Origin of the sequence: Algibacter lectus, assembly GCF_004368925.1 — a bacterium.
GTDB lineage: Bacteria > Bacteroidota > Bacteroidia > Flavobacteriales > Flavobacteriaceae > Algibacter > Algibacter lectus.
The window spans coordinates 1-57,671 of record NZ_SORL01000013.1; the positions used below are offsets into that span (position 1 = coordinate 1).

Genomic DNA, 57,671 nt, shown 5'->3' on the forward strand with positions numbered 1-57,671 from the left:
GTTTCCCCGTTATCCCATAAATAAGTATATCCACCATTTCCGTTAGCAGCAGTTACTGTAGCCGAACCGTTAGATTCACCAAAACAAGTAACTGGGCTATCTTGTGCCGCGGTGGCTGTTATAGCATCTGGTTGAGTAATTGTAACACTGATATTTTCAAGTTTACATCCTTTACTGTCAGTAATCGTTACTGTATGTGTACCTGCGTTTAAAGCAGTTGCTGTAGCGGTAGTTTCCCCGTTATCCCATAAATAAGTATATCCACCATTTCCGTTAGCAGCAGTTACTGTAGCCGAACCGTTAGATTCACCAAAACAAGCAACTGGGCTATCTTGCGCCGTGCTAGCAGTTAAAGCATCGGGTTGATCTAATAAAATAGCTCTAGCAAATGTAAATGTACATCCAGAAGCATCTGTGATATCAACATTATAATTTCCGGCAGGTACATTTGTTAAATCTTGAGTTGTAGCGCCGTTACTCCATGAATATGTATATGGAGGATAACCACCACTAACATTAAGATCAATACTTCCTGTTGATTCGCCGAAGCAATCTACAGATGTATTTTTAGAAATAACAGCTCCTAAATCTTCAGAAGTGATAGTTGTAGAGATGATATTACTTTCACAATCACTATTAATATTTTTAATTCTAAAATTGTAAGTTCCAGGTCCTAAATCGCTAAAATTTGGAGAGCTTTGATAAGCGCCTCCGTTAACTAAACTAGAGCTATATTCGTATTGTGACCCTAAAGGACTTGTAATATTTATATTATATTTTCCAGAAGTTTCGTTACAAACTATGTCTAATTCAGGATCATCCGGTAATGTATTAAATGTAAGGGTTACCGTATTAGTATCTGTAATACCATCATTTGGAGCAGGAAGTCTTACTCTATATGTAAACGATACGCTTCCTTCATAATTTGGAGAAGACGTGTAAGTGTAAGAACCGTCAGGGTTTAAATTGAACCCAAGACCAGCTGGAGATGGTCCAGAAACTAAATCGTAAGTGGAATTTGCAGGAACGCTTGATGAATTATCAATCTGTCCATTAAATGTGCCTTGATCAATACATCCAAAATCGGTTTGCGGTTGTGCGTAACGTTGTAAAACAAAAAGCTTTCCGTCGCCATCATCATTAGAGGCTGAAATAAATCTAATTCTTGATATTTTTGATCCTGTAGGAGCAATTGTGTTTAAGTTGAAAAGAGCAATTGCGATATCTTGATTATTATCTTGCTCACGTCCCGATGACCAATAATCGGTAGCATTGTTTCTTGGTGCCGAAAACCCATAGTTTCTATATTCAGCAGAACTTCTTACAAAAGTGTCACCAAGTGATTCTTCCACAGTGCTTCCGGGAAGTGTTCCAAATAAGCGAATGTAGAAACAGTTATTTCCACCTCTTTCTGTAACAGCAAGTATACCGCCATCGTTAGAAGGTAAAGCTGGATCGTAAAAAAGCGTTTGCATTTGAGCATCTGTTTCATTAGATCCATTAATGCCGTTGGCTTTATTAAAATTACCACAAATATTATCACCATTACCATTAGATGAATAATAACGGTTAAGGTTTTTAGATTCAAAAGTTGCTAACGCGGCATCATCCCATAGAGTATTATCGGTAGGGTCGAATGTTGCGGTTGCACTAGATTTAATAACACTAAGGCCATTTCCAAATATCTCATTTATTGCATTTCCGCCTGGTCCTAATCGAGTAAGTTGGTATCCTGATGGTACAGCGAATGTGTTGTAAATAGCACCATTTACTGTAATCGATTCGATTGTTGCAGGGAGGTTGTTTTCAGTAGCAGATATGTCTCCATTGTTATCGATATCTTGTTCATCAGACCATTGAAAGGTGACATTCTCTCGAATGGAAGGAGATTGCACACCAATTTGTGCAAATGATGAAACCGATACTAACAACAATAAAGCGATAAATGTTAACGCTTTATTTGGTGATGTTAATCTTGGTAAGTAATTTACTTTCATAATAATGTTTTTAAAGCAACTATAAATAATTTTCTTCTAAATGGTTTTGGATGTAGTTAACCTGGATACTTCGTTCTGTTATTAAAATAGATAATAAATTACCTAATCTAGAATACCTTGTGAGAGAGGTTTTGTAAGTGACCTTTTTTTTTCGGTAAAACAGTAACATCTAAAATTACATTGTATGTTTTTTTTTTTTGGAGCTATAGCTTAACTGTTTTCTGAAATTAGAGGACGTATTTATTTCCTCTACGTTTTTTGGAACAGTAAGTTTTGCTTTGTAGTTTTTAATTTATTTTGAGTCTTCTTCGTAGAGGGGATGAGAAGCTATTAAAAGTAGTTTTGTTTTCATAATTCTGTTCTTAAGGGGGAATCAAATGTACAATTACAAAGACACAGTAAATTACCAAATGTCACATTTAACAAGTAAAAACGATTAAAGTCAAAAAAAAATTGTTTATAGATAATAAAATGTAAGTATTGTCTTATAGTCTTTTCATGGTGGATTATTTTGGTTTTTAGGGCGTTACAGCGCAAATAAATTGAATTTTATCGATAAAAACAATGTTTTGGATTTAAAATTTGCTTTTTATCGATTAAAAAGTGTTTTTTGTCGATATTTTTTGATTAAATTATTTTTGTAGGAAAAACGCTTATTTTATAATGGGTAAATGTTAAAATTGAGTTTAATTGTTAAATTTTTGATGTTAAAATAATGAGAATAAGGCATGAAATAAGAGTAAGAAATCTTAAATATTGAAGCTTGTTCTATGTGTGGTGACTTTCATTATGATTAATTAGTGAAGAGGGTGTTTTTTTTGATTTATTCGAAATTTGAGTAAGTGGACTAGAAATGTTAAATGTTTTATTTATTCAAAAAAAAAGCCCATTATAACGAGTTCATATTGGGTTTTGAAAAGTACTTAAGTAATCTTCAATAATTACTTTTTTGTTGTTTAATCAATCATCACTAAAATAAGATTTTGCATCAATAAGCTCATTTATTATATAGGTGTCATATTCAAATAATATTGGTTTTTTAGCATAAAAAAAAGCCTGTTTCAATATTTTGAAACAGGCTTTAATAATTATAGATTTTAAAAGAAATTAATCTTCTTTTTTATCTTCTCTTGGTTTTCTGTCGTCACGACGGTTATCACGACCTCTATTGTCACGAGCACCTCTGTTGTCACGTCCACCAGAACGTTTATCATCTCTTGGTGGTCTTGCAACATAACCTTCTGGTTTTGGTAAAATAGCTTTACGAGATACTTTCTCTTTGCGTGTTCTTGGATCTTGTCCAAAATACTTCACATCAAAAACATCGCCCATATTAACTACATCCGATACATTTTCAGTACGTTCCCAAGCCAATTCACTTACGTGTAATAAAACTTCGTTTCCTGGTGCATCCATATATTCTACAACAGCACCAAAATCTAACATTTTGATTACTTTTACTTTGTATACGTTACCAACAGTAGGTTTAAATAATAAAGAATCTATTTTTGCTAAAACAGCATCAATACCTTTAGAGCCTACACCTAATATTTCAACAATACCCTCTTCAGTCACTGGGTCTTCGTTAATAACGATAGTAGTCTCAGTTTCTTTTTGCATTTCTTGAATTACTTTTCCTCCAGGTCCAATTAAAGCACCAATAAATTCGTTAGGTACACGACGCGTTACCATAGTAGGCGCGTGATCTTTAACGCTTTCTGCCGGCGCAGCAATAGTATCTGTAATTTTACCTAAGATATGCAAACGGCCTTCGCGAGCTTGTTTTAGTGCATTCACTAAAATTTCGTAGCTTAATCCTTTAATTTTAATATCCATTTGGCAAGCAGTAATTCCTTCAGAAGTACCAGTTACTTTAAAATCCATATCTCCTAAGTGATCTTCATCACCTAAAATATCAGATAATACAGCGTAACGGTCACCATCAGAAATTAATCCCATGGCAATACCAGAAACTGGTCTTGTCATTTTAACACCAGCATCCATTAAAGCCATTGTTCCAGCACATACTGTAGCCATAGAAGAAGAACCATTAGATTCTAATACTTCAGATACAACACGCACAGTGTAAGGGCAATCTGCAGGAATCATTCCTTTTAAACCACGTTGCGCTAAGTTACCATGACCAACTTCTCTACGAGAAGTCCCTCTTAATGGTCTAGCTTCACCTGTACAAAAAGGAGGGAAGTTGTAATGTAAATAGAAATTCTCTTCACCTTCGTAAGATGGCATATCTATTTTGTTAGAGTCTCTAGATGTTCCTAAAGTTACTGTCGCTAAAGCTTGAGTTTCTCCACGAGAAAAGATAGAAGAACCATGAGTAGAAGGTAGGTAATCTACCTCACACCAAATTGGTCTAATTTCGTCAGTTTTTCTTCCATCTAAACGTAAACCTTCACTTAATGTTAATTCACGAACGGCTTCTTTTTCTGCTTTGCTGTAGTATCCTCCAACAAGGTGTCCAAATTCTTCCATTTCTTCTTCTGTAAAAGAGGCTTTAACTTCTTCTTTTACTTCAGCAAATGCTGCGCTACGTTCTGCTTTAGAAGTTCCCTTCTTTGCAATTGCGTAACATTTATCGTATGCTAATTCGTGTATTCTTTTTTGTAAATCTTCGTTAACTTCTGCAGTTGTGTATTCACGAACTTCTTTTTTACCAAAAGCTTCCGCTAAACGCAATTGTGCATCAATTTGTACTTTAATTGCTTCGTGAGCAAATTTGATAGCGTCTGCCATTTCTTCTTCAGAAATTTCATCCATCTCACCTTCAACCATCATAACCGAATCGGCAGAAGCACCAATCATCATCTCTAAGTCAGATTCTGCTAATTGAGCTCTAGTTGGGTTAATTACAAATTCACCATTAACACGTGCAACTCTAGCTTCAGAGATTGCGCATTCGAATGGTAAATCTGATAATTGAATAGCAGCAGAAGCAGCTAATCCAGCCATAGCTTCTGGCATAACATCATCATCATGAGACATTAACTGAATCATTACTTGTGTTTCTGCGTGATAATCTTTTGGGAATAATGGACGTAATACACGATCCACTAAACGCATAGTTAAAACTTCGCCATCACTAGGTCTTGCTTCTCTCTTGAAGAAACCACCAGGATAACGCCCAGCTGCAGCAAATTTTTCGCGATAATCTACCGTTAAAGGTAAAAAGTCAACATCACTTTGTTTGTAATTGGAAACAACTGTACATAGTAACATACATTTTCCAGATTGAACAACAACAGAACCATGGGCCTGTTTTGCTAATTTTCCGGTTTCAATAGAGATTTCTCTACCGTCCCCAAGGTCAATAACCTCTTTAAACACTTTTGGAATCATAAATTTTTTCTTGTAATTCGAGCATACAATATACTCAAATTATGTTAAACAATGGTCGTTGTGTTGTTGTGTGTAGTTGTTGTGTGTGCGACCAATGAAAAACTTTTTGTCCCAAACTCGTTTTGGGATCTAGCTTCTTATAATTTGAAATTTATACTCGTTCAAATCGAGTTAATATATAACAAAAAACCACGCTGAAAAGCGTGGTTTTTTTATTGAGATTATTTTCTTAATCCTAATTCTTTTACTATAGCACGATATCTTAAGATATCTTTCTTGATTAAATAATCAAGTAAGCTTCTTCTTTTACCTACTAACATTACTAAAGAACGCTCAGTGTTGTAATCTTTACGATTCTTTTTTAAGTGTTGAGTTAAGTGCTCAATTCTTTGTGTAAATAAGGCAATTTGTCCTTCTGCAGAACCAGTATCGCTTTTGTTTTTGCCATGTTTGGCAAACATTTCTTGTTTCTCTTCTTTAGATAAATACATTCTAATATTATTGTAAATGATTGTTATGTAGCTTGAAAGTTTTTCTTTCAAGCGTGCAAATATAAGACTTTTTTACATTTATCTAATTTTTTATCTAATTTTTGATGTCCTTTTAACGTTTTAATATAGTGTAATATGTAAAAGGTTAAAATTGGGTTAAATAATAAGGTATACTTTAGATAGGGTAGAAGTGCTTTTAAAAGCAAATGGCTTTTAAAAGAAATGTTATTAAAATAAACTTAAGCATTTATAACTAGCAAGCGCTAGAGAAATCGCTCGGGCTATAACCAAATTGTTCTTTAAACTTTTTACTAAAATAAGATGGGCTGTTTATACCAATACTATATTGTACTTCTTTTATTTTTATATTTTTATCGGTAGATAATAACTCGTACGCTTTTTTTAGCCGCAATTCTAATATTAGCTTTACAGGTGTTTTATTTGTTTCTGCTTTTACAATTCTAGCTAATTGTCTTTGACTATAACCTGTTTTGTATGATAAGAAATTAACATTGAAATCTTCTTTTGAGAGATTAATTTTTATAAGATCTAATATAGCATGAAAAGTATTGCTTTTCTTTTTGGTGACCTTTATCGACGAATCGGCATTATTGGTGTAAAGCTTTATTTTAGATATTATTTTTTTTTGATCAGATAGATTTATAACATAGTCGTTGATACTTAACCCTTCTAAATTTTCATCTTTAATGTCTTTGGTAGTAATAATTAAAACAGGAACAATATCGTCGTTATTAATCTCGTTCGAAAAATGAGGTATTTCTTTTTTTAATACTTCTCCGTTTACTATAGGTTTTATAGCGTTACTTAATATTAAATTAAATTGATTTTGGTTTGTTCTTTCTAAAGCTTGTAGGCTGTTAAATGAAAAAACAAAATCGAAATTAGGACTTAAAATTTCGTCATAATTTTGATTTATTCTTAAATCATCTTCTATAATTAGAATATTGATTTCAAGACCTTTTATTTCTATATATTCAGGTTGGCTATTTGGGTTCAAATAGGTTGTGAAATCAAAAATGTCGCTATCAATGTTGTGTTTTGTAGTTCTCAAGATAATTCCTTTTTTATGTAAGACACAATTTGGTTTGTATAAGTCACATTAATATGAATTTTACCTCTATATTTTTTTTGTAAAATGTAGCTCTTGCTTTACAGCAACAAGTTAAAAATAATGTTCAAATTACCAAACAAATAATTGTGATTTATTTAACAAGGTAAATAAGGTTAATTGTGTGTTTCATGTCTTAAAAAAGTGATAACATCGATGAAATGTCCGTTTTGAGTTATGCTATTGTTTTTTTTGAGTTATAAAAATCTATTAAGCAAATGTATTTTTGTGGGATGATTGACATGTGTTTTATGCGCGGTAATATTTTTAAGGTTGTTCTTAATCTTGAAATCATGCCAAAAATCTACATTTTAAAATACACGAGAATTAAAAGTTAAGTATAAGGCAAGCAGAATTAAAGCTCTTTCCCTAAATAATAAATTATTCAATAGATAATAAATATGAAATCAAAATTACAATCCTTAAAATTCGATAAGGTTAACCAAAAACAAGCTAGAAACATGATGTTGTTCTTAGCTTTTTTTATGTTTTCACTTGGTTCTGCTTTTGCTCAATTTGGAGCAGGTGGTTCTGATAATAATAACGGCGATGTAAGGTTAGTGTATGTAAGCGGGCAACAAAATTCTGTTGAAGCTTTAAAAACGTTAGGAACATCAAATGAGATTATAGTGCAATCTATAAAAGGTGCGCCTCAGCAATTACACTCTATCAGGGTTAAGATTCAATTGCCTCCAGGTGTGCTTTATACGCCTTCATCTTTTGCTATTACTGATAATAATAATGTTACTGTTCAGCCTTTAGCTAATGTATATGTTTTAGCAGAGGATGATATAAGTGATTTAAATGCACCTATATTTTCTATATTCAATAATGGAATAGAAACAGAATTATGGGATGCAGGTGATTATATTCAATTTACTTTCGAAAGAACCGCTGGTTGCGCTGCTGTTACTTATAAAGAAGACGGAAATACATTTAAGGATACAGCAGAAATTAGCTATGTAAAAACAGGCTTCCCAGGTGTTCAAACAGCAACAGATACTAATGCTTTGTTAGCTAATTATGATTTATTGGCAGCTTCGGTATCTATAAGTAATATAACAGCAGTAAATGGTACCGTAGGTTCTTTTGTTCATACAAGAGAAGTAACCGATTTTAATGGAGGTAATGCAGGAGTTCAAGAAGTAATACATACTGTTAAATTAGGTTCTAGTGTTAATGTAGAGCCTAGTGTTGGCGCTTATTCTTTTTCTTATTTAGGGAATGTTATTTCTCCTAGTACAACCAGTACAGATGGTGCGGGGGTAACAACAAATACTTACATTATTAATTTATCATCTAACCCTAATTATAGTGGAGGAAACCCTGGTTTTGAGGATGGAAATGGTTTTTTTGATGCAGGAGAGTCTTTGGTTTTTGAAGAGAGTTTTACTTTAAAAGATTGTATAGATACGGGTATTCAACATCAGGTCGAGTGGACTTGTCAATCATCAAAAATTACAGAAGGAAATGTTTTGTTTGGTGCCAATAATCCAGAATTAGATATTGATATTTTAGAAAACCATCGAAACATATCAGGTGTAAACCATATCAGGTTAAAAATAACTAATACGGCTTCAGCAACTGCTGCTGCTGGTTTTGCAAAAGATATTTTAATTAATGTAGCCCTGGGTTCAAATAATCAATCTGGAACTACTAGCTATAATAACAACCCGCACTGGGGAACTACTAGGTATAATGTTAGATCTTTTAGTAACTTTTCATTAGGTAGTGAAACTGTTCAGGTTCCGTTCACACCGGAAGATTGGGGGTCAGATAATTCTTCTACATCCACTACTTCAACTCATGCATTGTTGCCAAATACCAATATAAATGTAGATGTTGATGATGTGGGCGGCTTGCAAGATATTGATGGAGATAATTATTATGACGATCTTGCTCCGGGAGATTCTTTTGTAATTGAATTTGATTATGAGGTTTTGCCTCGAGATAATAATTGTGGTACAGGCCGGTTTGATTATATGCAGTGGGAACATGTATTTGTTGATGCGCTTACCAAAGATCAATGTGATTCTGCAAGACCAACTGAAGGTGTAGATTTAGGGTATAATAACTTTATAAGAGATTATAATAATGCTACGGTTTTTGAGCAGGATACAGATATAGAGGAGCTTGTGCCTTTTGAGGTGGCTTTAAGGCCTTATTTGTATTCAAATTTTAATCATAATGATCATGCTATGATTAATGCCAACGGAGATAGTGAGTTTACAGTATCTATAGAAGTACCTAGAGGTGTAGATTTAGTTGCAGGATCACCTCCGGAATTTAGTCAGACAAATGGTGCTTATATTGTTGGTTTACCAGGAGCTGGTACTAATGTTATTTCTTATACTTCAACAGATATTTTAAGTGGTTTTACACTTAGAGAGTTTAGCGATTTTTTTGCACGTTTTCCTCTTGTGATGAATTGTACAGAGTTGGAATTAGGAGGTGTTACTAGCGTTATTAATATTTCTTATGAAACCAGTTTAAAATTATACGATGCTCCTGGAGGAAACCTAGTGTTTGAAAGAGATATTCATTGTGGGAACTTCGAACCAATTATAGAACATTCATGTAATCCTCCTTGTGCTGGTCCAAATATTACAGGTTTAGATGCGTATAGAATTACAGCAGGTTGGTCAGATAATACGATGACTTCTAAAGTAGATTTAACAAGCACGAATCCTGATGGTTCACCTGTTTATGAACTAGATAAATATTTAGCAGGAGATGAAATGATGGTAGAAACGTCTGGGTTTATGTCTAGCTTATCATCAGATAACTTACATTTTATACAAAATTATACTACAGATGGGTTAACGGCAGGAGCAAATGATATAGAGTTTGTTTCTGGTACTATTGTAATTACTAAATTTGGAGGCAGTACAACACTGGAGTTACCGGTAAGCGCGCCTATTGTAACTTCTAGTGGGAATACTCATACATTAGATTATGATTTGTCGAGTGCGCTTTCAGATCCTATAGTTGGTGGGTTAATAGAGGATCAAGACACGTTTGAAGTGAATTTTAAATATAAGTTTACTACAGATACTTATACTAATTTTGGATACCACATTTTATCAGGTTTTAGAGGTCGATATTATGTTGATGAAACATTAACAGGAAGTACAAGTAATGTAGCAAATGATAATGATAATGATGGCATACCAAATGAAAGACTAAGCTGTTTTGATTGGGGTGATCAAGTAGCTTACTTAAGACCTGATAACTTATCTTACGGAGTTGCAAATAGTACATTTGAATATTGTGCTGAAGTTTGGGCAAACCTTATAAATGATTATACGCGATCAAATTCACCACATTTACATACTGGAGAATATAGACCAACTACCATGATTCAATCTACGGAAATTACAATTCCGGATGGAGCGAAAATATTGGATGTTAGGCAATATAATAATGAGGGCTATTTTTATGTGAGCACGGGAGAATTAGATATTTCTCCAGCGCTTGGTACGCCAGGAGTGAATACTTATACGGTAACACCAAATAGAGCGGCTGGATACAGAGATCAGAATCAAACATCATCTGTTAGTTATAGAATGCAGGTACTAGTAAAAGGTAGTTGTGAATTAAAAGATGCTTCGGAAGGATTACCTATTCCTATTATAACATCTACAAGTATTGTTCAGCATATGGCTTATACCGAAACACCTTTGCCGGAACAACTATTAACAAGAACACCGTCAGCAAGATTATATTACACAAAACCAACTTTTATTTTTCAGCCTTTATCAAGTGCTATTATTGTAGGGTTTGGTCCTGAAGCAGATTTTGATCTCAGAGTAGTTAACAATAGTTCTTCTACTGGAGATGTAGGTTTTAACTGGATTAAAATACCTGCAAATTCTAATATAACCATAGTAGGGGCGGAAGATATTACTTCTTCATCAATACCATTAAATATTGTACAAGTTGGAGACGATAGTTATGTAGAAATAGGTAATTTAGATGCAGGAGAAACAAAAGATATTAGAGTTAGTGCAACTTATACTAGTTGTACCGATGTTCCTGTAGATTTTAGTTTAGGTTGGGATTGTGATGCATACCCAACAAACTATGGAGATGTGTCATCGGTTTGTTATGATAATACTGTACAATTAACATTGCAACCTGCTGCTGGCCAAGTACAGCAAACTATAACTGAGCCTCAGCCAGTAGGTCCTTTTGCAATGTGTGATACTATTATTTATGATGTGGAATATAGTAGTGCTCAAGTAGCGACAACCATTAATCCGGAATCATCATTAACTCTGTTTAATGGAGCAAGTGCAGTGAGTATAACAAAGATTGAAGCCGAATATCCTGCAGGTAGTAATAACTGGGAGGACTTAGTGAGCACGATATCTGGAGGTGATACTTATGTTTCTCCTATTATTCATTCAGCAATGACTCCTCTATATGGAGGTATTCCTGGTACGGGAGCTGTAGGGCCTTCTGTAAATGATAGAAAAGTAATTGTTAGGTATACATTGCAAACAACATGTGATTTTGTTTCTAATTCACCTTTAACTTTTACTGTTTCTGGAGATGTACCTTGTGGAGAACCAACCGTTGGTAATGGTAGTAAGTCAGTATCAAACGGAATTGAAATAATAGGCTTAGACGCTACTTACGATGCTTTGTCAACAATATCTTTACCAGATTTTGCAAATCCTGATGGAGGGCATATTGATGGTTGTTCATCTCAAGAAACAATTAATATTTTTACGACAATCTCAGAGTTACCATCTAGTCCAGGGGCTAGTACTGGTGATTTTGATTACGGAAGAGTGGTGTTACCAACGGGAGTAACATATGTAGATGGGTCATTTGTTAATCTTGGAGCTAACGTTTTAACATATGTAAGTTCATCACCTAATGAGTTAATTGTTAAATACCCTTCAGGCTTGTTCGACCAAGATCAAACTGAATTTGAATTCGATATCATACCAGATGCGGGATATTGCGAAGAGGATGCTACAGTAAGTTATCTTGCGTACATACAAAATGATACAGGTGCTAGTTGTGGAGGTACATCTTGTGGTGGTAACTTAATTGCCACAGGTACGTCTAGCGAATCTTTAGATATCAAAAAGGCGGCAGTCGTTATTAATTTAGACTCTGCAATAGGAAGTGTAACTGTTTTAGATGAATTAATAACAGCAGCCTTTACAATTGATAATACTTCTGATGTTGAGGTGACTGCACCTGCAACTATTGGAGCATATTTTGATGTGAATCTAGATGGTGTTTATGATGCTGGCGATTTAGAATTAGGTAGTCATATTATCACATCTGCGATACCGGCTGGAGGATCAATTTCAGAAAGTATTCAGTTTACAGCTACTCCAACTCAGGCTTGTAATATTTTATTAGTAATGAAGGTAGACGAAAATCCTTGTATTTGTGTGCCTGCAAGTGTAAGTATGGGGTCGCCAAGTGTGTTAACTGGTATTGGAGGTTCAAATGTACCAGTTTGCGAAGCTTATGCAGGTAGTAGTGTTGAATTAGGTTCGCCTAATAACCCAGATTATACTTATGTATGGACAGGGTTAACAGCAACTGATGATATTACGTATTTAGATGCTCCAACAACAGCTCAACCAAATTTCGTTTATGGAGGGCCAAAATTAGCGGCAACAACAACCTTTACATATCAAGTGGAAATTACACGTCCTGGCGGATGTACTTCTACAGATACAGTAGATGTTACTGTAGGATATATAGAAGATCCGGTAATATCTTCTAGTGAACTAGAAATTTGTTCAGATGAATATTTATCAGTAACATTTGGGAATACTTTAAGTGATGATGAAATTATTAAAATTTGGAAAAATGCAGCGTTAACAACACCTGCCAATTTACCAAATACAAGTGGTATTTGGACATCAACAGAGTTGTATCCTGCAGGAACAGGTAATATATATGCAACCGTAGAAAATACAGTTACAGGTTGTAGAACAGATGCCATAACTATTGCGTACACCATAACAGACTGTGTTGCAGATTTAGTAACTACAAAATCCGTTTCGCCTACTACGGCGTCAATTGGTCAAGATGTTGTGTTTACTATTAATGTAAGTAATATAGGTAGTAGTGTTGATAAGAATGTGACCTTATCAGATGTATTGCCAAATAATGTAGCTTACGTAAGTGATAATAGTAGTGGAACATACAATCGAGTTACAGGCCTATGGACTGTAGGTGAAATAGCTAGCGGTAGTTCGGCTTCATTAGAGATAACAGCTAACATTAATGCAGAAGCCGCAGGTGGTACAGTGACTAATACAACAACTGCAGCTTCTGGAGATTATACCGATGATACACTTATAGCAGGGGATGTTTTAGATGCTACTGTTTCTGTTAATTCATTAGTAATTGCGGCAGCAAACGATAATTATTCAGGGGTAAATGGTTTCGAAGGGAATACTAACCTAGGAAATATATTAACTGGTACAGGAGACGATTCTTTAAATGGAGATCCTGTTACTACGGCAGATGTAGCGATAACGTACCCAACACCTGCAACTGTAAATGGTAATCCAATTACAGGAACAGCTCCAATTATTAGTGCGTCTGGAGATGTAAGTGTACCAGCAGGAACACCAGCAGGAACATATTCTATTCCATATACTATTTGTGAAATAGGAAATTCAAGTAATTGTAGTAATGCAACAGTAACTGTAGTCGTAGAGGCACCAGCAATAGTTGCTACAAATGATGATTATACTGCAAGCCCGGTGCTTAGTGAAGATGGAAACGCTAATTTGGGTAACATATTAGGGGGTACAGGTGATGATACTCTAAATGGAGTAGCAACAGATATCAATGAAATCGACATTACTTTAACATCAGGAATGTTTTTTGATGGAGGTTCAGGACCAGTTCCTGCAACGGGAATAGTTCCAGAAGTTGATCCATTAACAGGAGATGTTAGTGTGCCAGCAGGAACACCGGCAGGACGATATACCATTAACTATAATATTTGTGAGGAGTTAAATCCTTCAAATTGTAGTGCTGATGCAGTAGTAACTATTGTGGTTATTGAGCCACCAGTAGCTAATGTAGATAGTAATTCAGGTAATACAACTACTCAACCAAGTACACCGATAAATATTTTATCTAATGATTTATTAGGTGATGGAATAACTACAGCTACAGTATTAAATACAACAGTAGATTTAGACCCTAACACAGCAGGAGATCAAGATGTCTTAGTGGTACCAGGCGAAGGAACTTGGAACTATAATACATCAACTGGTGAGCTTGTTTTTACTCCAGAAACTATAGTAGATGGATTTACATCTAATTATACCAATGATCCAACTCCAATTGAGTATACCTTAACAGAAACCCAAACAGGTTTAAGTGATACAGCAACAGTAACAGTAGATTATGATGCTATATCACCAACAGCAGAGGATGATTCGAGCTTAGCCAATGTAGGCGGCGCAGTAACCATCGACCCATTAGTAGCAAATGGTGGTTTAGCAGATTCAGATCCTGATGGAGAATTAGATGCAACAACGGTAAGTTTAGTAGCACCAGTAGGCGCAACAAGTATCGTAACGGATGCTAATGGCGACATTACAAGTTTCGCAGTACCAAACGAAGGAACATGGAGTGTAGATGAAACTACAGGAGCAATCACTTTCACACCATTAACAACATTTACAGAAGACCCAACAGTTATCAGTTATAATGTAGAAGATAATGATGGCAATCAATCTAATGATGCGACGGTTACAATTACTTATATTGTGGTAACAACAGATGCTATCAATGATTTAAATAATACATTTAAAGATGTTGCAGTAAATGGAAATGTGATTACAAATGATATCGATGCTGAAGGTGATATACAAACAGTGTCTGATTATAGTCCATTAAGTACAGAAGGCGGAACTATAGTTATGAGTCCAAATGGTGATTATGTTTACACACCAGCTGAAGGTTTCACCGGAACAGATACTTTCATATACACAATATGTGATGATGGTTTCCCACAAGCTTGTGATACAGCTACGGTAACTATCAAAGTTTTAGCCGATCCAAATACAGGAGTGAATGAAGTTATAGCGAATAGTGATACAGCAACAACAGAAGCAGGAGGTTCAGTAGATGTTGTTGTTTTAGCAAATGATATCGATCCGGAAGGTGATGCGCTAAATATTACTCCAGGATCAGTTACAGATCCGGTAAACGGAACGATAGTAGAAAATGCAGATGGAACTATTACTTATACACCAGATGCTGGTTTTGTAGGTGAAGATACATTCACATATGAGGTTTGCGATACAGGTAGTCCACAAGCTTGTGATACAGCTACGGTAACTGTAACTGTAGATCCATCAAACGGAATAGATAATGATACCTATGCTAATGATGATGCTTATAACGGTAACCCAAATATGGATATCGCAGGTAGCGTATTAGATAATGATACCGATCCAGAAGGAGATACACCAACTGTAAATACAATACCAGTTACTGGTGTTGAGAACGGAACATTAGTATTAAATCCTGATGGTACGTTTGTTTACACACCAAACCCAGACTTTAGCGGAACAGATAGTTTTGTATATGAAGTTTGTGATAATGGAGTGCCACAAGCCTGTGATCAAGCAACGGTTTATATCACAGTAAATCCAAATGTTTATCCAATGATTGAGTTGTTAAAAACGGCAGTTGTAGATAAAGGAACAGACGGACGTGTGAATGAAGGTGATATTATTACATATACATTTACTGTTGAAAACACAGGAGATGTTACAGTAAGTAATATTACAGTTTCAGATGTTATGCTAGGTGTATCTAATTTAGCGATAATATCAGGAACATTAGACCCTACGGAAACAGGAACAATTGAGTTTGATTATGCTATTACTGCTGCAGATATTTTAGCAGGAAGAATTGAAAATACAGCAACTGCAAATGGAACAGATCCTTATGGAGATTCAGTAAGCGATATATCAGATGATCCTAATGATACGAACACAACAGATATAGAAGGCGATGGTGAAGCAGATGGTCCAACAGTAACATTGTTAAGAAGTCCTTATTTAGAATTAACTAAAGATGGAGTTTATGCTGATGCCGATGGAGATAATGTTGTAGAAGTAGGAGAAATTATTACTTATACATTTACTGTTAGAAACACAGGAAATATTGATGTAACAGGATTAACTGTTGATGATGCAAAACTAGGGGTTACAGGTTTATCGGTTTCGCCAGCAGATTTAACACCTGGATCTACAGGAACGGTAACTTATGAATATGCACTTACTCAAGCAGATTTAGATGCAGGAGTTGTGTACAACGTAGCAACAGCAAATGGAACAACAAGTGAAGGTCCAGTTAGCGATGAGTCAGAAGATCCAACGCCAGTTGGTCCGTCGCATCCAGCATACGATCCAACGTGTCCAGATTGTACAGTAACACCATTAACAAGTCCACAAATAGAATTGAGAAAAACCGCAACCATTGATATAGGGCGTGACGGTGTTGTTGAAGAAGGTGATACAATTACTTATACATTTACTGTAGTGAATACAGGAAATGCAGTTATCGAAGGCATTACAGTTACCGATACTATGTTAGGGGTTATAGATGCACCAATAGTGTCGCCATTATTATTCCCTGGTCAAGTAGGTGTATATACATTCGATTACAAAATTACAGATGCAGATATTGCTGCAGGTCGTATTGAAAATACAGCAACAGCAAACGGAATCGATCCTTATGGAAACCCAGTAACTGATATATCAGATGATCCTAATGATACGGATACAACAGATGTTGAAGGTGATGGAGAACCAGATGGTCCAACAGTAACAGTATTACCAATTCCAATGGCAGATATTGTAACTGTAAAAGATGATGGAGAAGCAACTTATATAGCAGGTACAGATGTAGTTTATACAATTACTGTAACCAACAATGGTCCAAGTGATGCGGCTAATGTAATAGTTAGCGATCCATTACCAGTAGGTATTATTGATGCCACATGGGTTGGAGATAACGGAACAAGTGGAACGGGAGCATTGACTGATACAATCGATTTATTCTTAGATGGGGATTCAATAACTTACACAGTTACGTTAAGTGTGCCATTTGAGTTTACAGGAGATTTAATCAATGCAGTAACTGTAACAAGTGATACTATGGATCCAGATCCAACTTGTGTAGATTGTATAGATGTAAATACTCTAGAGCCAGCATCGGATATTGGGGTAACAAAAGAAGCTAGCGTAGAGTCTGCTCTTGTAAATGATGAAGTGACTTTTACAATCACTGCTCAAAACTTTGGACCTCAAAATGGAACTAACATTGTAATAGAAGATGTATTGCCAAGTGGATACGAATATATTTCTCACTTAACAACATCTGGAGTTTATGATGAAGCTTCTGGCTTATGGTCAATAGATGCCTTAGAGTACAACGGTGTAGAATTATTAGAAATTACAGTTAAAGTTTTAAACGCTACAGATTATACAAACGTAGCGACTGTATTAAGTGTAGATCAAGTAGATTTATATGATGCTAACGATTCTGATGAAGTTACTTTAGGAGTTGTACTTTCAACAACATGTATAGAGGTGTATAGTACATTTACTCCTCATAATGTAGATGGAATTAACGATTACTTTACTATTGATTGTATTGAGAATTATCCAAAAAACACCTTGAAAATTTATAACAGATGGGGATATGAAGTTTATACTGCTAGCGGATATAATAATACTTGGGATGGTGTGTCAAACGGACCTAGAACTGTAAATGAAGAAGATAAAGTGCCAGTAGGAACTTACTACTATGTTTTAGATTTAGGACAAGGAGATGAGCCAAGAATAGGATGGTTATACATAAACTAATAAGAGTTGAATACGTAAATTATTAAAAAATTAAAAATGGAAATACAACATAATATATTAAAACTCTTAGTGCTGTTTTGCTTCTTCTCTTTTGTTGTAGAAGAAGCAAAAGCACAACAAGATCCGCAGTATACGCAGTACATGTACAATACTATGAGTGTAAATGCAGCTTATGCTGGCACGGGTGGAGATTTTACAGCCACGGGCTTGTATCGTACCCAATGGGTAGGTGTCGATGGAGCTCCAAAAACCATAACATTTGGTTTGGAAACTCAGGCCGGAGAACGTGTTGGTTTAGGTCTAAATATTATTCAAGATGAATTGGGCCCATCTAACGAAGTTTATTTGGACGGGAATTTTTCATACACCATTCCTGTTGGCTTAGAGACTAATTTATCATTTGGTATTAAAGCCGGTGTTAGATTTTTAGATGTTGATTTTTCTAAAGGAACGGCCGAACAAATGAACGATCCTAATTTAGAGAATATAGATTCTAAGTTTTTACCTTCTATAGGTGGTGGAATTTTTTATCATCATGATACCAAATGGTATTTAGGGCTTTCGGTTCCCAATATTATTAGCTCACAGCATTATGATGAGTTTATTCAAAGTGTCGCAGAAGAGCGCTTGCATGTCTTTTTAATAGGTGGATATGTGTTCGACTTAAGTGAGAATTTAAAGTTTAAACCAGCTTTTTTAGGAAAAGGTGTTTCCGGTGCCCCAATATCGGTAGATCTTTCTGCTAACTTTTTGTTTAATGAAAAGCTAACTTTAGGTTTAGCCTATAGATGGAATGGTTCTGTTAGTGGTTTGGCTGGTTTTCAAATATCTCCCGAATTATTTGTTGGGTATGCTTATGATTATGCAACAACTCCAATAAATGAGTACACAAGCGGATCGCACGAAATTATGTTAAGATTCAATATCTTAAGACAAGGAAAAATTAAATCTCCAAGATTCTTCTAAAAATTATATTATGAACAAAATTAAGATACTATTAATTATAGGTTTTTGCTTTGCTTTTTCTGGTATGTCTGGTCAAAGTAAAATTGTAGCAGAGCGCTATTTTAATGAATTCGCCTATGTTAAATCTGCCCAATTATATGGAGACATAGTTAAAAAAGGTGACTCTTCACAAGTTACCCTGCAACGCTTAGCAGATTCTTATTATAACAACGCAGATGTAACGGAAGCACAATTTTGGTATGCGTTACTTTTCGATAAATATAAAGTACAGTTAGATAGCGAATATTATTATAAATACGGATTAACGCTAAATGCTTTAGGCGAAAAGGAGTTAGCTAAAGAGATGTTTTCTCAGTATGCACTTTTAGAGAAAGATGATGTTAGAGCAAAACAGGTGTTATTAGGTTTGGTAGAAGATGAAAACAATATAACCTATAATAATATAACGAACTTAGATATAAATACAAGCTATTCAGATTTTAATGGCTTTGTAAAAGATAGTTCGCTTTTTGTTTTTTCAACACAACCATTTTCTGGAAAAAGTAAAAAAATATATAAGTGGAACCGTCAGCCTTTTTTAAATGTTTACAAAGGTAATATTGGAGAAGATACACAGCTAAGTGAGTTGGATTATCTAAAAGGAGATGTAAATACAAAGTATCACGAGGCGACTTTAGTAATTAGTAAAGATGGAAAAACTATGTTTTTTACTAGAGATAATTATCACGGTAAAAAATTAAGAAAAGCAAAGGATAAGACTACAAATTTAAAATTATACAGGGCCGATTTAGAAGATGGAGAATGGGTTAACGAAAGAGAATTACCTTTTAATAGTGATGAGTATTCAGTTGGGCATCCTACTTTAAGTTTAGATGAAAAAGAACTTTACTTTGTGTCTGATATGCCAGGAGCAATAGGAGGGACCGATCTTTTTAAAGTAATCTTAGATATCGATAAAAATCAATATGGAATTCCAAAAAACTTAGGCTCAGAAATTAATACAGAGGGTATGGAAATGTTCCCTTTTATAAGTGAAGATAATACCTTGTATTTTTCTTCTAACGGGCGTTTTGGTTTTGGACTTTTAGATATTTATAAAACAGGTTTAAATAATAAAGAAGAAAACAAAGTTTATAATTTAGGGGAGTCTATTAATAGTAATATGGATGATTTTGCCTTTACATTGAAAGATGAGAATTCTGGTTATTTCTCATCGAATAGAACAACCGGTAAGGGAGATGATGATGTTTATAGCTTTGGTTCTACATCGCCATGTTTACAAAGTGTTGTTGGTGTTGTAACCGACAGTTTAAGTAATTCAATTTTGCCGGAAGCAACAGTTAAATTAATTGATGCAAGTGGTAAAGTTTTGAAAGAAGTACTTAGTGATGTTGGCGGAAATTATACGTTTGCCAAAGTTGCTTGCGATAGTGAGTATACTATTATAGGATCTAAATTAGATTATGTTTCAGATCAAGAAACTGTTGTAACCAATTCTGAAAGAGGGAAGGTAAATCAGGCAGATTTAGTATTGAAAGCATTAATTGTTGGAAATGAAATTGTGATTAACCCAATTTTCTTCGACTTTGATAAATACATCGTTAGAGACGATGCAGAGTATGAATTGGAGAAGATTGTTACAGTAATGAATAATCATTCTGATATGATTATTAAAATTGAATCGCACACCGATAGTCGCGGTTCTAAATCTTACAACAGGTCGTTGTCTGATAAAAGAGCTAAGTTTACACAATACTATTTATACACTAGAGGTATTGCAAAAGCACGTATAGAGAGTGCTATTGGTTACGGTGAAGATCAATTATTAAATAACTGTGATGATGCTAATACAAATAACTGTACTGAAGAAGAGCATCAGCGTAACCGTAGATCTAAGTTTATTATTGTAAGTGGAGGAACCAATGTTAAGGCGGTAGACCCAAGTGTGGCACCATTGCATAAAGTAGATAAAAAACCTGGTAAGAATTAATTCTAACACCAAATTTGACTATAAAAAAACGAGCTGTTTTCCTTTTGAAGATAGCTCGTTTTTTATGTTGTTTATATATTAAATTAAAAAATTGGTAAGTGAAATCTTGGGTAAAACACATTATGTAAGTAAATTACGATATTAGTTGGTTTTTTCTTTCGGTAATTAAAAAAAAACATTTAACTTTTATCCTTGTATAAATTAACGTGCATTTTATGGCTATTAGTTTTTCAAGACATAAACTATTTGAGAACATTTTTAATTATGCCATGGGCGGTTTAGCCATAGTTGGTATGCGCGGTGAGTGGATTAAAGTTAATGATAGTATCGTGAAATATTTGGGGTATTCAAAGGAAGAACTCTACACAAAAACCTTTCAAGATATTACCCATAAAGAGGATCTTAATAAAGATTTAGGTGCTATGCGCGCTTTACTTCGTGGCGATATTTCTAATTATACTATTGAGAAGCGCTATTTTCATAAAAACGGATCTATTGTTTGGGTAAGGCTTTCGGTGTCATTAGTAAGAGATGATAAGGATGAACCCGAGTATTTTATTTCTGAAATACATGATATCTCTCAACAAAAATCGGATCAAGAGGAGCTGAAAATTTTACTAGACTTAAGTAAAGAGCAAAATAATAGGTTATCAAATTTTGCAGATATTGTTACACATAATTTAAGAACACACACTTCTAATTTAGATACATTAGTTGGTTTTATATTAGCCGAAGAAGGGACTGTTAATGCTTGTAAAAGCGAGAATTTTGAGTATTTAAAAAAATCTATAAAAAACTTAAATGATACGGTATCTCACTTAAGTGAAGTGGCTAAAATAAAATCAATGAATAAAGAGGAGATTAAATCTTTAAACCTTCATGAATATTGTAATAAGGCCATATACAATGTTAGTGGTTTAGCTAAAAATATAAAATGTAAAATTGAGAATAATGTAGATCCTCAACATTCAGTTTTAGCTATACCAGCTTTTTTAGATAGTATTATTTTAAATTTTTTAACCAATGCTCTAAAATATAGTGCTAAAGATAGAGTTGCAGAGGTGTTTTTATGCAGTGAAATAAATGAGGATTTTATTGTAATCACTTTTAAAGATAATGGTTTAGGGATTGATATGAAGACGCATGGAGATCAACTTTTTAAAATGTATAAAACATTTCATAAACATAAAGATGCGCGGGGTGTTGGATTATTTATTACCAAAAACCATATTGAATCACTTGGAGGTAAAATTGATGTGAAAAGTGAATTAGGAAAAGGTACAGAGTTCTCTGTATCCCTTAAGAAAGCCGTTTAAAGGGTTTCTCTCAGCTTAAAAGATGATATTAAGATTGATGTAGTATAAAAAAAAAGCGAGCCATTTGGCTCGCTTTTTTAGTTTATGATCTTAATGGTTGATTTGTAATTAAATCTACATATAGATTTACTTTATCTTTTAAATCTTTTCTTAGAGTAATAAAATCTAAGAAACCATGTTCTAGTAAAAATTCCGAAGTTTGAAAACCTTCTGGTAATTCTTTTCCAGTAGTATCTCTCACAATTCTAGGTCCTGCAAAACCAATTAACGCACCAGGCTCGGCTATGTTGATATCACCTAGCATAGCAAAAGATGCTGTTGTGCCTCCCGTAGTTGGGTCTGTACATAAAGATATGTATGGTAAACCGGCATCGGCTAATTGTGCAAGCTTAACAGATGTTTTAGCTAATTGCATTAATGATAATGCAGCTTCCATCATTCTAGCTCCTCCAGATTTAGAAATAACCATTAATGGTAATTTGTTTTTTAATGCGTAATCTGCAGCACGTGCAATTTTCTCTCCTACAACACTACCCATAGAACCTCCAATAAAAGCAAAATCCATACAAGCTATTACTAAATCTTTTCCTTTAGATTTACCAACAGCACAACGTACGGCATCTTTAAGTTTTGTTTTTTCTTGAGCGGCTTTTAAGCGGTCTGGATATTTTTTAGTATCCTCGAATTTTAATGGATCTTTAGAGTCTAGGTTTTTATCTAGTTCTTTAAATTTATTATCATCAAAAAGGATTTCAAAATATTCTTTACTTCCTATTCTAACGTGATATCCATCTTCTGGACTTACGTAAAAGTTTTTTTCTAATTCTTCGGCATCTACAATTTTACCTGTTGGAGATTTGTACCACAGTCCTTTTGGAGTGTCTTTTTTCTCTTCCGTAGTTGTAGTAATACCTTTTGTTTTTCTTTTAAACCAAGACATAGTAATGTGTGTTTTAAAGTTTAAAGCTTTAATATTAAGCCGTTAACTGCGTTAAGGATTGATGCGGCATCCTATTTGTTTTTATTTGAAATGCAAAGCAATTTTAAGTAAAAATAAAAAGATACAGCGGAAAGCCTGGCGGCAAAATTAAACCTTTTTTTAATTTTGTGGTAACGCCCAAGTGATTTTATTGACTTTTATCCTTTAATTTTTTGATTTAGAGTATAATATACAAAAAAAGGCTCCGCTATATGCAGAGCCTTAATATATGTTGTAAAACATTCTATAATTATAGAGTGTTTACGTTGTTTAAATCTTCAAAAGCTTTCTTTAAACGAGCTACAAAGGTTTTTTCACCTTCACGTAACCAAACTCTTGGATCGTAAAATTTCTTGTTTGGAGAATCGGCCCCGTCAGGATTACCGATTTGAGCTTTTAAATATTCAGATTTTCCACCCATATAATCACGGATACCTTCCATGAATGCATATTGTAAATCTGTATCAATATTCATTTTAATTACACCGTAGCTAATACCTTCTCTAATTTCTTCTACTGTAGATCCAGATCCACCATGGAATACAAAATCGATATGGTTTTCTTCAACACCATATTTTTTTGTAATAAACTCTTGAGAATTTTTTAAGATTTTCGGAGTTAATTTAACGTTACCTGGCTTGTAAACACCGTGTACATTTCCAAATGCTGCTGCAATTGTAAATTGAGGACTTACTTTACTTAATTCTTCGTAAGCGTAAGCTACTTCTTCTGGTTGTGTGTATAATTTAGAGTCGTCTACATCAGAGTTGTCTACGCCATCTTCTTCACCACCTGTAATACCTAATTCAATTTCTAAAGTCATGCCCATTTTAGACATTCTTTCTAAGTATGTTTTACAGATTTCGATGTTTTCTTCGATTGGCTCTTCAGAAAGGTCAATCATGTGAGAACTGAATAAAGATTTTCCAGTTTCTTTGAAGTGCACTTCACTAGCGTCTAATAAACCGTCGATCCAAGGTAATAATTTCTTAGCACAGTGATCGGTATGTAAAATTACTGGAACACCATAAGCTTCTGCTAAAGTATGTACATGTTTTGCACCTGCAACAGCACCTGCAATAGCTGCTTTTTGACCGTCGTTGCTTAAACCTTTACCTGCGTTAAATTGCGCACCACCATTAGAAAATTGAATAATTACTGGAGCATTTAATTCTGCTGCAGTTTCTAAAACACCATTAATAGTGTCCGATCCAATAACGTTTACTGCTGGTAAAGCATAACCGTTTGCTTTTGCATGGTTAAAAATTGCTTGTACTTCTAGGCCTGTAGCTACACCTGGTTTTATATTGTGTCCCATTTTAATTTATTTATTATTAATTACTAAGTTACCAAAAGTAATCAATTTTTAAATAAAAAACTGAGATTTACACCGCTGAAAGTGCTAAAATAATACTAAAACGTTATAGTGAAAACGTGAAGAAAAAGATGTTTAGAACGGGTAGTTTATACCTATATTATATACGGCATTGGTGAAATTATATTCGTTAAACCAACGGTTTTGTGTTTCGTTGGCAGGGTTGTAAGTTTTGAAACCAACATCGAACCTGAAAACAAAAAAGCTAAAGTCGTAACGTAAACCTAGACCAGAACCGATGGCAATATCTTTTAGGGAACTAAAATTATCAAAAGTGGCTCCTTCTGTTTCTACATCGTCAAATACGTTCCAAATATTACCAGCATCAACAAAAAATGCACCGTTTAGATTTCCGAATAAATTAAAACGATGTTCAAGATTTAAACCAAGTTTAAGGTTGGCTTCGTTAAATTCGTTTGTGGTTTGCGAGCTTCCTGGTCCTAAGCTATATGCTGTCCAAGCTCGGTTATCATTTGGTCCTCCGGCAAAGAAACTTTTAGAAAAAGGTATACTTGTCGAGTTTCCGTAAGGTACAGCAATACCTAAAAAACTATGCATAGCCAATACGTTTTTATTTCCTAAACTCCAGTGTCTAGTATAATCGAATTCTGTTTTTATATATTGAGAAAAGGCCACGTCTAAAAGCTCGTACCTGTCTTGCGAATCTTTTTGAAGCCCTATTAAATCAGCCGTACTTGCTAATATATTTCCTGCTAATTCTACTTTAAATTTAAAGATTGAAAAATTTTCGTCAAAAATATTAGTTCTACCATCTTTTGTAAAACTGAAACTAGATGATAGTATTAAGTTGTTTTCTGTTAAACGCGTTTTACGCTCGTCTATAGCTTGTATGGTAGATACTTGGTCTGTAGATAATTCTGTAGGTGTTGTGTCTGCTAGAGCATAGGCTATAAACTCATCGGCTTGGTTGTTTGGGTTATCAGAATTAGGAATGTTTAATTCTTCATCTGGGCCAACATAACCCACCTCCTGTGCAATATTGTTTAGGGTTGTAAACGATGTGGTATAAACTCTAAAGTAATTTTTTATGTTTAGGTTATTAATATATTGAATATTAAAAATATCTAATCGGTTAGTAACTTTTTTATTTGGTTGCCAATTAAAATTGAAAGCACCGCTAAAAGTTTCTTTGTCTAAACCAATATTGGTTTGGCTTGTAGACGATAAACTAATATTTGTACTAGGCGACATATATTTTGGAATAATACGCTCGGTATAAAATGGAGAAAATAACCTAGGTATGGTTAGTTTTAAATCGAGACCATATTCGTTAATATCAAAAAATGGATCGTCTATATTGTTTTTGTCTTTGGAAGAACCAATAGAGGCAATACCAGATATTTGGAAGGTTTCTGCACCTCTAAATATATTTCTTATCTGTAAACTTGGGTTTAATGAAAATCCGAAATTCTGAATATTACTTTGAGACACATCTGCACTAAAGCCAAAATTAAATTTCTTTAAAGGAGTTAAGCGTATAGTATCTGTTAAGGTATTATCTTCATGCTCGTAATACTCAATGTTAGGGTATTTAAAGGTACGTAGCTCGTTAAGGTGTCTGTAGGTTCTGGTTCTATCTAAATCTTTGAAAATAGTACCTGCATTCGTGAACATGGCATCGGTAAGTGCACGTGGTCTATATTTTATTTTATCGTAAGCATAAATATTATAACCATTGTATTTTATAGAATCTAGAAATGGTTTACCTCTGTTTTCAAAAGAATAATCGGTGATAATATTTACATCTCTAATGGTGTATATTTTAAAAGGAACACGCGTTATAGAATCTTGGTTTCGAATAGCACGATTTAAAATATTAATACCAACATTCATTTTTTTATTAGTACCAATGGTGTCAATATCCATGGTAATGTAGTCTTGAGAGAAATGGTAAACTCCCGAGTTTCTAATTATGGTAGCCAAGCGTTCGCGCTCTTGCTCAAAATTAACGGTTTTATATTGTTCGTTACTCTTTATTAACGCATCCTTTTTTATCTTTTGATAGATGGTGTCGATAATTGGCGATTTTATATTCTCGGTAATGGTATCTATTAAAAAAGGTTTTCCTGTTTCAACTTTATATGCAACCTTAGCGCGTTTATCGTCGGTTTTGGTAATCTCGTAATCGGTTTTTACATCTAGCCAACCGTTATTAATATAATAGCTGTTTAATCGAGTTACAGATTTTTGTGTTTTTAATTCATTAACAAGTACAGGTGCCTCTCCGGTTTTTTTAAGCCATGCATTAAAATCTCTTTTAGATTCAAGAAATTTATCCAATTGTTTTTTAGAAAGAAAATTTTCTAAACGCTCTTTCTTCTTTGGGCGTCTATTTAAATTTGCATTTATAATAGAATCTATATTCGGGCGAGCTAAATTATAAATATGTAAACGCAGCGGTACACCTAAAAACGGAATTTTAGTATTTGGTTTTTGATAAAGTAAATTGTTTAAGGTTTCGTTACTTTCTTTCTCGCCATTAACAAGAATAGTGTTTTCTGAAAGTACGTGCTCATCATCAGAAACACGCTTTAAGCTATTACATGCAGTAATACATATAAAGCCGCCTAGTAAAATTAATATGGTTTTGAATTGAAGTTTCAAATGTACTAGTCCTTAAATTTTGGTTAAATCTGTTTACAGTATGTCTCAACTGAAAAATTAATTAAAATATGCGTTACGCGTTCAAAAATACATTTTTTTCAACTGAAAAATTAATGTCTAGGCTATTGTTACTAATATTTTCTTTTTCTTTATCAAAAAATTAGAAAAAGGCATGCTTAGTAAAAGCCAGATAAAATTAATAACGAGTTTAAAGCAAAAAAAATATAGACAAGACCTTGGTTTTTTTGTTGTTGAAGGTGTTAAAACAATAAAAGAATTATTGGCGTCTAATTTAGAGCTTCATGCATTATATACGACGGAATCGTTCAATATTGATGCCAAAGATGAAGTTTTAATTTCTGAAACCGATTTAAAGCGTATTAGTTTCTTGAAAACGCCTAATACAGCGTTAGCAGTCTTTAAAATTCCTGAACAAACACCTGTTGAAACCAAAGGACTTATAGTGGCTTTAGATGATGTTCGCGACCCGGGAAACTTAGGAACTATTATTAGACTTTGCGACTGGTTTGGTATAAAACAATTGGTGTGTAGTAAAGCTACCGTAGATTGTTTTAACCCAAAAGTGATACAAGCTACTATGGGCTCAATTACGAGGGTGAATATTAGTTATGTAGATTTAGAAACCTTTTTAAAAGATACTGATCTGCCTGTTTTTGGTGCTTTTATGGATGGTGAAAATGTTTATAAAAAACAATTACCACAACATGGTGTTTTAGTGATGGGGAATGAGGCTAATGGTGTATCGAAAGCCGTAGAAGCTTTAATTACTGAAAAAATCAGTATCCCAAGATTTGGCGATTTACAAGCTACAGAGAGTTTGAATGTGGCTACAGCAACTTCAATTTTGATAAGTGAGTTTAGACGTGGTTAGTTTTTAGCAAATCGTTAAAACATTTTGTTTGCTTTTTTTTTAACTCGTAACTTTCTAAATTCAGTCAGAATTTTTTCTTTTTCTATTTTGGTTAAACCAAAATCCGGTAATCTTTCAGGTATTGGAATTTCGTCGTCAATCAATAAAACGTTTTGCGCAATATATTCGCGAATGTTTACATTCATTACACAACGTGATTGATTGTCTATAATGTAGGTTGTGTCATTAATTGCTCTTAATATTAATTCAGTTTTTTGTGCAAACTCTTTTTTTCTTAAAAGACCTTCGTAAGCGATTGCTTTTACTATTCCGTTTGGATATTCCGTCAGTTTAAGAAGTTCGGATTCCGTTGCGTTTTTCCTTACCCACCTACTTGTAGTACCATTTAATTCGGAAACTTTTATAGAATCTTTTATTTTATTTCTTATGCCATCTAAACTATAATTATTATTCGTTTCAGAGGTTGTAAATATAGAGGCAGTAATTCCAATTCCGAATATTGTCAGAATTGGGAATATAATCAAAAACCGATTTTGTTTCCTGTTATCTTTGGGTTTTGTCATATTGTTGCCAGCAATAGAAATACTCAATCCGTATTCCTACTGAAACGTGAAGTTGATAAAAACACCACGACTTTTCATGCTATTAATATTACTAGTCCATGGGCTGTTTGGATCTTCATCTCTAACCAACTCGTCGTTTAAGCCAAATACACCTCGAATGGATGGTGTGAATTTAAAGTTGTACAAATAGAAATCGATACCAAAACCTAATTCGTAGAATAAAGAGTTTTTAATAGTACGGAATTGTCCGTTTTTATTATCGTTTGGGTTGTCTTGGTTACTCGAAAGGTTTAATGCAGTAGAGAATCCGCCAACAACAAAAGGTTTAAAGTTGTTAATACGTTTGGTAGAAACTTTAAGTAATAACGGAATGTGAATATAAGTCGATTTTACTTCGCGAGTTAAATCGCTAGTTCGAGGCTCTGCATCTACAAAATAAGTTGGGCTGTAATTTAATTCTCTAGTAGTAATTAGTAAACCTGGCTCTATACGGATGTCTAAAAACTTGTTAATTCTTAAGTTTCCTATTAAACCAACATTAAAACCGGTAGTGCTTTTTACATAAACATCTTGTAAATCTTGATTGTAATCAAAGTTGAAATCGTAATTGTTAAAACCTAGAAAATAACCCCAACGCAATAGTTTGTATTCCGTAGAACCACGTCCTTGGTTGGCATCGTAGGTTATCTTTTCTTTTTTGAAAAGCTGTGCACTCGATGTTTGGATTACAAATAAAAATGCTAATAATGCAAAAACCTGCTTCATATTATTACTTACTCGATTTATAAATTGTGGCCACACCTAAAGTTTGTGGCAAATCTTCAACATCTATAAACCCGATTTTACGTAAAATATTGTTCAAAGCTTCTCCATAAGGAAAAACAGATGCCGATTCGCATAAATATTTATACGCACTTCTATCTTTAGAAAACATTTTTCCGATAAGTGGTAAAATGTTTTTAGTGTAAAAATTATAACCTTGTTTGTAAGGCGTTTTGTCTGGCATAGAGGTTTCTAAAATAACAAAAGTACCGTTAGGTTTTAGCACTCTATAGATTTCTTTTAAACCATTTTCAAGCGATTCAAAATTACGAACACCAAAGGCTACCGTTATGGCATCAAAGCTATTGTCTTCAAAAGGCATGCTTTCACTATCACCCAAAATCATTTCAATTTTAGAGTCTAAAGCCTTTTTTGTTACTTTTGTTTTTCCAATTTCTAGCATGCCGCTACTAATATCAAAACCAACAATTCTGCTAGCATTTGTTTCTGCTAAGTTAATAGCTAAATCTCCAGTACCTGTAGCAACATCTAAAATACTATCAGGATTAGCATTCTTTACTATTTTAACAACTTTTTTGCGCCATTTAATATCAATTCCAAAAGAAATTACACGGTTTAAGCCGTCGTAATCTCCAGAAATGGTATCAAACATTTGGGTAACTTGTTCTTTTTTACCTAAATCGCTGTCTTTGTATGGTTTAATTTTCGACAAATCTTTATTTTTTTGGCAAACCTACATAATTTATTTCTACTTTATAATGTGTGCTTAAAAGTGAAAAGCAGGTTATACTGTTTTACAGTGTCAAATTTATTAAATTTATAGGTATTAATAAGCTACATTTAGTTTTATAATGCAGATTTTAAATAGGTTCGTATTCTGTTATAAAGTTTCATTTTAAATAACTAATATTAATTTTGCACTATCTTTGCAGCACTTTATCATGAAGAATTACAAATGAAAATAATTATAGCAGGAGCTGGCGAAGTTGGATTTCATCTAGCAAAACTCCTATCATACGAGTCTCAAGAAATCACTTTAATAGATACCCAAAAAGACAGTTTAGCTTACGCAGATACGCATTTGGATATTAGAGTTATTAAGGGAGATGCCACTTCTATTGCTATTTTAAAAGAAGCTAGGGTAGAGGCAAGCGATTTACTAATTGCGGTTACAGCAAGCGAAACCACCAATATTACGGTTTGTGTATTGGCGAAACAATTAGGCTCGAAACGTACCATCGCTAGAATTTCAAATACAGAATTTATACGTCATAAAGATGAGGTTGGGTTTACCAAATTTGGTATTGATGAATTAATTTCTCCCGAAGCTTTAGCAGCTTCCGAAATTGAATTATCACTTAAACAATCGTCATTTAATGATACTTACGAGTTTGAAAATGGGGCATTAACCATGATTGGTTTAACCCTAAGAAGCTCGGCATCTTTTGTTGGTAAAACAGTAAAAGAAGCTGCTAGAATATTTCCTGAGCTTCACTTTGTGCCTATTGCTATACAGCGTTTTGGAACGCAATTTACTATTATTCCGCGTGGAGATACCAAATTTAAACGTGGCGATCATGTAGTTTTTATAACTTCTAAAGGAGGAAACGAAGAGTTATGTAGACTCACCGGAAAACCGAATAGAGTTATTAAAAATGTAATGATTTTAGGCGGAAGTCAAATCGGTTTTAAAACGGCCAGATCGCTTTCTGATAAAGGGTTTAATGTAAAACTTTTAGAAGAAGATAAGGAACGAGCTTTCGATATTGCTGACGAGTTACCAAAGGTTTTAGTGCTGCATAGTGATGGTCGAAAAGTAGATTTGCTCGAAGAAGAAAATATTGGAGACATGGATGCGTTTATTGCGGTTGGGAAAAATTCCGAAACCAATATCATGACTTGTTTAGTGGCTAAATCTAAAGGTGTTAAAAAAACGGTAGCGCTAGTCGAGAATATGGATTATTTTGAATTATCGCACTCCATAGGTATCGAAACTTTAATTAATAAAAAATTACTAGCGGCAAATAATATTTTTAGATACATCAGAAAAGGTGAAGTGGTTGCCATGACGAAGCTTAGTAACATGAATGCAGAGCTTCTAGAGTTTGAGGTAAAACCTACATCGGCCATTTGTAATAAAGTGATTAAAAATGTGGACTTTCCACGCTCTGCCATTATTGGCGGTGTTATTCGTGACGGATTGGGAGTTATTGCTTTGGGAGATTTTAAAATACAAGCAGGAGACCGCGTAGTAGTTTGTAGTTTATTACAATCTATAAAAGGTGTCGAAAAATTATTTCGCTAAAATGTATAAAACCTATTAAGTTGGGTTTTATATAATCAACAATATATTTCCAAATGAAATTAAATTACAAAATCATTTTTCATTTCTTAGGTCTGTTGCTTTTGTTTAACGGTGGCTTTATGTTACTGTCGGCATTAGTGAGTTTACTATATAAAGATGGTGTTACTTTCGAGCTCTTTTTAGCCGGTATTGCTACAGTAATTATTGGTGTGGTTTCTATGGTTTTAACCAGAAATCATAATAAGGAAATGAACAAACGCGAAGGTTATATTGTGGTAACTTTTGGCTGGGTTATGATGTCGCTTTGTGGTGCTTTACCTTATGTGTTTACTGGAGCTATCCCTAGTTTTACTGATGCGTTTTTCGAAACCATGTCTGGCTATACAACAACCGGAGCATCTATTTTAAATGATATTGAAGCTGTACCAAAAGGCGTGTTGTTTTGGCGAAGTTTAACGCACTGGATTGGTGGTATGGGTATTATTGTACTCGCCATTGCTATTTTGCCATTGCTTGGTATTGGTGGTATGCAACTTTTTGCAGCCGAAGCTCCTGGGCCAAGTGCCGATAAATTACATCCAAGAATTACAGATACAGCAAAGCGTTTGTGGCTTATTTACTTTGGGTATACGGCCGCTGAAACTTTACTGCTAAACTTAGCAGGAATGTCGTTTTTTGATGCTATTAACCATGCCATGTGTACGCTTTCTACAGGTGGGTTTTCAACTAAAAATGCTAGTGTAGCTTATTGGAATGATCAGCCTATAATACAATACATCATAATTCTGTTTATGTTTTTAGCAGGTGTGAATTTTGTACTGAGTTACTTTGCTTTTAAAGGAAAAGTTCAAAAAATTATAGCCGATGAAGAGTTTAAACTTTATAGTAAATTCATAATCATATTCACAGCCATAGCAGCTCTAATTATTTATTTTCAAGCCGATGCTTCCATATCTACAATAGACCACCCAATGGTTTGGGGAAAGGCCGAAAGTTCTTTTAGACATGCACTTTTTCAAGTGCTTTCAGTAATAACAACAACAGGGTTTGTGTCAGCAGATTATACGCTGTGGTCACCATTTTTAGTGGTTTTCTTTTTCGGACTTATGTTTCTTGGTGGGTCAGCCGGAAGTACATCTGGTGGAGTTAAAGTTGTGCGCCATTTAATATTAATAAAAAATGGGTTTTTAGAGTTTAAGCGCACCTTGCATCCTAATGCTATCTTACCGGTTCGTTACAATAAACGTGCGGTTTCTGGAGATATCGTATTTAATGTTTTAGGCTTCTTTATTCTCTATATGCTGTCTTTCATTATTGGAGCTCTAGTGTTTTCTATGTTCGGAATTCAGTTTGATGCAGCAATTGGTTTGGCGGCATCTAGTCTCGGGAATGTAGGGCCTGCATTAGGCGATTTTGGACCTGTAAATAACTATTCAGCTTTACCGCCATTAGCAAAATGGTGGTCGGCATTTTTAATGCTTATTGGGCGTTTAGAACTGTTTACAGTGCTAATTTTATTTACACCATTTTTCTGGAGAAATAGATAGGTTTAATTTTCTGAGTTGTGTTTGTAATACTGTAAATCAACATTAATAATGGTTTTTTTATCTTCGGAAGAATGATTTTATAGCTTTCATATGAAGGCTGAAATGAAGTTCTATTCTTAATAAATTGATTGAATTTGTAGCTTATTTTTTTATGAAATGTTTCAATAAAAAAATCAAACAATTTTCCGAAGCAACGTTTCAGCAATTCATCTCAAAAAAGTATCTTTGAAACATTCAAAATCAGCACATGAACGTACATTTTATAGCCATTGGCGGCTCGGCCATGCACAATTTAGCCTTAGCGCTTCATAATAAAGGATATCAAGTAACAGGCAGCGATGATACTATTTTCGAACCTTCAAAATCTAGATTAGACGCTAAAGGTTTATTGCCGAAAACATTTGGTTGGTTTCCTGAGAAAATATCCGAACAGTTAGATGCTATTGTATTAGGGATGCACGCTAAAGCCGATAATCCAGAGTTGCTAAAAGCACAAATGTTAGGCTTAAAAATTTATAGTTATCCAGAGTTTTTGTATGAACAGTCTAAGCATAAAACTCGCGTAGTTATTGGTGGAAGCCATGGCAAAACCACAATTACATCTATGATTTTACACGTAATGCATTATCATGATCGTGATGTAGATTATATGGTTGGCGCACAATTGGAAGGTTTTGATGTGATGGTGAAACTTACGGAAGACAATGATTTTATAGTTTTAGAGGGCGATGAGTATTTAAGTTCGCCAATAGATAGACGACCAAAATTTCATTTATATAAACCTAATATCGCATTGTTAAGCGGTATTGCTTGGGACCATATTAATGTGTTTCCTACCTATGAGAACTATGTGGAGCAATTCAGCATATTTGTAGATTCTATTGTTAATGGAGGAAGTATTAATTATAATGAAGAAGATCTTGAAGTAAAACGTGTGGTAGAAGCAAGCAATAATACCATTAGAAAAATAGCTTACCAAACACCAGAATATACAGTAGAAAATGGGGAGACTTTTTTAGAAACACCAGAAGGTCCATTGCCAATTGAAGTTTTTGGTAAACACAATCTTAATAATTTGGCTGGAGCAAAATGGATATGCCAACACATGGGTATTGATGAAGATGATTTTTACGAGGCCATTGCTACTTTTAAAGGAGCGAGTAAACGTCTAGAAAAAATAGCAGAAAGCAAAAACAGTGTGGCTTTTAAAGATTTTGCACATTCGCCAAGTAAAGTAGAGGCTACTACAAATGCTGTAAAAGAGCAATATGCTAACCGTACAGTGGTTGCTTGTTTAGAGTTGCATACTTACAGTAGTTTAAATGCTGAGTTTTTAAAGGAATATAAAGGCGCTCTTGATGCCGCCGATGTTGCTGTAGTGTTTTACTCACCGCATGCCGTAGAAATTAAAAAACTAGCAGCAGTAACGCACGAACAAATAGCTACCGCTTTTGAACGCGACGATTTAATTATTTATACAAACCCAGACGATTTTAAAAACTTTTTATTCAAACAAAGTTTAGAGAATAAAGCTTTGTTGTTAATGAGTTCTGGTAATTATGGAGGCTTAGATTTTGAAGAGGTAAAAGCCTTAATAAAGTAAGTTGTAATTACAATATAGATTTTAATACAAAGAAAAACACTGCCTATTTTATTAATAAATAGGCAGTGTTTTTTATATATAGTAATTCTACATTATTGATTTTAGTAAAGCATCATTGAAGGGTGTAAATCTCCTAAGGATAGGTATGGTTTTTGGTTTTTAAGAAAATCTCGATTAAATAATCATTTTTGTAATTTTTAAGTATTTCGACAAATAATTGTGTTGAAAAAGTTTCGTATTAAAAAAAATCGCTTTAATTTAATGCCTATCTTTTCTCAAAACAAGAAAGGCTTTTGTTTTTTTTATACACGAGCTATAATATTTTATATGAAGGTTAATCAAATTTCTTTAAACCAAAAAAAATGGAATCAAGGCATGGCTTCAATAGCTATTGAGCCTAATTTAATTATGCTTTTTGTTTCGCCAGATTTCGAAATTATAGATGAGGTTTTATCGGCAATATATTTAAAATATCCTGATGCTTTAGTATTTGGTTGCTCTACAGCTGGAGAAATTTCAAATGTTACTGTTACAGATAAATCTATTTCATTAACAGCTATTCAGTTCGATAAAACAAGCCTTAAATTAGTATCTGTAAAATTAGATTCAGAAGTTGATAGCAGCAAAGCAGGAGAACGTATAGGTAACATGTTGTATAAAGATGATTTAAAACATGTAATGGTTTTAAGCGATGGCTTAAATATTAATGGCGCCGATTTAGTTTCGGGTTTAAAATCTGCTTTACCATATATTAGTGTTACTGGTGGTTTAGCGGCAGATGGCGAAGATTTTGAAAAAACCTTTGTAATTAAAAATAACCAAGTTCTAGAAAAAACAGTTTTAGGCTTAGGTTTTTATGGCGATAATTTAAATGTTAATTATAGCTCTAAAGGTGGTTGGGATGGATTTGGTATTGAGCGTTTAGTTACAAAATCTAAAAAAAACATATTATACGAACTCGATGGGAAACCAGTATTAAAACTATATAAAGATTTATTAGGAAAAGATGCTGAAAAGTTACCAAGCTCAGGGCTTTTGTTTCCTGTAAGTATTAGAATAAGTAAAAAGGCCAAAGCTGTGGTGCGTGGGCTTTCGGGCATAAATGAAGCAGATCAGAGTTTGATTTTTGGAGCTAATATTCCGGAGGGAAGTTATTTGCGCTTGATGAAAGGTAATGTTGATAAACTGATTACAGGAGCAGAAGAATCTGCTATTTCGGTTAGTCAGGGTTTAAAAGAAACAATAGAATTAGTGGTTTTAATTAGTTGTGTTGGGCGCCGTTTGGTTTTAAAACAGTTAGCAGAAGAAGAAATTGATGCCGTTCGCAACGTCATTGGAGATACTTCAAAAATAACAGGGTTTTATTCTTATGGAGAAATAGCACCTTTAAACGAGTCTTTATGTGAGTTACATCATCAAACAATGACTATTACAACACTTTCAGAATGTTGAAAAACGACTATCATAGATTATTAAAAAGACAGCTTTTAAAAGCCGGTTTAAGTGAAACAGATAGCCCTGAGCTAGCTAGTTTTATAAAAACGGTAAACGAAGCCTACAGTAGTTTTGATAAAGATGTTTATCATTTAGAAAATGTTCTTGAGTTAAGTTCTAAGGAGCTTTTTGCTTTAAACGAAGAGTTAACAAAAGATCATAATAAAACAAAATCGAAATTAGAACATATAGTTAGCCATATTGGCGATATTATTTTTGAAACCGATCTCGAAGGGAATTTTACCTATCTAAATCGGGCTTGGGAAAAATACATGGGGTGTTCTGTAAAAAAGACTTTAGGTCGGAATTATAAAGAGTTTATTCCGAAGAAAAATGTAGAGGAAAACAAAAAACGCTACAATTTTTTTAATAAGAAGAAAACCGTATTTGTATTTAAGTTAATAAAGAATGATAAGGTAATGTGGTTCGAGTTGAAAGCTCAACTTTTTAAAAATACAGATAATGAAGCCTATGGTTTTATTGGTACGATAACCGATATTACTAACTTTAAAGAAATAGAATTAGCCCTGCATAAGGCAAGTGTTTCTAAAGATGAATTTCTATCTACCATGTCTCACGAAATTAGAACCCCATTAAATGCCGTTACAGGATTGTCTAATATTCTGCTCATGGAAGATTATTTGCCAGAACAGGTAGATACATTGAAGGCTTTAAAATATTCCAGTGAGCATTTACTAGGGTTAATAAACGATTTGTTAGATTTTAATAAAATTAAATCGGGTAAGGTTGATGTTATTGAAAAGGAATTTAGTTTGGTTTCTTTTTTAGATCATATAAGAGATCAATTTTCTATGCAGGCCGTTAAGAAAGATGTTCGATTTAAATTAGTTGAAGAAAACGACTTGCCTGAAGATATCATTGGAGATAAACTTGTGCTGAGCCAAATAATACAAAATTTATTAAGCAACTCGTTTAAATTTACCGAAAAAGGATGTATTACACTTAGCGTGAGAAATCAAGGAGTGCTTAATGATAAAGTAACACTTGGATTTAAAGTAATCGATACGGGTATAGGCATAACGGAAAGTAGACAAGAAACTATTTTCGAAAGCTTTGTACAAGCAAGCTCGGAAACAGCAATAAAATATGGAGGCACTGGTTTAGGGCTTTCAATTTGTAGAAGGTTGCTAAGGTTTAAAAATAGCGATTTAGAAGTTAGCAGTAAATTAGGTGAAGGCTCTACGTTTTTTTTCAATATAGATTTCAAAATAAATCCTGCTAAACACGTATTAACTAGTAAAACATCAAATTTAAAATCAACCTACAAACCATTAGATGTTAATGTTCTAGTTGCAGAGGATAATAAAATGAATGTTCTTATTTTAAAGAAATTTTTTGCTAATTGGGATGTTACTTACACTGTTGTTGAAAATGGTGCTGAGGTTTTAAAAGAGTTTGAAAAAGAAACTTGTGAATTCGATTTGGTTTTAATGGATTTACAAATGCCTATTGTTAATGGTTATGAAGCCACAAAAGGTATTAGAAAGTTAGCCGATCCAAAAAAAGCAAATATTCCTATTGTAGCTCTTACAGCATTGGCACAAACCGATGTAAAAGAAAAAACAGAATTACATAAAATGAATGGTTTTATGGGAAAGCCCTTTGAACCGAATAAATTATATGCTCTTTTAGAAGTGTATAGTCATTCGTAATTTATCTTTAATCGTTTGATTATCATTGTTTTTTTGAAATTCCAAAAAGAAAATATTAAAAAAAATATGTAGATTTATCGAATGGCGGATAAACAAGGAGCATTTTCTATTAAAAATTGGAGTCAGGACGATCAACCTCGTGAGAAATTATTATACAAAGGTAAAGCCGCTTTAAGCGATGCTGAACTTGTTGCTATTTTAATTGGTTCTGGTAATCGCGAAGAAAGTGCTGTTGCTTTATGTAAACGAATTTTATCGAGTACAGATAATAATTTAAGTGCTTTAGGTAAAATGTCTATCAAACAACTTACTGCGTTTAAAGGTATAGGCGAGGCTAAAGCTATAAGTATTATTGCTGCTTTAGAATTAGGCCGGCGCCGTCGTGGAGAAGAAGCACTTCAGAAAAAGAAAATAACTTCAAGTAAATCGGTATTCGAACTTATGCAACCTATAATTGGTGAGCTCGAACACGAAGAGTTTTGGATTATATATTTAAATAACTCTAATAAAGTAATTCATAAAAATCAATTAAGTAAAGGCGGCATTACAGGAACTTTAGTAGATGTTAGGTTAGTGCTTAAAAATGCATTAGAAGTTGGTGCGCTTGGGCTTATTCTGGCGCACAACCACCCGTCTGGAACGTTAAAACCCAGTGAAGCCGATAAAAACATCACCCAAAAATTAAAAACGGCAGCACAAAGTTTAGATATAAAAGTACTAGATCACCTAATTATTACTGAAAAAGCATACTTTAGTTTTGCAGACGAAAACGTGTTGTAAGGTTTCATGTTTAAAACACTATGAAACACCAAAAATTAGAACCGATTTTTAAATATTTAGGATTCAAAAAAAGTTATGTTATTAGTATATACTCATAAAATATCACCAAGATTAAATTATGTTTTTAAACATATTTGTACGCGTGTATTAGGCATAGATGTTACATTTACTACAAAGGTTGAGAAGTTTATTGCCCACGATAGTATTAAAATGTCGTATACTAAACAGGCGTTAGGAAATGAGTTTTTTGTAAAAAGTAACGATTTGCTATTCGAGCAAGGTTTAAATGATATTGAAATTAATATTATGGATTGGGGCCATAGCAAATGCTTTTTTTTCAACGGAGATAAAAGCGCTATTCCTTTTGATATTTTTGCAGCATCTTTTTATTTATTGTCGAGATATGAGGAGTACTTGCCTCATGTAAAAGATGAGTTTGGTAGGTTTACGGCATCAGAAAGTATTGCTTATAAGCATAAATTTTTACATCAGCCAGTCGTAGATATTTGGGCTTATAAATTTAAAGAAGCTTTACATAAGCAATTTCCCGATTTTGAGTTTCCAACAAAGACTTACAGTATAAAACCTATTATAGATGTACCAAATCCGTACCGTTACAAATTAAGCGGTATTATGCGCACCATTGGTGGTACATTAAAAGATGTTTTTAGATTTAAATTTAAAAGTCTCTATACACGGTTTATGGTACTCATGCATTTTAGTCACGACCCTTATGATACATTCAAGTATGTTATCAATAAGCAAAAACAATCTAAATTTAGATTCAGTTTTTTCTTTTTATTAGGGGAGTATTCTACTTACGATAAAGGAGCGAATGTGAATAATAAATCGTTTATATCACTTATAAAGCATGTTGGAGATTATAGTAATGTGGGCTTAAAAATATCTTATTTCGCTATTGATGATGCTGATGTTTTAAAGAAAGAAAAAACAAAAATTGAAGACATTATCAATAAACCATTGAGAGCTTCTCGTCAATCGTTTTCAAAATTAAATTTACCAGAAACTTACCGGAATTTAATAGAGTTAAACATAAAGGAAGATTATACCATGGGGTATGTAAACGAAATTGGTTTTAGAGCTGGTTCGTGTACACCATTTTTATTTTACGATTTAGATTACGAAATACAAACACCACTTAAAATTTGTCCGTATCATGTTATGGACTTCGCTTTATTAAAGCATAAATCACTATTAGATAAAAAGCGTGTTTTAAACAATATTATAAATGAAGTAAAACAAGTTAACGGTCAGTTTGTCTCCGTTTTTCATAACTATACATTAAGTTATAGCGATAGATGGTCAGGCTTTAAAGACTTGTTTAATATTATCTTAGAATCAGGAAATAATGAAGATTAAAAATATAACCGATGTCTTTTTCGATTTAGACCATACACTTTGGGATTTTGATAAAAACTCGGCATTAACGTTCGAAAAAATATTCGAAATAAATAAAATAGAAGTTGAAATAAATAAATTCTTAGATATATACCTTCCTATAAATTTAAATTATTGGAAGCTGTATAGAGAAGATAAAGTATCTAAAGAAACCTTGCGTTTTGGCAGATTGAATGATGCTTTTTTAGCCTTAGAAGTTGAGGTTAATCGTGAGGTGATAGATAAGTTATCCGATGATTATATTGAACACCTTTCTAGCTTTAATCATTTGTTTGATAACACTTTCGAAATTCTTGATTATTTAAATGAAAACTACAGTTTACATATTATAACTAATGGTTTTGATGAAGTTCAGCATAAAAAAATGGCAAAATCGAATATTTTGCATTATTTTAATACCGTTACAAATTCGGAAATGGTTGGAGTTAAAAAGCCAAACCCAAAAATTTTTAATTACGCCTTAGATTTAGCCAATACAAAACCTGAAACGAGTATTATGATTGGTGATAGCTTTGAAGCTGATATTCTTGGGGCAAAAAACATAGGTATGGATGTTATTTTCTTTGATATTAATAATATAACTTTAGATGATGATACAAAACAGGTAGACAACCTATTGAGCTTAAGGCATTATTTATAAGAGCACTACATACTAAGTAGTGTTTTAAATTCGTTTGTAAACTGATATGATAAAAAGTATAAAATTTAAAATAAGTTTACTACTCTGTATTGGGTTTATGGTAATGTCTTGTACGGAAGCTATAGATTTCGATCAGGCAGACGATATTATATTAACTCCTGCTTTGGAAGCCAGTCTTGTTTATTTTGATGAACCTGCAAGTCGTTTTGTTGATAATGGTAGCACAATTTTAAGTATTCAAGATTTTATTTCTGTTGCTTTTTTTAACGATGAATTTGTTGTCGATAATGTTGAAAAAGCTGAGTTTGTTTTCGAAACTCAAAATACAATCAATAGAACTTTTGAGCTGCAAGTAGATTTTTTAGATCAAGCCGGTAATTTACAACACAGCCTAACTGTAAGAGAAGATGCAGCTCCTGATAATACTGATACAGTAACAACCTATACAGAAGTTTTTGAGGGGAATTCACTTTCCGCATTAAAACGTACAGTAACTATAGTTTTTACAATGCGTCTTTTACCTGGCGCTCCTCTAGATGAGGATACGGTAGGTAGAATTCAATACAAATCGTATGCTGTATTTTACATCAATTTAAATAAATAGAGGTATGCGGAAACTATTTTTGGTGTTTACATTACAATTGTGTTTGTTCTCGTTTTCTCAAAACAAGCAATTGCTTTATGGGTTTTCTGAGATTCCGCAATCATTAATGCAAAACCCTGGTGGTAAAATAAAAAACGATTGGTATGTAGGTATTCCGTTGTTATCACATTTTCATGTTAATGTTGGTATTTCAGGAAGTACAGTTTACGATGTTTTTGCAGATAATGATGTCGATTTTAATGTTAAGCTTAGAAATGCTGTAAACAGTATGGAACCCACCGATTTTTATGGTTTTAATCAACAATTAGAAATTTTTTCTGGAGGTTTCGCTTTCGGTAGTAGTTTTAATAAAAATAAATACATCAGTTTTGGAATGTATCAAGAATTAGATTTTTTACTTTTTTTTCCAAAAGATTTCGCTGTTTTAGCTCTCGAAGGAAATCAAAGTAATATTAATCGATTTTTTGATGCTAGTGACTTAAGTTTGTTCGCAGATGTGGTTTCAGTGCTTCATATTGGATACAATAAAAAGGTTGATGATAAATTTACATTTGGTGTTAGAGGAAAAATTTACTCGAGTATAGCGAATGTAAGTTCAACTAAAAACAAAGGAAGCTTTGTAACTGTTCCTGGAGAAAATAATGTTTACAATCATATTTTTGATTTAGATTTGGCACTTCAAACTTCTGGGATTGCTAGTTTAATTGATGATGAAAATTCAGATGTATCGAACGATGTAGATGTCTTAAAAAAACGTGTTCTGTTTGGAGGTAATCTTGGCTTAGGAGTCGATTTTGGTTTTACTTATCAATTAACCGATCAATGGAGTTTCGACGCTAGTTTGCTAGATGTAGGTTTTATTAGCCATACAAAAGATGTGGAAAATTATGCTATTAATGGTCAGTATACATACAACGGCGTAAATCCGCTTTTTTCTCCTGCTGATGACGGACAAACTGCTGATGATTATTGGAGTGAGATTGAAGAAGATTTTGAAGATATTTTTACCGTAGATACTACCGCTACAAAATATACCAAATGGAGACCTGTAAAGTTTAACGCGTCGCTTAATTATGCCTTTGGAAAAAAACAAAGTCAATATTGTAATTGTGCTGTAGACGATAGCGACTACTTAAACGCAGTTGGGTTACAGTTATATGGTATTAGTAGGCCAAAACGACCTCAAATGGCGTTAACGGCTTATTATTACCGGCATGTGTTTAACGGCTTGCGTTTAAAAGCGGCATATACCATAGATTCATATTCCTTTAATAACTTAGGACTTGGTATGTCGGCTCATATTTGGGGTGCTAACTTTTATGTTATGGCTGATAATTTATTGCAATATAAAAATGTATATGATGCGCAAAGTGTATCTTTACAATTAGGATTTAATTATATATTTAATAAGAAATGAAAACTAGATTTTTAACAACAATTTTTGCTTGTTTATTTATAACAAGTGCATTCTCTCAAACTGAATTAAACAAATATAAATACGTTATCGTTTCTAAAAAGTTCGATTTTTTAAAATCGGCTAATCAATATCAATTGAATGATTTGTCTAAATTTTTACTGAATAAATATGGGTTTATTGCCTTAATTGAAGGGGAATCATACCCAGAAGATTTATCGAGAAATAGATGCTTAGCTCTAGATGCCGATGTTTTAAAAGAGCCAGGCATGTTTAAAACAAAGTTGAAAGTAGAACTTACAGATTGTAATGATAGATTAATTTACACGTCTGGAATTGGCGAGAGTCGTGAAAAAGAATATCAAAAATCTTACGTGGAAGCTACGCGTGCTGCTTTTGCTTCTTTTGAGAATTTAGGATATAAGTACGAACCTAAGGCTGGCAGTGTAGTAGCTTCGGCTCCAGAGGTTACAGCAACATCAAATGCATCGAGTGAAATAGATAAATTAAAGGAAGAAATTAAATCGCTTAAAGAAGAAAAGGCTGTTGAGGTTGTAGAAGAGCGTATTGCTCCTGTAAATAATCCAGTAACTATAACGGAATCGGTTAATACAGGTGTATTATATGCGCAAGCTATTAAAAACGGGTTTCAATTAGTAGATAGTTCTCCAAAAGTGCTTTATCGTATGCATAATACGCAATTAAGCGATGTGTTTTTAGTTGAAAACAAATCGGCTATCATTTTCAAGAAAGATAATAAATGGTTTATTGAGCACCATGAAAATGGTGCATTAAAACTAGAAGTTTTAAATATTAAGTTTTAAAAAATCTGGTATATTTATATTTAATACCTGTTCAGTATTAACCGGTGAAAATTAAAAGAGCAATAATATTTTATAAAATATTATTGCTCTTTTTTTATTTAATAATATCATTTAAAGTTATATTTTATGGTTGTGAAAAAATGGAGGCACGTTATAAGCGACGGGAGTGTGCAAATAGAAAAATTTATGAGTTTATCGGTAAACACGTTGATCCTGAGATTGCTGTTAAGCTAGGACTGGAGGGAACGCATCGTGTTAAAGTCGCTATTGCTATCGATATAAAGGGGAAGATCGCTAAACTAGAATCAAATTCTGATAACAAGAAAATAACTAAAGACATCAAAAAAACATTTAAAAAAAATTCTGCCATGATCCCTTATAGAACTAGAGGTATACTATCATCTACACGCCTAATTCTTCCAATAACTTTAATGGGAATACCCCAAAATTTTGTAAAACTTCGAGGCAAAAAGTCTTGTTTTTGTGAGGTTGAATTTAACGTGGCTTAGCCGAAAAGAAATAAGTAAGTTTTACTGGTAATATACAATCCTGTTGGACTTTTATAGTCTGGCAGGATTTTTTTGTTTAAAGCCGTTTTTTTAATAACCGTATTTATCCTTCCAGCGCTGTTTCAAAAAGTCGCGATGCGCATTTTCTCGAGCATTATTTCCAGGCTCATAAAGCTTTGTGTTTTCAATTTCCTTAGGAAGAAACTCTTGCTCAGCAAAATTGTTTTTGTAGTTGTGTGCGTATTTGTAGTTGTCACCATAACCAAGTTCTTTCATAAGTTTGGTCGGTGCATTTCTAAGCTCTATCGGTACGCCTAAATCACCAGTTTGCTTTACCAATTGCTGCGCATTTCCAATAGCCATATAAGCAGCATTACTTTTTGGAGAACACGCTAAATAAGTAGCACATTGGCTAAGTATAATTCTAGATTCCGGATGCCCAATAGTACTCACTGCCTGAAAGGTGTTGTTTGCAATAACTAATGCTGTAGGGTTCGCATTTCCAATATCTTCAGATGCCGAAATTAACAAACGTCTAGCAATAAATTTAACATCTTCACCACCTTCAATCATACGTGCCAACCAGTATACCGCACCATTTGGGTCACTACCTCTAATAGATTTTATAAACGCCGAAATAATATCGTAATGCTGTTCGCCTGTTTTATCATAACGAGCCGTATTGTTTTGTACACGTTCCAAAACGGCCTCGTCGGTTATTACAATTTTATCCTCACCAAAGCTATTTACCAGTAACTCAAAAACGTTTAATAATTTACGTCCATCACCACCCGAAATTCTCAATAAAGCATTCGTTTCCTTTAAAGTGATTTTTTTTTGAGATAGAAATTCGTCATTTTCAATAGCACGTTTCAGCAACGTTTCTAAATCTACCTTATCAAAAGCATTTAAAATATAAACTTGGCAACGGGATAAAAGTGCAGGTATTACCTCAAAACTTGGGTTTTCTGTAGTCGCACCAATTAGTGTAATCCAACCTTTTTCAACGGCTTGTAACAGCGAATCCTGTTGCGATTTGCTAAACCTATGTATTTCATCAATAAATAAAATAGGGTTCTTTGTGGTAAACAATCCACCGCTTTGTTTGGCTTTATCAATAACATCACGAATATCTTTAACTCCAGAATTTATAGCACTAAGCGTGTAAAAAGGTCGTCCAGATTCCGATGCAATAATATTTGCCAATGTAGTTTTTCCGGTGCCTGGAGGCCCCCAAAATAACATCGACGGAATTAATCCTTGTTTTATATGTTGCGTAAGTGCGCCATTTTTGCCCACTAAATGCGTCTGACTCACGTAGTCTTCTAAAGTTCTTGGGCGTAATCGTTCTGCTAAAGGTGCGTTCATAAATGTAAAATTAAAGTAAATTCTTGTCAAATTAGAATACTTCAACATCCAATTTTTAGTTATTTTGGGCGTGCCCCAAAAAGGGTCGGGCTTTCACTACTCGCTCCTTCTAAGGTCGGGAGCTCAAACAAGCCGTTCAATCCCTCACGCGGGCCAATCTGCCAATTTAGCACATTTTATAAAGTTGGATAACTATTTGTTATATTCATCACAATGAAACAGCACAAACATTTTAAATTCTCACCAGGAGTCATTGCGTATCCGGTGTTTTTCGTGCTTACCATTTGGCTCGTATTTTGGTTCGAAGTACGTTTTGGATACAATTTAAGTAAGTACGGCGTTTATCCACAAACCTTAAAAGGACTAAGAGGTGTTGTTTTTAGTCCGTTTTTGCACGGTAATATCGAGCATATCTATCACAACACCATTCCGTTATTTGTACTCTCCACGGCGCTGTTTTATTTTTATAGACCAATAGCTTGGCGCGTTATTTTATTTGGGATTTTAATTTCGGGATTTTTAACTTGGTGCATTGGTAGACCATCTTACCATATTGGGGCAAGCGGACTCATTTATGTTCTAGTAAGTTTTACTTTTTTTAAAGGTGTTTTTGCAAAACATTATAGGCTTATTGCATTATCGCTTTTAGTTATTTTTCTATACGGAAGCATGATTTGGTATACATTTCCGATAGAAGAAGGTATATCTTGGGAAGGGCATCTATCTGGTTTAATTACCGGCTTGGTCTTTGCGCTTTTCTTTAGAAAAGAAATAGCTAAGCCTAAAAAATATGCTTGGGAACAAGAAAATTACAACGAAGAAAACGATTTGTTTTTACAGCATTTCGACGAAAATGGAAACTTTATAGAGACCAAAGAAGAACCCGAAATAGAGGAGGAGCTAGAGCCCCTCTCTATAAGGTATATATTTAAAGAAAATAAAGATTAGTAGTATAAAATAAACTAATAATTACTTTACCATTCTTTGTCTTACGGCTTCATATAAAAAAGCACCACAAGCTACAGAAACATTTAAAGATTCAATTTCACCTAATAAAGGTAATTTAGCTTTAGAATCTACAACCTTTAAAGTCGATGGATTAATTCCTCTACCTTCCGATCCCATAATAATGGCACAAGGCTCAACAAAAGAAACATCGTAAATAGTATCGTTTGTTTTTTCGGTAGCAGCAATTACTTTAATATCCGATGCTTGCATGTAAAATACCGCATCTTTAATGTGGTCTACTTTACAAATAGGAATTTTAAACACAGCGCCAGCACTCGTTTTTATGGTGTCGCCATTTACAGGTGCACCGCCTTTTTTCTGAATAATAATACCATTAACACCTGTGCATTCTGCAGTACGGATAATAGCTCCAAAATTACGAACATCACTAATTTGATCTAGCAATAAGAATAATGGTGTTTTGCCAGATTCTATAACCTCTGTAATTAAAGCTTCCATATCATGAAACTCTATTGGAGATATTTGCGCTACTGCTCCTTGGTGATTTCCTTTGGTTAATCTATTTAGTTTTTCTACAGGAACATAAGATTTGTTAACCGATTTTTTACTCAATAAAGATTCTAACTCATTAAATAATTCGCCATCCAATCCTTTTTGAAGGAATACTTTATCAATAGTTTCGCCAGCATTTATAGCTTCTATAATGGCTCTAATACCAAAAATTTGTGTTTGTTCTTGCATGCTGCAAAGGTATAAAAAAGCCGTCTTAAATAGTAGGAGTTTTATAAATCATTCTTTTAAAATATAAAAAAGCGAATGTAAATGTTAAAGAAAGTGAAAATAGTAATTTCAACTTTAGTTTTTTGTAATTTTGCATCGTGATAAAAACAATTTTACATAAAGGCTTTGCTATACTAATGAGTTGTTTAGTATTGTTTTCAACAGTATTTTTTACTATTGAAAAGCATTTTTGTGGTGATGTTTTGATAGATGTTTCTGTGTTTTCTGAAGCTCAAAATTGTGGTATGAAAACAGGAACAGTAAAGCATAAAGAAAGCTGCTGTAAAGATGAGGTCAATGTTGTAACAGGCCAACGCGAACTTAAATTTTCTTCTTTTGACGATTTAGATTTTGTTCATCAACAATTTATTACCGCATTTTCATATGCATTTATTAATCTTTTTGAAGGTTTAGAAAAACAAGTTGTTCCTCACAAAGATTATTCTCCACCCAATTTGGTAGCCGATATTTTGGTGCTAGACCAAGTGTTTATTATTTGATAAAATAGATAATTGTTTTTTCCGCGAAAGCGTAAATCTCATCATGTTCTAATTTTACTCAAATATATTTCAAAAAATGATACATACCTATAAGGTTGCAGGCATGACCTGCAACGGCTGCCGTACATCGGTAGAAGATAAACTTAATGCTATGCCGTTGGTTAAAACGGCTACGGTTTCACTCGAAGATTCGGAAGCTGAAATCGAAATGACTAAGCATATTCCTTTAGAAGGTTTTCAGGCAGTATTAGCTGATAAATACACGATAACCAAAAGCCAAGCGAATAATCCTAATGTAATGGCTCCAGAAAAATCCGAGTTACAGCAGTTATTTCCATTGTTTTTAATTTTTGGTTACATTTCTATTGCTGCTGTATTATTAAACGTAGCACCATGGAGTGCAACGGGTTTTATGCTCGATTTTATGGGCTTGTTTTATGTGGTATTTAGCTTTTTTAAATTGCTTGATTTAAAAGGGTTTCCGGAGAGTTTTAAAATGTACGATCCGTTAGCTAAGGCAATACCTGCTTACGGTTGGGGATATCCATTTATTGAAGTGGTTTTAGGGGTTATGTTTTTAATGCGAATAGAAATTTCTATAGCATTAATAATAACCTTGGTGATTTTGGGCATAACTACAATTGGTGTTGTAAAAACACTGTTAGATAAAAAATCTATTCAATGTGCGTGTTTGGGGACGGCTTTAAAATTGCCCATGACCAAAGCCACTTTTATTGAAAACACTATCATGATTATTATGGCTATTAGCATGTTAATTATGATGGCTTAAAGCTTTGCTCTTTTCGAAATTCTTATAAAAATAAATATGAAAAATATAATATATATCATGTTATGCTTTCCTGTATTTCTGTTTTCTCAAGAGAAATTAACAGGTGCTATTTTGGAAGCTAACGATAATAATACACCAATGGGCTTAGCAGGTGCTAACGTTTATTGGCTTAATACTTCTATTGGTGCGGTTACCGATATTGACGGTAAATTTAGTTTGCCATACGAAACGAGTTATAAAAAACTGGTGATAAGTTATGTTGGTTTTAAAACCGATACACTTACTGTTAATTCTTTAAAGCCTATTAAGCATTGGTTAAACCCAACTAGCGATTTAGATGAGGTAACATTAACCTCTAGAAAACAGGCGACATCAAAATCTTATATGCAGGCACAAAACGTGTTTACTGTAAGTAGCGATGAACTTTTAAAGGCAGCTTGCTGTAATCTATCTGAAAGTTTTGAAACTAATCCATCTATAGATGTTAATTTTGCCGATGCTGTTTCAGGAACTAGACAAATAAAAATGCTGGGACTTACAAGTCCATATATTTTAATAGCTACCGAAAATATCCCTTCTATTCGTGGGGCATCTCAGGCTTTCGGGCTTAGTTTTATTCCTGGTACTTGGGTAGAAAGTATTCAAATTACCAAAGGCGCAGGTTCTGTAGTTAATGGTTACGAGAGTATTGCTGGGCAAATTAATGCAGAATTGGTTAAGCCTACAACCGATAATAAGTTGTTTGTAAATCTATTTGGTAACATTGCTGGACGTTTTGAACTCAATACCCATATAAATACAAAAGTGAACGATAAATGGAGTACTGGGCTTTACTTACACGGTAATGTGCATAACCAAAAGCACGACGTGAATAACGATAACTTTTTGGATATGCCAATTTATAACCAGATTAATGTTATGAACCGCTGGCAGTATACCGATGCCGAAAATGGTTTTATGAGTTTTATTAATTTGAAAGTTCTAAATGATGAAAAACAAATGGGTGAATTGGATTTTAATCCACAAACCGACAAATTAACAACCAATGCTTGGGGTAGTGAAATAAACACGAAACGTTATGAAGTTTCGAGTAAATTGGGATACGTAAATCCTGAAATCCCTTACCAAAGTATTGGTGTACAAACGGCTTTTAGTCATCACGTTCAGGAATCTTATTTTGGGTTAAATCAATATGATATTACACATAATAGCTTATATGCTAATGTCATCTATAATACTATAATTAGTGATTCTCGACATAAAGTGAAAACAGGTGTGAGTTACACTTACGATGATTATGATGAGATGGTAAACTTAACAGACTACGGGCGCGCAGAGCATTCTGTTGGTGCTTTTTTTGAATATAATTTCGATAATTTAGATAAGCTTAATGTTACTACTGGCTTACGGGTAGATCACCATAACTTATTAGGCAATTTTGTAACGCCACGAGTGCATGCGCGTTATACTCCATGGGAGAAATCTGCTATTCGAGCCTCTTTTGGTCGTGGAAGACGAAGTGCTAATATTTTTACTGAAAATCAGCAAATGTTTGCGACGTCTAGAAGTATAAATATTTTAAATTCCGGAGGAAATATTTATGGTTTAGATCCAGAAATTGCATGGAATTACGGACTATCATACCTTCAAGGGTTTAACTTGTTTGGTCGAAAAGCCGATGTAACTTTAGATTATTATAAAACAGATTTCAAAAACCAAGTGGTTGTAGATTATGAAAATCCTCGAGAAATTAATTTTTATAATTTAGAAGGAAAAAGCTTTGCTAATAGTTTTCAAGCGGAGTTAAATTATAATGCGTTTGAACATTTTGATTTACGTTTAGCATATAAGTATTATGATGTTAAGACTGATTATAAATCTGGAGAATTAGAGAAAGCTTTAGTTCCTAAAAATAGATTTTTTGCAAATGCATCATACGAAACAGCTAAACAAGGTGTGAATAATTCACATTGGAGATTCGATACTACGTTTAATTGGGTAAGTGAACAACGTTTTTCTTCTACAGCAGCAAATCCGTTACAATATCAATTACCAGAATACTCACCAACCGTTGGAACTCTAAACGCGCAAATCACCCATGTGTTTTCTCCTAAATTTGAAGTATATTTAGGTGGGGAAAACATAACAAACGTTAGACAAGACAATCCTATTTTGGGCGCAGATGATCCATTTGGACCTAATTTTGATTCTACTTTTGTTTATGGTCCAATTTTTGGTTCTAATTACTATATGGGATTACGATTTAAAATTATTTAATGCTAACAACTTAAAAATATATATTATGAAAAAACTATTAATTATTACCTTGTTACTTGCCGTAACAACATCATTTTCACAGAGTAAAAACGAAAGAGCATCTATAGAAGTAGATGGCGTTTGCATGATGTGTAAAGCTAGAATAGAAAAGGCGGCCATTAGAACAAAGGGTGTTAAATCAGCGGTATGGAGTGTGAAAACACATGAATTGAAATTAATTTATGATGGAAGAAAAACAAATTTAGATTCTATTAAATCTAGTGTTTTAAATGTTGGCCACGACACTATGGATCTAAAAGCAACAGAGGAAGCTTATAATACAGTACATCCATGTTGCCGATACAGAGATAATGAGGTTATAGATGATCATAAAGGCGAAAAAGAAGAGAATGATCATGATGAACATGCTCATTAAATATTTAAACTTATAATAATTGTTTAAAAGTTCACCTTAAATTTAGGGTGGACTTTTTTAGTTTTTATAGTTGAATGAAATTTGAGCGGATACTACTAACAAGTAAATTTTTTTATGATGCCTTATAGAATTTATGTTATCGAATTATCAAAACGTGTCTATACAGAAAATGCGAAATTTAGAGCGGCTAATCCGCAATTTAACGGCGTGCTACAATGTGTGTATGTGGGCGTGACGAGTAAAACTCCTAAAGAGCGATTTATACAACATAAAACGGGTTACAGAAATAAGAAGGGGCATAAGTTATCTGCTAATATTGTAGAGAAGTACGGAGCTTATTTACGTCCTAGTTTATACAATCATATCGATCCAATAATGAGCAGGGCAGATGCCTTAAAAATGGAACGTATTTTATCTTTAGAATTACGACGCCAAGGTTATGCCGTTTGGTTTAATTAGAAAGTAGTTTTAGAAAATAGCTTATAGTTTAAAGCAAAAAAACCTGTGAAATTTAATTCACAGGTTTTTTTAGTATGATTTTAAAAAGAAATTAGATACCTAAATCTTTCTTTACATCGTTTAATAAATCTTTACCATCAGCAAGAATAGTTACACCAACTCCTGAATCTAAAACGTAATCAAAACCTTGAGCTCTTGATACTTTTAAGATAGCTGCTTTAGCTTTTTCTGTAATAGGTTGTAACAATGCAATTTCTTTTGCTTGCAAATCTTTTTGTGCATCTGCTTGAAATTGTTGTAAACGTTGTTGTTTTTCTTGTAATTCTAAAATACGCTTTTGGTTCTCTTCATCAGTTTTATTCTTAGCTTCAGCTTCGTATTGTTTTTGAAGATTTTGAAATTCTGTAACAGAACCTTGCATATCCGTTTGGTATGTTTTGCTTAAAGATTCTAATTCTGCTTGTGCCGTTTTCATCTCTGGCATAGCTTTAATTAATTCTTGTGTATTTATATGGGCAACTTTAGTTTGAGCTTGAGTGAAACTAATTGTTCCAATACATAATGCAGTTGCTAATAAAAGTGTTTTAAAGTGTTTCATTTTGTAAATAGTATTTGTGTGTTATAAATTATTAATTTTTGTTTAAGCTGTCTTTTGCTTTTTGGCGATCTTCTAATATTTTTTGTCTTTTCGCCTCCAATGCTTTTTTGCGTTCTTCGCGTTCTTTTAATTTTTTTAATCTGTTTTCTTCAATAAGTTCAGCTCTTGTTTTGGTTTCGCCTTCTGTTTTAGTAGCTGTACTTTTTGAAGCCGTTTCAGTTTCTTCTTTTGTAGCGTTAGTTTCTGTTTCAGCTCCCGATCGTTCTTGTTTTGCTTTTTCACGATCGTCTAATATTTTTTGTCTTTTATCTGCGGCAGCTTTTACTTTAGCTTCTCGAGCAGCTAACTTCTTTTGCCTTGCAGTTTCAATCGCACTTTCTCTTTCAGCCTTTTTTTCTTCTAATATTTTTTGTCTGGCTTCTAGCTCTAAGTTTACCTCAGGAACAATATCTTCTTTTTCGGCAGCTTTACGTTCCGCTTTAGATTGTACTTGTGTACGTTTTGATGTTCTAGTAATGCTTCTTAAAACTTGGTCGCTAATATCTAAAGAATTTGCGACATACAACATACCTCCATTAGCTTTATCTAATACTAATTGATATTTTCTTGCAGCAACAATAGTTTGAACAGCTGCAAATATTTGATCTTGAACAGGCTGCATTAATTGTCTTTTCTGTATAAACAAATCGCCATTAGGTCCAAATCGTTTTTGTTGGTAGTCTAATATTTCATTTTCTTCAAACGTAATATCTTCTTCGCGTTCTTTAATTAATTCTGCTGTTAGAAGCGCCTTCTCGTTACTTAAGTCTTTTCTTTTTTGTTCAACAGTTAATAATTTCGCTTGAATTTCGTTTTTCCACTTATCAGCCTTTTGATTTAATTGGGCTGTAGCTTCTTGATATTCTGGTACGTTTTCTAAAATATATTCACTATCAATGTAGGCTAGGCTTACACCACGTTGCGCATGGACCGATAGGGTTAACATAAAAACTAGGGTCAATAAAAAAAGAACGTTGTTTTTCATCTGCTTAAATATTTTTATCATTTATGTTTTATAAATTCTAAAAACGACAGACGATTAATTTTGTTGCTGTCAGTTCTATGAATTGTTTTTTATCTGATTGAATTCCTTAATTTTTAATGGTTCCTGTTGGAACTTGCAAAATAAACATTTTCGTTGTTATGGAAAATTTTTAATTGCTCATTTCAAAATTAACGAAATTTAATCTTAAAAATTTCAATTCATATTCAAATCATCATGGTGTTAATAGAAAATATCGTGCCAAAAATAATTTACAGGTTAAAATTGTTGACCAATAATGAAGTGTGTTTCCCATCCGTTTTTAACACCGCTGTTATCAATTGAATCAAATCCATGACCAAAATCGATACCTAATAAACCAAATGCTGGCATAAAAATACGGATACCTAATCCTGCAGAACGTTTTAAATCGAAAGGGTTGTAATCTCTAAAGTTATCAAATGATGCTCCACCTTCTACAAAACCTAAAGCATAAATTTTAGCAGATGCCGCTAGGGTAATTGGGTAGCGTAATTCTAAAGAGAATTTATTGTAAATAGAACCACCATCTTCACTAGAAAGGGATTGGTTAGGGTAACCACGTAGTTGTACAACCTCACGGCCATCTAAACTATAATTAGCTAAACCATCACCACCTACAAAGTATCTTTCGAAAGGAATTACACCACGATCTTGGTTGTAGGCTCCTAAGAATCCGAATTCAACATTAGGTCTTAATACTAAATCTTTAGCAACTTGTGTATACCAAGTTCCTTTAAAGTTTACTTTATAAAATTCTAACCAGTTATAGCGTTCTTGATCTATTTCTCCAGCTCTCTCAAAATCATCTGTATCGGTAAGATCTAAATCGTCATATTCTTCTTTTAACTCCGAGTAATCTGTTCCGTTAAATAAAGAGTAAGGTAAAGATGCTTTTGCAGTTACAGAGAAGCTAGACCCTTCTATAGGGTAAACAGGGTCTACACTTGTATTGTTTCTACTTAAACCAATAGAGTAAGATAAGTTATTTGAAAAACCATCTCCAAAGGTAAATAAACCAGTGTTGTAATTATTTAAATCGTAACGTTGGTAAGATACAGATTGAGATAATACGAAGAAATCATCTGGCACAGTTAAACGTTTAGCTAAACCAAAAGTAATACCTGTAATATTGAAACTTCTACTTTTATCTGCTTCGTAGTTTGTGTAATCGTATAAAAATTGTTTAGTATGCGATAAAGATGTCGAGAATTGTACCGGACGTTTTCCGCCTAACCATGGCTCAGAGAATGAGAAACTATATGTTTGGTAAAATTGACTGGCTTGTAAACGCAATGCTAGTTTTTGACCATCACCCATTGGTATTGGTTTGTAGGCATCTTTCTTGAAAATATCTTTAATAGAAAAGTTATTGAATGATAAACCTAAAGTACCAATAAAGCCACCACCACCGTAACCACCTTGTAATTCAATTTGGCTAGATCCAGTTTCTTTAACCACGTATTCCATATCGATAGTACCTTCGTTTGGATTAGGATTGTTAAAGTTTGGAGTAATTTCTTGAGCATCAAAGAAACCTAGTTGTCCAAGTTCTCTAACAGTACGTACTACATTGGCTTTACTATATAGTTGGCCTGGACGTGTACGAATTTCACGATATACAACGTGATCGTTTGTTTTATCATTTCCAACTACAGATACACTATTAAAATAAGCTGGTTTACCTTCTGTTATTCTAATTTCCATGTCGATAACATTGTTATCGGCACTAACTTCTACGGCATTAATATTTGAGAATAAATACCCGTTGTTTTGGTATAAGTTGGTAATATCGTTAGCATCTGGTTTTGTATCATCTGCAATACGCTTTGCTAATGTAACACCATCGTAAGTATCGCCCTTATCAATACGTAATAAGCGGCTTAGTTGTTGGTTGGTATAAACAGTGTTCCCGATAAAAGTAATATCTCCAAAAGTGTATTTTTCACCCTCTTCTAAATCAATTTTAAGAGAAATCGTTTTGTCATTATTTACAATAATACTATCTGATAATACACGAGCATCTCTATAACCGTTTTCTTTATAAGTATCAATTAAGCTTACTAAATCTTCTTTGTAATCGGCTTCAATAAATTTAGAGCGCTTAAGTAAACGAATTGGGTTTTTCTTTTTAGTGTTCTTCATACTCTTTCTAAGCTGCTTTTCGCTTAAAACAGAATCGCCACTAAAGGTAATATCGTCGATTTTAACTTTTTCACCTTTATCGATATTAAGTACCATGTTTACTCTACTTGTTTGAATAGAATCTTTTACATCAATGGTGTTAATATGTACTTTGGTGTTTAAAAAACCATCCTTTTTGTATTTACTAGTTAGGTAGTTTTTTGTTGTGGTTAAAAGGTTTTCGGTAACTTTTACACCTCTCTTAAGTTTGTTATCATCTATAATACCTTCTTTTTTACCATTTTTAACGCCATTAATTTTAAGGTCGTTAAGTTGTGGTAAATCGGATAAGTGGATTTCTAGAGTAGCAACATCCCCTTCAATATTGGTTACAAACACTTCAATATCACTAAAAAGATTGGATTTCCAAAGTTTTTTAATGGCATCTCTAATGTCTTCACCAGGGATTTTTATTTCTTTTCCTTTGCTTAAACCGGAGTAAGCAACAATAGTTTGCTCACTAAAGCTAGTGTTTCCGGAAACGGTAATTTGTCCTAAAGTATAAGTTTTACCGTTTTTGTAATCTAAATCTTGAGCCTGAATATTAAAACAACTTACAAAAAGTAAAAATGCTAAATAGCACTTTGAGTATGTTTTAAAAGCTAGTAAATTAACTAAGTTGTTCACTTGTTTTCCCAAATCGTCGTTCTCTTTTTTGATATTCAATAATAGCTTCATACAAATGTTGCTTTGTAAAATCGGGCCAAAGTATACTTGTAAAATATAGTTCTGCATAAGCAATTTGCCAAAGCAAGAAATTACTTATACGCTGCTCCCCACTGGTTCTTATTAGCAAATCTACGTCGGGTAAATTTTGCGTGTAAAGATGCTCATTAATAATTGATTCTTCAATATTTTCGGGCGAAATTATATTATTTTTAACTTTAATACTAATCTCCTTAACAGTATTTATGATTTCTTCGCGAGAACCGTAGCTAAGTGCCAAGGTTAACGTCATGCGCGAGTTGCCCTTGGTTTTGTCTATAACCTCATGCAGTTCTTTGTATGCTTTTTTAGGTAATGTGCTTAAGTTTCCAATAGCCATTAACCTAATATTGTTGTCTTGTAATGTCTTTATTTCTTTCCTTAGAGCAGAAACTAATAGCTTCATTAATGTTTGAACCTCTAGTTTCGGGCGGTTCCAGTTTTCTGTAGAAAAGGCATATAGTGTTAAGTTCTCTACACCAAGTTCTGCACAAGCCTCTACGGTTGTTCTTACAGATTTAGTGCCATTTTCGTGCCCAAAAGCACGAAGCATACCTTGTTGTTTAGCCCAACGTCCGTTGCCATCCATAATTATGGCAATGTGTTTAGGTAATTTGTCTAGTTGTATGTTTTCTTTTAAGTCCATTTTAATCGTAACAATAACAGGGTTTAATTCCGAAGGTGTAAGTTAATGTAATTCCTGTAAAAGTGTACCAATCGTTATTATTAATATTTCCAAATTGGTATTGTTGGTTTTCACTACTTTCCGGGAAGTTACCATCTATATTGTCGGTAAAGGTGTAGCGCGCTCCAACTTCAAACCCAAGTATAAAATTGCCTAAAATGTTTGTTTTGTAACCAATAGCCATAGGTATCCCAACGGTCCAATCTTTTCCGCCTTCAGGGATTTGCAGACCATTTTCAAAATGATTGTTGCTAAATTGTGTAGCCGTAATACCGCTATATAAGTATGGTGTGCCAATTGTTTCGCCTGAATGAAGATTAAAATCTACAAAAGTAAGCTCCATTCCAACAGCTATTTCTAGTAGGTTAGAGTCTAAAGAATAGTCGCGTTGTATACGGCGTGGGTCTTTAGAATCGCTGTCTTCTGCTTTTAGGTCGGCGTATATTAAGGATATTCTATACGAGTGTCTAGTGCTTCTATTCCATTTGTATAGTAGTCCAATGGCTGGACTATTAGGGGCGATAAAGTTAGTTTCGCCAACATCGCCAATTAAATTACTGCCACCTACATATACACCAATTTCGTTTATTTGAGCATGGTTTATTTGGGTGCTTAATAGGCTTAATGCCAATATGATTAAATATCTCATAGATGTTTAAAAGTTTGCAAATATAATAAATAAGAATGGACTGTTGCAATTTGAGGTTAACAGTATGAGTTTAAAAC

General features: G+C 33.6%; 40 protein-coding genes. 23 read left to right on the forward strand and 17 right to left on the reverse strand.

Annotated features, from left to right (window positions below; translation table 11 throughout):
- From DFQ06_RS17245 to DFQ06_RS17260, 4 genes are all read right to left on the reverse strand, one after another.
- Window positions 1-1,997: Ig-like domain-containing protein (locus DFQ06_RS17245; protein ID WP_235833574.1), on the reverse strand; the 1,997-nt coding region annotated here is incomplete at its 3' end.
- Window positions 1,998-3,104: 1,107 nt separating this feature from the next.
- Complete coding sequence (locus DFQ06_RS17250; protein WP_042506948.1) at window positions 3,105-5,354, reverse strand: polyribonucleotide nucleotidyltransferase; 2,250 nt, start codon at window positions 5,352-5,354, stop codon at window positions 3,105-3,107.
- A gap of 221 nt (window positions 5,355-5,575) precedes the next feature.
- Window positions 5,576-5,845, reverse strand: a complete 270-nt coding sequence (rpsO, locus tag DFQ06_RS17255) for a 30S ribosomal protein S15 (protein ID WP_042501638.1) — start codon at window positions 5,843-5,845, stop codon at window positions 5,576-5,578.
- A gap of 253 nt (window positions 5,846-6,098) precedes the next feature.
- Window positions 6,099-6,917 carry an AraC family transcriptional regulator gene (locus DFQ06_RS17260; RefSeq protein WP_159140122.1) on the reverse strand — a complete coding sequence of 273 codons (819 nt, stop codon included), beginning with the start codon at window positions 6,915-6,917 and terminating at the stop codon, window positions 6,099-6,101.
- Window positions 6,918-7,375: 458 nt separating this feature from the next.
- Here DFQ06_RS17260 and DFQ06_RS17265 point away from each other — a divergent pair, with 458 nt between their 5' ends.
- From DFQ06_RS17265 to DFQ06_RS17280, 4 genes are all read left to right on the forward strand, one after another.
- Entirely contained in the window at window positions 7,376-17,854 is a 10,479-nt protein-coding gene (locus DFQ06_RS17265; RefSeq protein WP_133969115.1) for a DUF7507 domain-containing protein, read from the forward strand.
- A 36-nt stretch (window positions 17,855-17,890) separates the two neighbouring features.
- Window positions 17,891-18,820, forward strand: a complete 930-nt coding sequence (locus tag DFQ06_RS17270) for a PorP/SprF family type IX secretion system membrane protein (protein ID WP_133969117.1) — start codon at window positions 17,891-17,893, stop codon at window positions 18,818-18,820.
- A 10-nt stretch (window positions 18,821-18,830) separates the two neighbouring features.
- The gene (locus tag DFQ06_RS17275) at window positions 18,831-20,810 is read left to right on the forward strand and encodes an OmpA family protein (RefSeq protein WP_133969119.1); all 1,980 of its coding nucleotides are present in this window, start codon (window positions 18,831-18,833) and stop codon (window positions 20,808-20,810) included.
- A gap of 215 nt (window positions 20,811-21,025) precedes the next feature.
- Window positions 21,026-22,126 carry a sensor histidine kinase gene (locus tag DFQ06_RS17280; protein WP_042505266.1) on the forward strand — a complete coding sequence of 367 codons (1,101 nt, stop codon included), beginning with the start codon at window positions 21,026-21,028 and terminating at the stop codon, window positions 22,124-22,126.
- Between the two features lie 82 nt (window positions 22,127-22,208).
- Here the strand turns inward: DFQ06_RS17280 and accD are convergent, their stop codons facing one another.
- The 3 genes from accD to tamL all read right to left on the reverse strand — a co-directional run bounded on the left by accD (window position 22,209) and on the right by tamL (window position 27,105).
- Window positions 22,209-23,066, reverse strand: a complete 858-nt coding sequence (gene accD, locus DFQ06_RS17285) for an acetyl-CoA carboxylase, carboxyltransferase subunit beta (protein WP_042505265.1) — start codon at window positions 23,064-23,066, stop codon at window positions 22,209-22,211.
- Window positions 23,067-23,355: 289 nt separating this feature from the next.
- On the reverse strand, window positions 23,356-24,423 hold the full coding sequence (gene fbaA / locus DFQ06_RS17290) for a class II fructose-bisphosphate aldolase (protein ID WP_074938935.1): 1,068 nt from the start codon (window positions 24,421-24,423) through the stop codon (window positions 23,356-23,358).
- Between the two features lie 132 nt (window positions 24,424-24,555).
- A complete protein-coding gene (gene tamL / locus DFQ06_RS17295; RefSeq protein ID WP_042499049.1) occupies window positions 24,556-27,105 on the reverse strand; it encodes a translocation and assembly module lipoprotein TamL in 2,550 nt (849 codons plus the stop codon).
- A gap of 172 nt (window positions 27,106-27,277) precedes the next feature.
- On the opposite strand from tamL, the gene DFQ06_RS17300 reads away from it, so the two are divergent.
- Window positions 27,278-27,997 carry a TrmH family RNA methyltransferase gene (locus DFQ06_RS17300; RefSeq protein WP_133969121.1) on the forward strand — a complete coding sequence of 240 codons (720 nt, stop codon included), beginning with the start codon at window positions 27,278-27,280 and terminating at the stop codon, window positions 27,995-27,997.
- A 14-nt stretch (window positions 27,998-28,011) separates the two neighbouring features.
- On the opposite strand, the gene DFQ06_RS17305 is transcribed toward DFQ06_RS17300, so the two are convergent.
- Genes DFQ06_RS17305 through ubiE form a run of 3 tightly spaced genes read right to left on the reverse strand, consistent with a single transcriptional unit; the run spans window position 28,012 to window position 30,055 of the window.
- Window positions 28,012-28,560, reverse strand: coding sequence for a hypothetical protein (locus DFQ06_RS17305; protein WP_133969123.1), 549 nt, complete (start codon window positions 28,558-28,560; stop codon window positions 28,012-28,014).
- Window positions 28,561-28,596: 36 nt separating this feature from the next.
- The gene (porT, locus tag DFQ06_RS17310) at window positions 28,597-29,325 is read right to left on the reverse strand and encodes a type IX secretion/gliding motility protein PorT/SprT (protein ID WP_074938942.1); all 729 of its coding nucleotides are present in this window, start codon (window positions 29,323-29,325) and stop codon (window positions 28,597-28,599) included.
- 4 nt (window positions 29,326-29,329) lie between these two features.
- Entirely contained in the window at window positions 29,330-30,055 is a 726-nt protein-coding gene (gene ubiE, locus DFQ06_RS17315) for a bifunctional demethylmenaquinone methyltransferase/2-methoxy-6-polyprenyl-1,4-benzoquinol methylase UbiE (RefSeq protein WP_133969125.1), read from the reverse strand.
- Between the two features lie 243 nt (window positions 30,056-30,298).
- Between ubiE and trkA the strand changes: the two genes are divergently transcribed.
- The 12 genes from trkA to DFQ06_RS17375 all read left to right on the forward strand — a co-directional run bounded on the left by trkA (window position 30,299) and on the right by DFQ06_RS17375 (window position 44,155).
- Window positions 30,299-31,648, forward strand: a complete 1,350-nt coding sequence (gene trkA / locus DFQ06_RS17320; protein WP_133969127.1) for a Trk system potassium transporter TrkA — start codon at window positions 30,299-30,301, stop codon at window positions 31,646-31,648.
- Between the two features lie 53 nt (window positions 31,649-31,701).
- A complete protein-coding gene (locus tag DFQ06_RS17325; protein WP_042499056.1) occupies window positions 31,702-33,195 on the forward strand; it encodes a TrkH family potassium uptake protein in 1,494 nt (497 codons plus the stop codon).
- A 247-nt stretch (window positions 33,196-33,442) separates the two neighbouring features.
- On the forward strand, window positions 33,443-34,798 hold the full coding sequence (locus tag DFQ06_RS17330) for a UDP-N-acetylmuramate--L-alanine ligase (RefSeq protein ID WP_074938946.1): 1,356 nt from the start codon (window positions 33,443-33,445) through the stop codon (window positions 34,796-34,798).
- A 327-nt stretch (window positions 34,799-35,125) separates the two neighbouring features.
- Complete coding sequence (locus DFQ06_RS17335; protein ID WP_159140104.1) at window positions 35,126-36,250, forward strand: FIST signal transduction protein; 1,125 nt, start codon at window positions 35,126-35,128, stop codon at window positions 36,248-36,250.
- On the forward strand, window positions 36,244-37,965 hold the full coding sequence (locus DFQ06_RS17340; RefSeq protein WP_133969131.1) for an ATP-binding protein: 1,722 nt from the start codon (window positions 36,244-36,246) through the stop codon (window positions 37,963-37,965). The genes DFQ06_RS17335 and DFQ06_RS17340 overlap by 7 nt, the downstream gene beginning before the upstream one ends.
- An 81-nt stretch (window positions 37,966-38,046) precedes the next feature.
- Entirely contained in the window at window positions 38,047-38,745 is a 699-nt protein-coding gene (radC, locus tag DFQ06_RS17345; RefSeq protein ID WP_042505255.1) for a RadC family protein, read from the forward strand.
- A 75-nt stretch (window positions 38,746-38,820) separates the two neighbouring features.
- The gene (locus DFQ06_RS17350) at window positions 38,821-40,125 is read left to right on the forward strand and encodes a polysaccharide deacetylase family protein (RefSeq protein ID WP_133969133.1); all 1,305 of its coding nucleotides are present in this window, start codon (window positions 38,821-38,823) and stop codon (window positions 40,123-40,125) included.
- The gene (locus DFQ06_RS17355; RefSeq protein ID WP_042505252.1) at window positions 40,115-40,804 is read left to right on the forward strand and encodes a YjjG family noncanonical pyrimidine nucleotidase; all 690 of its coding nucleotides are present in this window, start codon (window positions 40,115-40,117) and stop codon (window positions 40,802-40,804) included. The genes DFQ06_RS17350 and DFQ06_RS17355 overlap by 11 nt, the downstream gene beginning before the upstream one ends.
- 46 nt (window positions 40,805-40,850) lie before the next feature.
- Window positions 40,851-41,408, forward strand: coding sequence for a hypothetical protein (locus tag DFQ06_RS17360; RefSeq protein WP_133969135.1), 558 nt, complete (start codon window positions 40,851-40,853; stop codon window positions 41,406-41,408).
- A 4-nt stretch (window positions 41,409-41,412) separates the two neighbouring features.
- Window positions 41,413-42,825 carry a DUF5723 family protein gene (locus DFQ06_RS17365; protein WP_133969137.1) on the forward strand — a complete coding sequence of 471 codons (1,413 nt, stop codon included), beginning with the start codon at window positions 41,413-41,415 and terminating at the stop codon, window positions 42,823-42,825.
- Window positions 42,822-43,646, forward strand: coding sequence for a hypothetical protein (locus DFQ06_RS17370; RefSeq protein WP_133969139.1), 825 nt, complete (start codon window positions 42,822-42,824; stop codon window positions 43,644-43,646). The genes DFQ06_RS17365 and DFQ06_RS17370 overlap by 4 nt, the downstream gene beginning before the upstream one ends.
- A 44-nt stretch (window positions 43,647-43,690) precedes the next feature.
- The gene (locus tag DFQ06_RS17375) at window positions 43,691-44,155 is read left to right on the forward strand and encodes a hypothetical protein (RefSeq protein ID WP_133969141.1); all 465 of its coding nucleotides are present in this window, start codon (window positions 43,691-43,693) and stop codon (window positions 44,153-44,155) included.
- Between the two features lie 90 nt (window positions 44,156-44,245).
- Here DFQ06_RS17375 and DFQ06_RS17380 read toward each other — a convergent pair whose 3' ends face one another.
- On the reverse strand, window positions 44,246-45,523 hold the full coding sequence (locus DFQ06_RS17380; protein ID WP_074938954.1) for a replication-associated recombination protein A: 1,278 nt from the start codon (window positions 45,521-45,523) through the stop codon (window positions 44,246-44,248).
- Between the two features lie 213 nt (window positions 45,524-45,736).
- On the opposite strand from DFQ06_RS17380, the gene DFQ06_RS17385 reads away from it, so the two are divergent.
- Window positions 45,737-46,471, forward strand: coding sequence for a rhomboid family intramembrane serine protease (locus DFQ06_RS17385; protein ID WP_133969143.1), 735 nt, complete (start codon window positions 45,737-45,739; stop codon window positions 46,469-46,471).
- Window positions 46,472-46,492: 21 nt separating this feature from the next.
- Here the strand turns inward: DFQ06_RS17385 and rlmB are convergent, their stop codons facing one another.
- Window positions 46,493-47,233: a 23S rRNA (guanosine(2251)-2'-O)-methyltransferase RlmB gene (gene rlmB / locus DFQ06_RS17390; protein WP_042505242.1), complete on the reverse strand. Its 741-nt coding sequence runs from the start codon at window positions 47,231-47,233 to the stop codon at window positions 46,493-46,495.
- 137 nt (window positions 47,234-47,370) lie between these two features.
- Here rlmB and DFQ06_RS17395 point away from each other — a divergent pair, with 137 nt between their 5' ends.
- The 5 genes from DFQ06_RS17395 (at window position 47,371) to DFQ06_RS17415 (ending at window position 51,713) form a co-directional block, all read left to right on the forward strand.
- Window positions 47,371-47,772, forward strand: coding sequence for an HYC_CC_PP family protein (locus DFQ06_RS17395; protein WP_449500858.1), 402 nt, complete (start codon window positions 47,371-47,373; stop codon window positions 47,770-47,772).
- A 76-nt stretch (window positions 47,773-47,848) separates the two neighbouring features.
- Window positions 47,849-48,562, forward strand: a complete 714-nt coding sequence (locus DFQ06_RS17400; RefSeq protein ID WP_133969147.1) for a heavy metal translocating P-type ATPase — start codon at window positions 47,849-47,851, stop codon at window positions 48,560-48,562.
- Between the two features lie 36 nt (window positions 48,563-48,598).
- Complete coding sequence (locus DFQ06_RS17405) at window positions 48,599-50,839, forward strand: TonB-dependent receptor (RefSeq protein WP_133969149.1); 2,241 nt, start codon at window positions 48,599-48,601, stop codon at window positions 50,837-50,839.
- A gap of 25 nt (window positions 50,840-50,864) precedes the next feature.
- Window positions 50,865-51,254, forward strand: a complete 390-nt coding sequence (locus DFQ06_RS17410) for a heavy-metal-associated domain-containing protein (RefSeq protein ID WP_052416232.1) — start codon at window positions 50,865-50,867, stop codon at window positions 51,252-51,254.
- A 117-nt stretch (window positions 51,255-51,371) separates the two neighbouring features.
- Window positions 51,372-51,713 (forward strand): ribose-5-phosphate isomerase, encoded by a 342-nt coding sequence (locus DFQ06_RS17415; protein ID WP_042505239.1) that lies wholly within the window; start codon window positions 51,372-51,374, stop codon window positions 51,711-51,713.
- 91 nt (window positions 51,714-51,804) lie between these two features.
- Here the strand turns inward: DFQ06_RS17415 and DFQ06_RS17420 are convergent, their stop codons facing one another.
- The 5 genes from DFQ06_RS17420 to porG form a co-directional block, all read right to left on the reverse strand.
- Window positions 51,805-52,311: an OmpH/Skp family outer membrane protein gene (locus DFQ06_RS17420; protein WP_042499074.1), complete on the reverse strand. Its 507-nt coding sequence runs from the start codon at window positions 52,309-52,311 to the stop codon at window positions 51,805-51,807.
- A gap of 31 nt (window positions 52,312-52,342) precedes the next feature.
- Entirely contained in the window at window positions 52,343-53,296 is a 954-nt protein-coding gene (locus DFQ06_RS17425) for an OmpH/Skp family outer membrane protein (protein ID WP_235833575.1), read from the reverse strand.
- A gap of 315 nt (window positions 53,297-53,611) precedes the next feature.
- The gene (gene bamA / locus DFQ06_RS17430; RefSeq protein ID WP_074938966.1) at window positions 53,612-56,233 is read right to left on the reverse strand and encodes an outer membrane protein assembly factor BamA; all 2,622 of its coding nucleotides are present in this window, start codon (window positions 56,231-56,233) and stop codon (window positions 53,612-53,614) included.
- Entirely contained in the window at window positions 56,166-56,906 is a 741-nt protein-coding gene (locus DFQ06_RS17435; RefSeq protein WP_074938968.1) for an isoprenyl transferase, read from the reverse strand. Before DFQ06_RS17435 ends, bamA begins: the two co-directional genes overlap by 68 nt.
- A gap of 1 nt (window position 56,907) precedes the next feature.
- Window positions 56,908-57,594, reverse strand: a complete 687-nt coding sequence (porG, locus tag DFQ06_RS17440; RefSeq protein WP_042499080.1) for a type IX secretion system protein PorG — start codon at window positions 57,592-57,594, stop codon at window positions 56,908-56,910.
- Window positions 57,595-57,671: the final 77 nt, after the last annotated feature.

Excerpts from the sequence above, each read along its gene's own strand:
- DFQ06_RS17250 (WP_042506948.1), bottom strand. The coding sequence starts at position 5,354 with ATGATTCCAAAAGTGTTTAAAGAGGTTATTGACCTTGGGGACGGTAGA.
- rpsO (WP_042501638.1), bottom strand. The coding sequence starts at position 5,845 with ATGTATTTATCTAAAGAAGAGAAACAAGAAATGTTTGCCAAACATGGC.
- DFQ06_RS17265 (WP_133969115.1), top strand. The coding sequence starts at position 7,376 with ATGAAATCAAAATTACAATCCTTAAAATTCGATAAGGTTAACCAAAAA.
- DFQ06_RS17270 (WP_133969117.1), top strand. The coding sequence starts at position 17,891 with ATGGAAATACAACATAATATATTAAAACTCTTAGTGCTGTTTTGCTTC.
- DFQ06_RS17275 (WP_133969119.1), top strand. The coding sequence starts at position 18,831 with ATGAACAAAATTAAGATACTATTAATTATAGGTTTTTGCTTTGCTTTT.
- DFQ06_RS17280 (WP_042505266.1), top strand. The coding sequence starts at position 21,026 with ATGGCTATTAGTTTTTCAAGACATAAACTATTTGAGAACATTTTTAAT.
- accD (WP_042505265.1), bottom strand. The coding sequence starts at position 23,066 with ATGTCTTGGTTTAAAAGAAAAACAAAAGGTATTACTACAACTACGGAA.
- fbaA (WP_074938935.1), bottom strand. The coding sequence starts at position 24,423 with ATGGGACACAATATAAAACCAGGTGTAGCTACAGGCCTAGAAGTACAA.
- DFQ06_RS17300 (WP_133969121.1), top strand. The coding sequence starts at position 27,278 with ATGCTTAGTAAAAGCCAGATAAAATTAATAACGAGTTTAAAGCAAAAA.
- DFQ06_RS17305 (WP_133969123.1), bottom strand. The coding sequence starts at position 28,560 with ATGACAAAACCCAAAGATAACAGGAAACAAAATCGGTTTTTGATTATA.
- porT (WP_074938942.1), bottom strand. The coding sequence starts at position 29,325 with ATGAAGCAGGTTTTTGCATTATTAGCATTTTTATTTGTAATCCAAACA.
- trkA (WP_133969127.1), top strand. The coding sequence starts at position 30,299 with ATGAAAATAATTATAGCAGGAGCTGGCGAAGTTGGATTTCATCTAGCA.
- DFQ06_RS17325 (WP_042499056.1), top strand. The coding sequence starts at position 31,702 with ATGAAATTAAATTACAAAATCATTTTTCATTTCTTAGGTCTGTTGCTT.
- DFQ06_RS17330 (WP_074938946.1), top strand. The coding sequence starts at position 33,443 with ATGAACGTACATTTTATAGCCATTGGCGGCTCGGCCATGCACAATTTA.
- DFQ06_RS17335 (WP_159140104.1), top strand. The coding sequence starts at position 35,126 with ATGAAGGTTAATCAAATTTCTTTAAACCAAAAAAAATGGAATCAAGGC.
- DFQ06_RS17340 (WP_133969131.1), top strand. The coding sequence starts at position 36,244 with ATGTTGAAAAACGACTATCATAGATTATTAAAAAGACAGCTTTTAAAA.
- radC (WP_042505255.1), top strand. The coding sequence starts at position 38,047 with ATGGCGGATAAACAAGGAGCATTTTCTATTAAAAATTGGAGTCAGGAC.
- DFQ06_RS17350 (WP_133969133.1), top strand. The coding sequence starts at position 38,821 with ATGTTATTAGTATATACTCATAAAATATCACCAAGATTAAATTATGTT.
- DFQ06_RS17355 (WP_042505252.1), top strand. The coding sequence starts at position 40,115 with ATGAAGATTAAAAATATAACCGATGTCTTTTTCGATTTAGACCATACA.
- DFQ06_RS17360 (WP_133969135.1), top strand. The coding sequence starts at position 40,851 with ATGATAAAAAGTATAAAATTTAAAATAAGTTTACTACTCTGTATTGGG.
- DFQ06_RS17365 (WP_133969137.1), top strand. The coding sequence starts at position 41,413 with ATGCGGAAACTATTTTTGGTGTTTACATTACAATTGTGTTTGTTCTCG.
- DFQ06_RS17370 (WP_133969139.1), top strand. The coding sequence starts at position 42,822 with ATGAAAACTAGATTTTTAACAACAATTTTTGCTTGTTTATTTATAACA.
- DFQ06_RS17380 (WP_074938954.1), bottom strand. The coding sequence starts at position 45,523 with ATGAACGCACCTTTAGCAGAACGATTACGCCCAAGAACTTTAGAAGAC.
- DFQ06_RS17385 (WP_133969143.1), top strand. The coding sequence starts at position 45,737 with ATGAAACAGCACAAACATTTTAAATTCTCACCAGGAGTCATTGCGTAT.
- rlmB (WP_042505242.1), bottom strand. The coding sequence starts at position 47,233 with ATGCAAGAACAAACACAAATTTTTGGTATTAGAGCCATTATAGAAGCT.
- DFQ06_RS17400 (WP_133969147.1), top strand. The coding sequence starts at position 47,849 with ATGATACATACCTATAAGGTTGCAGGCATGACCTGCAACGGCTGCCGT.
- DFQ06_RS17405 (WP_133969149.1), top strand. The coding sequence starts at position 48,599 with ATGAAAAATATAATATATATCATGTTATGCTTTCCTGTATTTCTGTTT.
- DFQ06_RS17410 (WP_052416232.1), top strand. The coding sequence starts at position 50,865 with ATGAAAAAACTATTAATTATTACCTTGTTACTTGCCGTAACAACATCA.
- DFQ06_RS17415 (WP_042505239.1), top strand. The coding sequence starts at position 51,372 with ATGCCTTATAGAATTTATGTTATCGAATTATCAAAACGTGTCTATACA.
- DFQ06_RS17420 (WP_042499074.1), bottom strand. The coding sequence starts at position 52,311 with ATGAAACACTTTAAAACACTTTTATTAGCAACTGCATTATGTATTGGA.
- DFQ06_RS17425 (WP_235833575.1), bottom strand. The coding sequence starts at position 53,296 with ATGTTAACCCTATCGGTCCATGCGCAACGTGGTGTAAGCCTAGCCTAC.
- bamA (WP_074938966.1), bottom strand. The coding sequence starts at position 56,233 with ATGAAGCTATTATTGAATATCAAAAAAGAGAACGACGATTTGGGAAAA.
- DFQ06_RS17435 (WP_074938968.1), bottom strand. The coding sequence starts at position 56,906 with ATGGACTTAAAAGAAAACATACAACTAGACAAATTACCTAAACACATT.
- porG (WP_042499080.1), bottom strand. The coding sequence starts at position 57,594 with ATGAGATATTTAATCATATTGGCATTAAGCCTATTAAGCACCCAAATA.